The sequence below is a fragment of the Catenuloplanes sp. NPDC051500 genome (assembly GCF_044454585.1).
Taxonomy (GTDB): domain Bacteria; phylum Actinomycetota; class Actinomycetes; order Mycobacteriales; family Micromonosporaceae; genus Catenuloplanes.
Window position 1 is genome coordinate 170,727 of record NZ_JBITDX010000013.1, and the last position, 57,671, is coordinate 228,397.

General features: G+C 73.2%; 31 protein-coding genes (2 of these 31 cut by a window edge). 10 read left to right on the plus strand and 21 right to left on the minus strand.

The window, feature by feature from the left end; all coding sequences use genetic code 11:
• A protein-coding gene (locus tag ACIA8K_RS25660) for an NAD(P)-dependent alcohol dehydrogenase (protein WP_396063463.1) crosses the window boundary here: on the plus strand, positions 1-906 show its 3' portion. Its footprint begins 57 nt before the window's first position; the window shows 906 of its 963 coding nt (coding positions 58-963); the start codon falls outside the window, past its left edge; the stop codon is at positions 904-906.
• 136 nt (positions 907-1,042) lie between these two features.
• Here ACIA8K_RS25660 and ACIA8K_RS25665 read toward each other — a convergent pair whose 3' ends face one another.
• The 3 genes from ACIA8K_RS25665 to ACIA8K_RS25675 all read right to left on the minus strand — a co-directional run bounded on the left by ACIA8K_RS25665 (position 1,043) and on the right by ACIA8K_RS25675 (position 4,052).
• Positions 1,043-1,933: an NAD(P)H-binding protein gene (locus ACIA8K_RS25665; protein ID WP_396063465.1), complete on the minus strand. Its 891-nt coding sequence runs from the start codon at positions 1,931-1,933 to the stop codon at positions 1,043-1,045.
• Positions 1,934-2,055: 122 nt separating this feature from the next.
• The gene (locus ACIA8K_RS25670) at positions 2,056-2,766 is read right to left on the minus strand and encodes an SDR family oxidoreductase (RefSeq protein ID WP_396063467.1); all 711 of its coding nucleotides are present in this window, start codon (positions 2,764-2,766) and stop codon (positions 2,056-2,058) included.
• A 53-nt stretch (positions 2,767-2,819) separates the two neighbouring features.
• A complete protein-coding gene (locus ACIA8K_RS25675; RefSeq protein WP_396063469.1) occupies positions 2,820-4,052 on the minus strand; it encodes an MFS transporter in 1,233 nt (410 codons plus the stop codon).
• A 72-nt stretch (positions 4,053-4,124) separates the two neighbouring features.
• Between ACIA8K_RS25675 and ACIA8K_RS25680 the strand changes: the two genes are divergently transcribed.
• From ACIA8K_RS25680 to ACIA8K_RS25705, 6 genes are all read left to right on the plus strand, one after another.
• Positions 4,125-5,087, plus strand: a complete 963-nt coding sequence (locus ACIA8K_RS25680) for a GlxA family transcriptional regulator (RefSeq protein WP_396063471.1) — start codon at positions 4,125-4,127, stop codon at positions 5,085-5,087.
• 89 nt (positions 5,088-5,176) lie between these two features.
• On the plus strand, positions 5,177-5,953 hold the full coding sequence (locus ACIA8K_RS25685; RefSeq protein WP_396063473.1) for an SAM-dependent methyltransferase: 777 nt from the start codon (positions 5,177-5,179) through the stop codon (positions 5,951-5,953).
• Between the two features lie 70 nt (positions 5,954-6,023).
• Positions 6,024-6,533, plus strand: coding sequence for an SRPBCC family protein (locus ACIA8K_RS25690; RefSeq protein WP_396063475.1), 510 nt, complete (start codon positions 6,024-6,026; stop codon positions 6,531-6,533).
• Positions 6,534-6,556: 23 nt separating this feature from the next.
• The gene (locus ACIA8K_RS25695; protein WP_396063541.1) at positions 6,557-7,363 is read left to right on the plus strand and encodes a helix-turn-helix domain-containing protein; all 807 of its coding nucleotides are present in this window, start codon (positions 6,557-6,559) and stop codon (positions 7,361-7,363) included.
• 200 nt (positions 7,364-7,563) lie between these two features.
• Positions 7,564-8,631, plus strand: coding sequence for a trypsin-like serine peptidase (locus ACIA8K_RS25700; RefSeq protein WP_396063477.1), 1,068 nt, complete (start codon positions 7,564-7,566; stop codon positions 8,629-8,631).
• A gap of 9 nt (positions 8,632-8,640) precedes the next feature.
• Entirely contained in the window at positions 8,641-9,072 is a 432-nt protein-coding gene (locus ACIA8K_RS25705) for a hypothetical protein (RefSeq protein ID WP_396063479.1), read from the plus strand.
• Here ACIA8K_RS25705 and ACIA8K_RS25710 read toward each other — a convergent pair whose 3' ends face one another.
• Both ACIA8K_RS25710 and ACIA8K_RS25715 read right to left on the minus strand, forming a co-directional pair.
• On the minus strand, positions 9,073-9,939 hold the full coding sequence (locus ACIA8K_RS25710) for a TIGR03620 family F420-dependent LLM class oxidoreductase (RefSeq protein ID WP_396063481.1): 867 nt from the start codon (positions 9,937-9,939) through the stop codon (positions 9,073-9,075). It lies immediately after the preceding gene.
• Positions 9,940-9,951: 12 nt separating this feature from the next.
• The gene (locus ACIA8K_RS25715; protein WP_396063483.1) at positions 9,952-11,112 is read right to left on the minus strand and encodes a nuclear transport factor 2 family protein; all 1,161 of its coding nucleotides are present in this window, start codon (positions 11,110-11,112) and stop codon (positions 9,952-9,954) included.
• 95 nt (positions 11,113-11,207) lie between these two features.
• Between ACIA8K_RS25715 and ACIA8K_RS25720 the strand changes: the two genes are divergently transcribed.
• Positions 11,208-12,083 carry a LysR family transcriptional regulator gene (locus tag ACIA8K_RS25720; RefSeq protein ID WP_396063485.1) on the plus strand — a complete coding sequence of 292 codons (876 nt, stop codon included), beginning with the start codon at positions 11,208-11,210 and terminating at the stop codon, positions 12,081-12,083.
• Positions 12,084-12,141: 58 nt separating this feature from the next.
• Here ACIA8K_RS25720 and ACIA8K_RS25725 read toward each other — a convergent pair whose 3' ends face one another.
• The 15 genes from ACIA8K_RS25725 to eccD form a co-directional block, all read right to left on the minus strand.
• Positions 12,142-13,770, minus strand: a complete 1,629-nt coding sequence (locus tag ACIA8K_RS25725; RefSeq protein ID WP_396063487.1) for a ricin-type beta-trefoil lectin domain protein — start codon at positions 13,768-13,770, stop codon at positions 12,142-12,144.
• Between the two features lie 78 nt (positions 13,771-13,848).
• Positions 13,849-14,718 carry a zf-HC2 domain-containing protein gene (locus ACIA8K_RS25730; RefSeq protein ID WP_396063489.1) on the minus strand — a complete coding sequence of 290 codons (870 nt, stop codon included), beginning with the start codon at positions 14,716-14,718 and terminating at the stop codon, positions 13,849-13,851.
• Positions 14,719-14,775: 57 nt separating this feature from the next.
• Positions 14,776-15,354 (minus strand): sigma-70 family RNA polymerase sigma factor, encoded by a 579-nt coding sequence (locus ACIA8K_RS25735; protein ID WP_396063491.1) that lies wholly within the window; start codon positions 15,352-15,354, stop codon positions 14,776-14,778.
• Between the two features lie 79 nt (positions 15,355-15,433).
• Positions 15,434-18,670 carry an AAA family ATPase gene (locus ACIA8K_RS25740; RefSeq protein WP_396063493.1) on the minus strand — a complete coding sequence of 1,079 codons (3,237 nt, stop codon included), beginning with the start codon at positions 18,668-18,670 and terminating at the stop codon, positions 15,434-15,436.
• Positions 18,671-18,701: 31 nt separating this feature from the next.
• Positions 18,702-21,005, minus strand: a complete 2,304-nt coding sequence (locus ACIA8K_RS25745; protein WP_396063495.1) for a hypothetical protein — start codon at positions 21,003-21,005, stop codon at positions 18,702-18,704.
• Between the two features lie 57 nt (positions 21,006-21,062).
• The gene (locus ACIA8K_RS25750) at positions 21,063-22,142 is read right to left on the minus strand and encodes a hypothetical protein (RefSeq protein WP_396063497.1); all 1,080 of its coding nucleotides are present in this window, start codon (positions 22,140-22,142) and stop codon (positions 21,063-21,065) included.
• Positions 22,143-22,173: 31 nt separating this feature from the next.
• Positions 22,174-44,787, minus strand: a complete 22,614-nt coding sequence (locus ACIA8K_RS25755; RefSeq protein WP_396063499.1) for a hypothetical protein — start codon at positions 44,785-44,787, stop codon at positions 22,174-22,176.
• A gap of 11 nt (positions 44,788-44,798) precedes the next feature.
• Positions 44,799-45,134 carry a hypothetical protein gene (locus ACIA8K_RS25760; protein WP_396063501.1) on the minus strand — a complete coding sequence of 112 codons (336 nt, stop codon included), beginning with the start codon at positions 45,132-45,134 and terminating at the stop codon, positions 44,799-44,801.
• Positions 45,134-45,559: a YbaB/EbfC family nucleoid-associated protein gene (locus ACIA8K_RS25765; RefSeq protein ID WP_396063503.1), complete on the minus strand. Its 426-nt coding sequence runs from the start codon at positions 45,557-45,559 to the stop codon at positions 45,134-45,136. The genes ACIA8K_RS25760 and ACIA8K_RS25765 overlap by 1 nt, the downstream gene beginning before the upstream one ends.
• Before the next feature lie 20 nt (positions 45,560-45,579).
• A complete protein-coding gene (locus tag ACIA8K_RS25770) occupies positions 45,580-47,730 on the minus strand; it encodes a hypothetical protein (protein ID WP_396063505.1) in 2,151 nt (716 codons plus the stop codon).
• Positions 47,731-47,740: 10 nt separating this feature from the next.
• Positions 47,741-48,130 (minus strand): hypothetical protein, encoded by a 390-nt coding sequence (locus ACIA8K_RS25775; protein ID WP_396063507.1) that lies wholly within the window; start codon positions 48,128-48,130, stop codon positions 47,741-47,743.
• 57 nt (positions 48,131-48,187) lie between these two features.
• Positions 48,188-48,484: a WXG100 family type VII secretion target gene (locus tag ACIA8K_RS25780; protein ID WP_396063509.1), complete on the minus strand. Its 297-nt coding sequence runs from the start codon at positions 48,482-48,484 to the stop codon at positions 48,188-48,190.
• 53 nt (positions 48,485-48,537) lie between these two features.
• On the minus strand, positions 48,538-48,861 hold the full coding sequence (locus ACIA8K_RS25785; RefSeq protein WP_396063511.1) for a WXG100 family type VII secretion target: 324 nt from the start codon (positions 48,859-48,861) through the stop codon (positions 48,538-48,540).
• A 53-nt stretch (positions 48,862-48,914) separates the two neighbouring features.
• Entirely contained in the window at positions 48,915-50,315 is a 1,401-nt protein-coding gene (gene eccB / locus ACIA8K_RS25790) for a type VII secretion protein EccB (RefSeq protein WP_396063513.1), read from the minus strand.
• A 3-nt stretch (positions 50,316-50,318) separates the two neighbouring features.
• Positions 50,319-51,680: a type VII secretion integral membrane protein EccD gene (gene eccD / locus ACIA8K_RS25795; RefSeq protein WP_396063515.1), complete on the minus strand. Its 1,362-nt coding sequence runs from the start codon at positions 51,678-51,680 to the stop codon at positions 50,319-50,321.
• Between the two features lie 172 nt (positions 51,681-51,852).
• On the opposite strand from eccD, the gene eccCa reads away from it, so the two are divergent.
• On the plus strand, positions 51,853-55,812 hold the full coding sequence (gene eccCa / locus ACIA8K_RS25800) for a type VII secretion protein EccCa (protein ID WP_396063517.1): 3,960 nt from the start codon (positions 51,853-51,855) through the stop codon (positions 55,810-55,812).
• A 43-nt stretch (positions 55,813-55,855) separates the two neighbouring features.
• Here the strand turns inward: eccCa and ACIA8K_RS25805 are convergent, their stop codons facing one another.
• A complete protein-coding gene (locus ACIA8K_RS25805) occupies positions 55,856-57,274 on the minus strand; it encodes a S8 family serine peptidase (protein WP_396063519.1) in 1,419 nt (472 codons plus the stop codon).
• 171 nt (positions 57,275-57,445) lie between these two features.
• Here ACIA8K_RS25805 and ACIA8K_RS25810 point away from each other — a divergent pair, with 171 nt between their 5' ends.
• Positions 57,446-57,671: the start of a S8 family serine peptidase gene (locus ACIA8K_RS25810; protein ID WP_396063521.1), read on the plus strand. The gene runs 1,565 nt beyond the window's last position; the window shows 226 of its 1,791 coding nt (coding positions 1-226); the start codon lies at positions 57,446-57,448; its stop codon lies off the right edge, out of view.

The window sequence follows — 57,671 nt, forward strand, 5'->3', positions numbered from 1 at the left end:
GTCCCCGAGCCGGTGGCGGAGCGCGGGCAGGTGGTGGTGCGCGTACGTGCGGCCGGTGTCCACCCCGTCGAGCTGCACGTGCGTGCCGGAAAGCTGCGCCGGGTGCTGCGCGAGCCCTTGCCCCGCGGGCTCGGCGGCGACTTCACCGGCGTGATCGAGGCGGTGGGTGACGGGGTCGACCCGGGCAGGGCCGGCGAAGAGGTCTGGGGCGTCCTGCCGCATCTGCGGGTGGGCAGCACGGCCGAACGTGTCGCGGTGCCCGCGCACCTGGTGACGCCCGCCCCCACGACGATCGGCCTGACCGAGGCGGCGGCGCTGCCGGCGGCCGGCACCACGGTGCTCCGCGCCCTGACCGAGAAGGTCACCATCGGCGCCGGCACCGCCCTGCTCGTCCGCGGTGCCGCCGGTGGCGTCGGCGTGCTCGCCGTACAGCTCGGGCGGGCACTCGGCGCGCACGTGACGGCCCTGGCCCGCGCCGAGCATCTCGGGCTCGTCACCGCGCTCGGCGCCGACCTGGCCCTCGACTACCGCACGACGGAGCCGGCCGGCCTCGGCCCCTTCGATGTCGTGCTCGACCTGGTGGGGTCGGGGATCGGGGCGTACCGCAGGTCGTTGAAGCCCGGCGGGCGCTTGATCGCGCTCGCCCTGGACCCGGACCGTCTGGTGCGTTCGGTCGTCTCCACGCTTCGGCCGGGCATCGTCACCTTCACCAACGACCCCGGGACGGCCGAGCTGGACGCCCTGGCCCGCGCGGTCGACGACGGCCTGCTCCGGCCGGTCGTCGCGGACGTGCTGCCGATGGCGGCCGCGTCTCGGGCGCACCACCGCCTCGCGCAGGGCGGCGTCGCGGGACGGATCGTCCTCGACCCGCGCGCCGACCTCACGCCTCCCGGCGCCGAAGCGTGACCGCCTACCAAAGGCCTGGCCCGGCCGGCACACGATCCCCACGTGCGACGAGATCAGGCCAACCGTCACATGCCGTCCGGTCGCCGGGGGAGCGTGCGGGCCGCAACCACCCGCAGAGTGGGAAACCCGTTCCTGGTCAGGGCCGGAACGTCTCCTCGAGCGCCGGGCTCAGCGAGCGGCCGGTCAGCGGCTCGATGTAGAGGCCGGTGAGCGCCAGCTGGGCGAAGTGCCGCGGGTCGGTGCCGGACTCGAGCCCGCGGGCGGAGAGCAGCGCCTTGCCCAGCGCCATCGGGAGTCGCACCGCGGCGTCCGGCAGGCGGCGCACCGTGCGGGGACGGCCGACCGCGGCGGCCAGCCGGGTGAACAGCTCCCGCCAGCTCAGGTTCTCGTCCGAGACCGGGAGGTCCTCGCCGCTCGCCCGGTCCAGCGCGTCCGCGGCCGTCTCGGCCACGCTTCGCGCGGAGACCGCCGCGGTGCCGCCGCCCGGTGCGAACAGCGGCGCACCCGACCTCGCCCACCGGTCGAGCGGCCCCGACCAGTTCGGCAGCCGGTCACCGGCGCGGCCGAACACGAACGGCAGCTCGATCACCGCGATCGGCAGCCCTGTCGCGCGCGCCTCCCGGGCCTGCTCGACCCGGCACCTGATGTACGTGTGCCGATCGGTCAGCTTCCACTCCGGGTGGACCCTGTCGAAGTGGGTGTAGTACGAGCCCATCAGCACGCCGCTGACCAGGCCCTCCTCCCGCGCGGCCGCGAACAGCCGGGTCACCGGGTCCACCATCACGGCACGGAACGCCGGGTAGACCGGCTTCGGCATCGGCCGCTGCTCGTCGGTGCGCGCCGCGTAGACGACACCGTCCTGCCCAGCCATCATCCCCCGCAGCTGCTCATCGGTGGCCTGCCCGAGGTCGACAACGTGGTCTGCCTGCGACCGCGCCACAGTGGTCACCGTGTGACCGCGCTCCCGCAGCACCTCCACGACGTGCGCGCCGATCAGCCCGCTCCCGCCCGCAACGAGAACCTTCACTCCACAGTCTCCTTCTCCTCAGCCCCGGCCGACGGTACGCAGACCCTGGCGCGCACCGCACACCGGACCTCGGCCTCCGGTGTCGCGAGCCCGGGAACGGATCACGACACCGGCCGGAGGCGTCAGCTGAAGAGAGCGGCGGGGATGTCCGCGTAGAAGAGGGCGGGGTCCCGGGAGAGGGAGGCCTTGACGTTTGCGGTGGGAGCGTCCGCGATCACCTCGAGCGCGCCCGCCTCCAGGCCGTCCAGGGCCTTGGCCACCACCTCGTGCGGCGGGAGTTTGGCAATGTCGACGGCGGCCATCATGTCGGTGTCGGCGATCGCCAGCGCAAGCGCGGTGACCTGGGTCTTCTGGTCGGCCAGCTCCAGCCGGATGCCGTTGGTGAGCGACCACTCCGCGGCCTTGGAGGCGGCGTAGCCGTTGCTTGAGGGCGCGAAGGCGTACCAGCTCAGCGCCGAGATCACATTGAGGATGGCGCCGCCGGCGAGCCGGGGTGCGAACGCGCGGGTGACGTGAAGCGTGCCCCAGAAGTTGGTCTCGAACTCGCGGTGGATGTTGTCGGTGGACGGGCCGAGCAGCGGCGCCTGCGTGGAGATGCCGGCGTTGTTGATCAGGATGTCCAGGTCGCCCACCTCGGCGGCCGCGGCCTCGATCGACGCCTGGTCGGTGAGGTCCAGCCGGAGCGGGATGACGCCGGGGATGTCGATGAGTTCGGGGCGGCGCGCGGTCGCGTAGACGGTGGTGGCGCCGCGGGCGACGAGAGCCTCCGCGAAGGCCTTGCCGAGGCCGCGGTTCGCGCCGGTTACGAGTGCTTTTGTACCGTTGATCTGCATACCGCCACGGTAAGACCTGACGTTGACGTGAGGGGCAAGTACTGCGAGGTGGGTCACTCCGCCGATCCCCGCAGCGGGGCCCGCCGCAGGCCGCGCACCGCCGGGGTGAGCAGCAGCGCGGCACAGACCGCGACGCTTACCGCGCCGGAGAGCAGCAGCAGTTCGCGCGGGTCGACGATCTCGGCGACCGGGCCGGCGAGCGCCTGCCCGACCGCCACCCCGGAGACCGAGCCGGCCACCTCGTAGGCGGTGACCCGGTTGAGCACGTCCGGCGCGACCTGGGTCTGCACGCTTGTCGACCACATCACCGACCAGAACGCCCACGCCATGCCGCCGACCAGGTGGCCGGCCATCAGCAGCGGCAACGGCAGTTCAAGCGCCACGGACAGCGGGATGCACGCGAACCCGGACATGGCGATCCCACCGGCGACGAGCGGGCGCGCCGGCCGCAGCCGGATCGCGATCAGGCCGCCGAGCACGGTGCCGGCGCCGAGCCCGGCCATCACCCAGGCGAACGCGACGTCACCGAGGCGCTCACCGATCAGCCGGGAGCCCAGCGGCACGTACGGCCCGAAGACCAGCATGCCGAAGAAGACCCAGATCAGGATGACCGACCACATCCAGGCGCGGGACCGGAACTCCGACCAGCCACGACGCAGATCACCCCACACCGACAAAGGCCCTGCCACGGGGGTACGCCCGGGAAGGCGCAAAAACACCAGGCAGAGCCCGCTGAGCAGGAACGTGGCCGCGTCGACCGCGTAGACAGTGCCCGCGCCGGCCAGCACCATCAGCACGCCGGCCAGGACCGGGCCGCCGACCTGGGTGGCCGCGTCGGCGATCTTCAGGGTGCCGTTGGCCCGCTGCGGGTCCTCGGCGACCAGCGGCACCAGGCCGTTCACGCCGGGCTGGAACATCGCGGCGGCCGCCCCGGCCAGGAACGACGTGGCGAGCAGCAGCCAGAGCGGCGGTGTGCCGGTGAAGAACGCGACCGCGACCACGGACTGGGTGCCCAGCCGGACCGCGTCCGCGCCGACCATCATGGTCCTGGCGCCCACCCGGTCGGCGAAGACGCCGCCGAAGAGCACGAAGAGCACGAACGGCGCGGTCCAGACGGCAAGCACCGAGCCGACCCCGGACACGCCGTGGATCGCGCCGACCGCGAGCGCGGTCACGACCGGCAGCATCGCGTCCCCGAGCAGGGAGACGGCACGGGCGCCGAAGTACAGCGTGAAGTTCCTGGTCCACAGCCGGTCCGGCGTGGCGACGAGAAGTGCGGTGCGCATGGTGATCAATTCTGCGCATGCGGCGGGCCGCCCACAGGCGCTGGGCAGGACGACGATGGGTACATTCACGCCATGAGGCACCGCGTCGTCGCGCTCGTCGACCCGCCGCTTGAGATGTACCGGGTGACGAGCGCCTCCGCCGTCTTCGGCGACCACGGGCCGGACATACCCGCGCACTACGACTTCACGCTCTGCGCGGTACGGCCGGGCCCGGTCCGTACCACAATGGGGGTGGACGTGATCGTCGACCACGGGCTGGAGGCGCTGGCCGGGGCGGACACCGTGCTGATCTCCGGCTGGCACGCCGGCCCGGACGTCCCCGCCGAGATCGGGGCCGCCGTCCTTGCCGCGCATCGCCGTGGGGCGCGCATCGTCGCGATCTGCTCGGGCGTCTACGTACCGGCGAGTCTGGGTCTGCTCGACGGCCGGGCCGCGGCCGTGCACTGGGAGATGACCGCCGAGCTGGCCGCCCGGTTCCCGCTGGTCCGCGCGGACGCGTCGGTGCTCTTCGTCGATCACGGGGACGTGGCCACGGCCGGCGCGTCGGCGACCACCGTCGACCTGTGCCTGCATCAGGTGCGCCGCGAGCACGGCGCGGCCCTGGCGATGCGGATCGGCCGGCAGCTGTCCGCGTCGCCGCAGCGTGAGGGCAGCCAGCGTCAGTTCCCGCGGCTGCCGACCACCGGCCCGATGCCCGACTCGCTTGCGCCGCTGCTCGACTGGATCACCGCACACCTGTGCCGGCCGCTGACGATCGAGGACATGGCCGCGCACGCCGGTCTCTCCCCGCGCACGCTCACCCGGCACTTCACCGACCAGCTCGGCGTCTCCCCCGGCCGCTGGCTGCTCGACCGCCGGATCGCAAGCACCCGTGCGCTGCTCGAGGAGACCGATCTGCCGGTCGGCGCGATCGCCGCCCGCGTCGGCCTGTCCTCCGCGGTCAACCTCCGTCGCCGGTTCCGGGCCGCCCTCGGCACCACCCCGGCCGCCTACCGCGACTCGTTCCGCCGGGCGGCGCACTCGCGCGTGGCATGACGGCCGCGCGCTCCCCCGGGGTCACGGGTGCGGCGCCCCATTGCCTAGGATCCATATCCTCACAGGCGCCTCACCGAAGTGGATTCCTGATGACCGATCCCGAGATCGACACCACCCGGCCGAGCAGCGCACGGGTGTGGAACCACCTGCTCGGCGGTAAGGACAACTTCGCCGTCGACCGGGAGCTGGGTGAGGCACTGCGCGCGGCGAACCCGGGGATCGCGGCCATCGCCCGCACCCAGCGGGAATTTCTCATCCAGGCGGTCACGCTCCTCGCCGGCGAGGTGGGCATCCGGCAGTTCCTCGACATCGGCACCGGCCTCCCGACCGCGGACAACACCCACGAGGTCGCGCAACGGGTGGCTCCCGACTCGCGGATCGTGTACGTCGACAACGATCCGCTCGTGCTGGCCCACGCCCGCGCGCTGCTGACCAGTTCCCCGGAGGGCGCCACCGCGTACGTCGACTCCCCCGTGCAGGATCCGGAGCGGATTCTGGCCGAGGCCGCCCACACGCTCGACTTCAGCAAGCCCGTCGCCCTCACCATGATCGGCATCCTGGGCAATGTCGCCGACTACGCCGAGGCGCGTGCGATCGTCGAGCGGCTGCTGGCGGCCGTGCCGCCGGGCAGCTACCTCGTGGTCAGCGACGGCACGAGCACGAGCGCGCAGAGCATCGAGAGCCAGCGGATCGCCAACCGCAGCGGCCACCCGTACAACCTGCGTACCCCGGAGGAGATCGGCGGCTACTTCCAGGGGCTGGACCTGGTCGAGCCCGGTGTGGTGCCCACCTCCCAGTGGCGGCCCCGGCCCGGATCGGAACCGGAGCTCCTCGACGTGTACTGCGCGGTGGGCCGCAAACCGTAGGACCCCCCGGATGAGGGTATGTACCGGCGGGGTACTCCCCGGTGGCGGTTCGCGGCCGGATACTGCCACCGTGAGTGATCAACTTCTGATTCGCCGGGGTGACCGCACGGTGCCGATCACCGTCTTCGCGCGCACCTCCGCGACACCCGGCACTGCCTTCCGCGTCATCGTGCCGATCGACCTGTCCGCGGTGTTCCGGCCCTGGGGTCCGTTCCCCGGCATCGCGGGCGTCGAGGGGCAGACCGCGGCCTGGGACCGGGCCGGCGTCTCCCGGCGCCCACGCTTCACCGACGGCTCCGAGGCCGTCGAGACGCTTACCGAGTACACGGACGGCCACGGCTTCGCGTACCAGCTGACCGGGTTCACAAACGTGCTGGCCCGGCTGGCGTCAGGCGTACGCGGGGAGTGGTCGTTCCTGCCGGACGGCACCGGCACGATGATCCGCTGGACCTACGAGTTCAAGCCGCTGCCCGGCCGGCGGTGGATCATCGCCGGGCCGTTCACGCCGCTGTGGGCCCGCTACATGCAGGCCGCACTGGATAGGATGATCACAGTCGTGGAGGAGGTGCCGGACCGCTGAACCCACCCACCTTCGGCGTCCTGCTGCGCGGCTGGCGTGACCGCGCCGACTCCGGCCCCCGATCCGCTCTCCGCCGCGCCCCCGGCCTACGCCGCGGCGAACTCGCCGCGCGCGCCGGAATCTCGCTCGAATACCTGCTGCGCCTCGAGCAGGGCCGCGCCACGAACCCCTCCGCGCACGTGGTCGCGGCCCTCGCCCGGGCCCTGGCACTCACCCCCGGAGAACGCGACCGGCTCTACCGCGCGGCGGGACTGCTGCCCCCGCAGGACGCCACCGTCGGCACCCACCTGCCGCCCGGCATCCGGCGGGTGACCGCACGGCTCATCGACGTGCCGATGGGCGTCTTCAGCGCGGACTGGACGCTGCTGCACTGGAACCCGATGTGGGTGGCCCTGCACGGCGATCCGGCCGCGTTCCCGGCCGAGGCGCGCAACCTGGCGTCCGTGCTGTTCGGCTCCGTCACCGCCGGCGCGTTCCGCCTTCCGTCGTGGTCCACCGAGGGCCGCGCGGCGTTCGAGGCGGACCTCGTCGCCGACCTGAGGCAGGCGTCGGACCGCTACCCCGCGGACGCGGGCCTGGCCGCGCTGGTGGCCGGGCTGCGCCGTACCTCCGCGGTGTTCGAGGGTCTCTGGGGCCGGGTCGGCGCGTCGGCCATGGCGAGTGACGTGAAGACGTTCCGGCACCCCGCGGCCGGCGATCTCACCCTGGACTGCGACGTCCTCACCGTCCCCGGTGCCGATTTGCGCATCGTCTCCTACACCGCGGAGCCGGGCAGCCCCGACGCGGCGAAACTCCAGACGCTCGCGGACCGGCCGGCCTCACCCCGGTAACGGCTTCGGCGCACCCGGGTGTCCCCTATCTGACCGACGACGCAGCGGGCCTGGTCTGCCGCGTGCCACCCCACCGCCGACGGTAGCCGGGCGGCTACACCACGTTGACACCGGGAAATCGGTCCACGACGATACGCACGGGCCCGAGAGTGCAATGCCGTGCGGAGACCGGAACGTCGCTCGACATGGGGAGTCAGCACATGATTTTGTCCGGTACAACGCGTCTGGGCGTCGCCGCGGCCGCGGCCGTCCTCTTCCTCACCGGAACCACGGCCGGACCGGCCCAGGCAGCCGCGCCAGCCGTCGGATCCGACCTCAGCAGCAGCGGCGCGATGGCGCCGGTCCAACTGCCGGGCGACAAGACCGTCCGGACCTACACGGCCGCGGACATCAGGTCGTTCGAGCGCACCGGCGGCGACCCCGCGGTGCTCGCATACTGGACGGCCGAGCGGATGGCGGCGGCGAAGCCGCTTGACGTGCCCGGCGACGCGGTCTGGGTGGCGAACACCGCCCGCGCGGTCGCCGCGAAGACACCCGCGGTCGCCACCGCACCGGTGGCGGCGAAGCACGTGACGGGCATGGCCGCGGCCGCACCGCCGCCGGTCACGAACTGGTCGATCACCAACGGCAAGCTGTTCTTCAACGGCTACGAAAGCGGTTCCTGGTGCTCGGCGTCGGCGGTCAACACGCCGTCCGGCCGGGTGCTGATCACTGCCGGCCACTGTGTCCACAGCGGACAGGGCGGCACCTGGAAGAGCAACGTGGTCTTCGTGCCGAAGTACAACGCGTTCAACTCCGACCACGACCCGGTGGGCCGCTTCCAGGCGTACTGGCTGCGGTCCTTCAATGAGTGGATCAACAACAGCAACCGTAACCGGGACGTCGGCTGGGTCACCACGTACGCCGGCGGCGACTGGAACGACACGGTCGTCAACACGGTCGGCGGGCACGGGATGGCCTACAACGGCGGCACCGAGTTCGACGTGTCGGTCTTCGGCTACCCGAGCAACAAGGACAACGGCGACCGGATGTGGGCCTGCTGGGGCACCGCCGTCGACAGCAGCAGCTCGGACGACCGCTCGAAGATCTCCTGCGACTTCGGGCCGGGCTCCTCGGGCGGCCCGTGGCTCTGGAACTACGACAACAACAGCGGCCTCGGGTACGTCCGCTCCGTCATGTCGACCGTGGACACCGCGGGCGTCAACCGGGGGCCGTACTTCGACACCGCGGTCAACGACGGCACCAACGCCGCGAACAACGACTGGTAATCTGAGCCGATGCTGACGCGACGGCCGTCTCGACTGGTAGCCCTGCTGCTGGCCGGGGCGGTCGTCTCGCTCTCCGCCTGCGGCTCACCGTCCGCCGGGTCCGGTGACGGCACCACAGCCACCCCCGCCGGCACCGGCGCGACAGGCCCCGGCACGCTCCAGGTCCGCAGCGATCTTGTCGGCCCGCAGGTCGTACCGTGGCGGTCCTGGCGCGCCGTCGACGACCGCACCATCGAGGTCACAGTCACCGCCGGCTCGCCCGACTGCTACGGCGCCACCGCCGACCTCACCGAGACGCCGACGGCCGTGCAATTGCGCATCCACGTGGGCGTGCTCCCCGACGTCGCCGGGCAGGAGTGCCCCGCGATCGCCGAGGAGTCGGTCGTCCTGGTCCCGCTCTCCGCCCCGCTCGGCACCCGCACGGTCGAGCCCCTGCCCTGATCAGGCCAGCAGGACCGCGGCGAGCTCCCGGAACGCACCGGCGGGGAAGGCCGTGGCGTCGCCGCCGTTGAGCACCTGGATCGCGACCTCGTCGGCACCGGCCCGGAAATGCTTCTCGAGTCCGGCCGCGACCTGCTCGGGCGTACCCCAGGGGATCAGCTCGTCGACCAGGCGGTCGCTGCCGCCGCCGGCGAGGTCCTCGTCGGTCCAGCCGAAACGCCGCAGGTTGTTCGTGTAGTTCGGAAGCGAGAGGTATCCGGCCGTGTACTGCCGGGCGACGGCGCGGGCGGCGGCGGGGTCCGCCTCAAGGACCACAGCGACCTCGGGAGCGAGCAGCCGGTCCGGTCCGAGCGCCGTCCGGGCCTCGGCGGTGTGCTCGGCCGGGGTGAAGTACGGATGCGCACCTGTCGCCCGGTCCCGGGAAAGCTCAAGCATGCGCGGCCCGAGCGCGGCCAGGACACGCCGCCCGGCGGGAACCCCGGCCGCGTCGAGCCCGTCGAGGTACGCCACCATCTTCGAGTACGGCCGGCGGTAGCCGGTGCCGTCACCGTCCACCATCACCGCGTGGCTGGCCCCGAGTCCGAGCAGGAACCGGCCGGGGTGCGCCCGCTCCGCGTCCTGGGCGAACGCCGCCACCTCGGCCGGCGACGAGTGCCAGATGCTCACGATGCCCGATGCCACCCCGATGCGCGTGGTGCCGTCCAGAATCTCCCTGAAGCGTGGATGGACGTTCTCCCCGAAGCCGCCGGAGAACCAGATCCGGGAGTACCCGAGCTCCTCCAGTTCGCGTGCGGCGTCGACGGCGGCGCCGCGACTGTCACTGCCGAGGAAGAACGGTTGCCAGACGCTGACGAGTCGGTGAGCCATGACCCCATCATCTCAGGAGCGCCTGTGGTACGCCTTGTTCGCGATCCGCCACACGCCGTCGACTTTGATCAGCAGGAAGACGTCGGTGAAGGTGTCCACGCCGTGCCACAGCGTCATGGTCGCGGTGGCCGCGGTGCCGTGCACGTCGAGAGCGTCGATGCGACGCGACCGGGCGGGTTCGTCAGCGGCCGGCCGTCCGGTGAAGAGCGCGCAGTACTCGTCCAGGCGCCAGGAGACCACGGCTCCGTCCCGGATGCCCTCGATGTGGGCGGTCGGCAGGAACGCGTCCCGGAAGTGGCCGGGCTCGCCGGTGGCGTGCCCGCGCACGTAGGCGTGAAGCGGCGCGAGAACGGCGTCACCCTCGGCGGGGACCGTGGCGGCGACCGCGATGTCCGCCTCCGGGTCGGCCTCGCCGGTCAGACCGGCCGCGCTGCGCAACGGGGTCTGCGACGCGGCCGCCAGCAGCGCCATGTCCTTGTCGAGCGCGCCGATCGTGAACTCCGCGGGTGGCGTGACAGCGTCCGGCCGGTCGGTGAGGAACTGCCGTTTCCGGGCCACCAGCCCGCCGAGCTGGCCGAGGGCGAGAACGTCAAGCACCTGGTCGCGGGGCAGGCGCAAGGCGTCGGCCTGCCGCAGCGAGTCGCGCAGTGCCAGGACCGCGCCGGTGAGGCTGCTGTTGGCGACCAGCTTGAGCGCCGCGGCGGTGGCGGCGTCGTCCACCCGGTGCACGGTGCCGAGCGCGTCGAGGACCGGGCGGGCCGAGTCGAACGCGCCGTCGCAGGCGGCCGTGAGGATCTTCAGGGTGCCGCCGGTGGCGGCCGGGACCGACCCGAGCACTGGTGCGTGCACGTAGGACGGGCCCAGCCACTGTGCCAGGTGGGACGCTTCCGCCGGGGCGATGGTGCTGACGTTCAGCACCACAGTGTCCGCCCGCAGCGACTCGCGGACCTGCTCGACGACCCGCAGGCAGGCGGGGCCGTCGAACAACGCCAGGATCACCAGGTCGGCCTCTGCCACCGCGTCGTTCGGGTCGTCGGCGGGCTCGACCGCGGCTGTCGTACGCCCGGAGCGGGTCCAGCCGGTGACGGCCCATCCGTGGTCGGCGAGTCGGGTCGCGATCGCGGCGCCCATCCGGCCCAGGCCGAGGACCGCGATCGTACGTGGCGTGGTCATGACGGCAAGCCTTGTGCACCGCGACGGTTGCGACAAGCGCAGATGTCGCAGGGCGGCCATGCGGCACACGCATACCGGCTCGCCATACTTGCCGGATGGATCTGACCGCGTGGCAGACGTTCGTGACCGTGTGCCGGCTGGGGTCGCTGTCGGCGGCGGCCGTCGAACTACGTCACTCGCAGTCGGCCGTCTCCCGGCAGATCGCCGGGCTGGAGCACCGGCTCGGCGTGCCGCTGATCGAGCGGCACGCGCGCGGCGTGCACCCGACACCCGCGGGCGAGGTGTTCCGGCACCACGCCCTGGCCGCGCTCAACGAGGCCGACCGTGCCGTTCGCGCGGTCCAGGACCTGCGGGACGGGACACCAGGCCGGCCGCTTACCGTCGGCGCGACCCCCTCCCTGGCCGCCGGGATCGTGCCCGCGGCGATCCGCGGGCTGCTCGACGCCGGCCCGCTCCGCTGGAGCCTGTCCCCCGGACTGAGCCCGGACCTGCACGACCGGGTGCTCGCCGGCCGCCTGGACATCGCCGTCGTCACCGACGCGCCGCCCGGCCTGCGCGACGACCCGCGCCTCGACAGGCGGTTCCTGGGAACCGACGAGATGGTGGTCGTGCTGCCCGCGGGCCACCCGCTGGCAGGTCCCGGCCCGGTGGGCATCCGGCAGCTGGCCGGGCAGACCTGGGCCGAGGACAACGACGGATCGGCCGCGCTGCTGCGACAGCACGCCACCCGGGCCGGCGTCACAGTCCACATCGATCTCGCCGCGGCCGACCTGCCCGGGAAGATCGCCCTGGTCGCGACCGGCCACGCCGTCGCGCTCGTGCCCGGCGTGCTGCGGACCGCGCTGCGGGCCGACGTCACCACCGTGCCCCTGGTGGACCCGCCGACCCGGGGCGTCTACACGATCACCCCGCGTCGCGACCCGCACCCGTCTGCCGCGCCCCTTATCGATCGGCTCGCCGCGGCGTGGTGACACTTGTCGCGGCCGGCCCCCGCCACCCTGCTCGGTGACGAGGGCCGCACCGGAGACGTCAGGTGCGCCACCACTTCTGGTTGGTCTCGCCGTTGCATTCCCAGAGCTGGAGGCGGGCGCCGTTGGAGTCGTCCCAGTCGGCGACGTCGACGCACTTGCCGATAGCGGTGTTGACCAGGTCATGCGACTCGTTGACCTTGAATCGCTGGGCCCAGCCGCCGTTGCACTTGGCGAGCTGGATGGCGGTGCCGTTGTCGGAGGACGCCAGGGCCAGGTCGATGCAGAGGCCCTGGTGCCGGATGGTGCCGTCGCCGGGGAAGGTGAACTTCTGGTCGGCGCCGCCGGTGCACGTCCAGAGCTGCAGCTTCGTGCCGTCCTTCGCGGCCGGGGCGTCGATGCACTTGTCCGCGTATCCGTCGATCTGGTAGCTCGTGACGGTCGCGGGTGGCGGAGCGGCAGCGGTCGTCTTCGTCGCCGTCGTGGTCTTCACTGTCGCCGGCGTGCTCGTCGCGGCGGCCGGTGGCGCGGGCGGGGCGGTGGCCGTCGTGGACCGGGTCGGCGACGCGGACGGCGGCGCGGGGGCTGCCGGTGGCGGCGGTGCGGCGACGGCGCCGAGGCGCGGGTCCGTGGCGTAGTAGGCGGTGTAGGCGAGCACCCGGGAGGCGAACTCCTTAACTGCCGGCGAGTTCGGCACGCCGGCGGCCTCCTGCACGGCGGTCGGTCCCCACTGGAACGCGGCAAGCGCCACCGGGTACGGGTCGGGGGCGAGACCTGCCAGCTCGGCGGTGAGCGCGCACATGGTGCGGCCGAGCGTGGGGATCGCTGCGGACGGGTCCCACGGCGAGGCGCCGGCCTGGCCGTAGCGGGCCCAGACCGCCGGGAGGAACTGGGCGATGCCCTCGCCGCCGGACGGGCCGAGCAGGTTTGGGTTGAACGCGGACGCGGCCATCAGCTGGGCGGCGATCTTCGGCGCGGACACGGCTGGGCAGGCGGCACCCGCGGAGACGACAAGCTGCACGTACGCATCGGGCACCGGGGCCGGGGGCGTCTCCGGATCGGGCGCGGACGCGGCCTCCGACGACGACGCCTCCGGGGCGGGCGCCTCGAGGCCGGCACGGTCGGCGTACCAGGCGGCGTACGCGGCCACCTCGGTCACGTAGGCGGCAGCCTCGGCCGGGACCGCCGAGTCGCGCCGGACCGCTTCGAACCCGGAGTGGTACGAACCGAGCGCCAACTCCCACAGGCTGCCGCCGATGTCCGCATGCCGGATCTGCCCGACCAGGTCGCACATGTGGTGGGCCAGCGCGAACACGTTGGCCTCCGGATCAAGCCGCTTCGCCTCCGGCCACGGCGCCCACTGGCCCCAGGCGGCCTCGGAGAGCCCGGCCAGGCCCGATCCGCCCCGGTCGTTGATCGCGTTGACCTCGAACCGGGACGCGGCCATCAGCTGTCCGGCCAGCCGGGCCGGGGTAAGCGACGGGCAGGCGAGTGCGGCCTGCGCGATCATCGGCACCTGCCCGGCCGGGACCGCCACGCCCTGCTTGGCGGACTGCGCGGTCGCCGTGCCGGAGATCGAGCCGGTCACACCGCCGGCCACGACCAGGCCGAGCACGGCGGCGGCGGCCAGCCCTCGGCGAACGGGACGCCGGCGCAGCGCCTCCCGGACGGAAGCGATCACGATGGACACGGGGGTGCCTCCTCAGACGGACACGTCATACGCACCCCACGACGGCCGGATCGGTCGCGGAGTTCACCACCGAACCGATCAGCCGGTGGCGGCCGGGCGCGGGATCCGGGCGGAGACGACAGGCGTCCCGTCCGCGAGGGTCACGGCGAAGAAGGCCAACCGCTCCATGGGTACGTCGGCGGTCCCGGTCACGTCCCGTGGGGCGGCCCCGGCCGTCCACTCCGCGACAAGCAGGTTCTCCGGCTTCGCCGTCACGGCGTAGAGCTGGTAGTCCTCGCCCTGCTCCAGACCGGTCACGGTGGCGACGATCGTGGAGCGGTCGCCGTCGCCGACGACTGAGACGGAGAGCCGGGCGGTCACGCCGACGCCCTCGGCAGTGACGCCGGCGACCGGGTCGACGGTGACCGGCAGGCCACCGGGCCCGGACGGGCGCAGGCCCAGGAACAGGCCGACCGCGACCACACCCAGGACCGCGAGGATCCCGGCGGTGACCGCGGTGCGCCGGCGGGAGGCACGCGGCCGTCCCGGCGGGCGCCCGGTGGCGGGACGGCTCCGGTCCCTCCCCGGCGCGACCGGCGCGACCGGCGTGGGTGCGGCCTTCGGTTCCGGCGCGGCCTTCGGTTCCGGTGCGGCCTTCGGTTCCGGTGCGGGCGCCGACTTCGGTTCCGGTGATGGTGATGGTGATGGTGCCGGTGCCGGCGGCGCTGCCGGGAGCAGGAGCGGGGCCAGGGCGGGCGTCGCCTCGGCCTCCGCGGCGATCAGGTCGTCCAGGTCGCCGGCGGTGAACATCTCGGCCATCCCGGACACCAGCGGCCCGAGCCGATCGCACTCGTCCATGCACGCCGGGCAGCGGGCCAGGTGCCGCTCGAATGCGGCGTCGGCCGTCTCGTCGAGCTCGCCCAGCAGGTACGGGCCGCAGTCCCGCAGCTGAGGATGTAGATCAGTCATGGGTCCGTCGGATCCGGTCGTCGAGGCTCGGGCAGGTCGTCGCGCTCAGCACGGCCATCAGGCACCGTCCGTCGGGCCGACGATCGCGCGCAGGGCACGCAGCGCGTAATGGGCACGCGACTTCACGGTACCTTCCGGGATGCCGAGCGCCCCGGCCAGCTCCGGCGCGGAGAGCCCGCGGAAGTAGAGCGCGACAACCACAGTGCGGTGCTCCGCGCTCAGTTTCGGCAGCGCGGTCCGGATCGTGTGCGTCGCCACCACCGTCTCGGCCGCGTCACCGTCGGCGGGCATGCGTGTCAGGTCGAGCGCGCCGACCTCGGCCGGGCGGACCTGCCGGGCGCGGGCCGCGTCGATGGCGACCCGCCGGGCCACGGTGAACAGCCAGCGGCGCTGCGTCTCCCGGTCGGTGTCCAGATCGCCGATGTTCCGCCAGGCGCGGAGCATGGTCTCCTGCAACAGGTCTTCGGCGAGATGTCGCTCACCGCGCGTGAGCTTGGTGAGGAACCGCAGCAACGGGTCGGTGTGCTCCTCGTGCAGGTCACGCATCAACGCATCTCGATCAACCGGCGCGACGTCCACGCCGCCGGGTGCCGGGTCGGCCCGCTCGGGCTCGGAGCCCTCCACCACGCTTGCCACCGCATGCCTCCCCAGGTCCAGGAGAGCATACGGGAGCTGCGTGTCCGTAAAGGATGGTGAGGTGGCGCACAGTACGGCACTACCCATGGACCGCCACGTCCTCGACGCGGAGTGTGCGCAGGTCGGCGACGGTCGGGGCGGACAGCGCGCGCAACCGGCCGGCCTGTCGGGTAACCGTCTCGTCGAGCACCTGGCGTGCGTACCGTCCGTTACCGAACGTCCTGCCACGCGGCACGTGCTCGAAGTGGCGGCGCAACGCGACGAGCGTGTCGCCGGGGCAGTCGTAGCCGCCGGAGCGGGCCAGCCCCTCGAAGATCGCCACGAGCTCGTCCGGCGTGTACGAATCGAAGTGGATCCGCCGGGAGAAGCGTGAGGCCAGGCCCGCGTTCGCCGCAAGGAAGTCCTCGATCTCGGCCTCGTACCCGGCGACGATCACCACCACCTCGTCCCGGTGGTCCTCCATCAGCTTGACGAGCGTGTCGATCGCCTCGCGGCCGAAGTCGTTGCGCGCGTCCGGCGGCGCCAGCGTGTAGGCCTCGTCGATGAACAGCACGCCGCCGCGGGCCCGCTCGAACGTCTCCCGGGTGCGCTGGGCGGTGTGGCCGACGTACTCGCCGACCAGGTCCGCGCGCGCGGCCTCGACCAGCTGCCCACTCCGCAGCACGCCGAGCGCGGTGAGCAGCTTGCCGTAGAGCCGGGCGACAGTGGTCTTGCCGGTGCCGGGCGGGCCGGAGAAGACCAGATGCCGTCCGATCGACGGCACCGGCAGGCCGGCACGGACCCTGGCCCGGACCGTGGCCAGCAGGTCGATCAGCTCGCTGACCTCGCGCTTCACGCCGTCCAGGCCGATCATCGTCTGCAGTTGGCCGACCAGCTTGTCCAGCTCGGCGCCGCGCGGCTCGCCGTCCGCGGTACGGACCGCCTCGCCCAGGTCGGCGGGGAGCAGCTGGGCCAGCTCCACCCCGGACGGCGCGCCGGAGGTGGACAGCCGCAGCGCCTGCCGGCTGATCATCTCCTCGAAGACCTGCCGGGCCACCCGCGCGTTGCCGAACGAGCCGGTCCGCGGCATCTTCTCGAACAGACCGGCGAGCGCGGCCCGGGTGTCGTACTCGAGCGAGTAGTGATGGTCGCTGCACAGACGTTCCACGATGGACACCAGGTCGGCCGTGGAGTAGCTCTCGAACTCGACGGTCTTCGCGAACCGGGACTGCAGGCCGGGGTTCGCGTCCAGGAACGCCCGCATCTGCGCGGAGTAGCCGGCGACGATCACCACCACCTCGTCCCGGTGGTCCTCCATCAGCTTGACGAGTGTGTCCACCGCCTCCCGGCCGAAGTCGTGACCGGAGCCGCCCTCGACCGGCGACAGCGTGTAGGCCTCGTCGATGAACAGCACGCCGCCGATCGCCTCCGCGAACCGCTCCGTGGTCTTCACCGCAGTGCCACCGACGTGCTCCGCGACCAGATCCGCGCGGGACACCTCGACCATCTTCCCGCCGGGCAGCACACCGAGCGCGGCCAGGATCTGGCCGTAGAGCCGAGCGACAGTGGTCTTACCGGTACCGGGTGCGCCCGCGAACACCATGTGCCGCGACATTGGCGGCGCGGGCAGGCCGGCGGCGGCCCGGCGCAGCCCGATCCGCTGCAGCCCGACAAGCGTCGCCACCTCCCGTTTCACGCCCTCCAGGCCGACAAGCGCATCCAACTGCGCGAGCAACGGAGCAGAAGCATCATCAGCGGGTACGGGTGCGACGGCCCCCGGCGCGGCGGGGCGCTCGGCGTCGCCCGGGGCGGGGTCCTCCCGGGCCGCGGGCGCGCGCAGCTGGGCGCCGCCGTTGCCGCGCACGGCCGTCTCCGCGATCTTCACCGGCCGGGACGTCTCCACCTGCACGCCGTCGCCCGCGTTGTCGAGCACCTCACAACCCTCGACCCGCCCGGTCGTGCCCGCCGCGAAGTGGACGCCGGTGCCGCCCGCGCCCCGGATCCGGGACCGCTCCAGCACCAGCTCCGCGTTGCCGCGCGCGGCCACACCCGCCGCCCGGGTCCCGGTGATCTCGCAGCCGATCGCACGCAGCGTGCCGCCGGTGGCGAGCAGGCCTGTCGCGCCGTCCCGGACCGTGGTGCCGTCAAGCGTCAGCGTGCCGCCGTCGACGCACGCGCCGGCCGTGCCCGCGCCGGACAACTCGCCGCGCCGGGCGGTGACCCGGGCGTCGCCGGTCACCCGGATGCCGTGCCCGGCCGGGGCGGTCACCGTCACGTCCGCGAGGTCGGCACGGGCGGCGTCGCGGGCCAGCAGACCGGTGCGGGCACGCGTGACGGCGAGCCCGTCGATGGTGGCCACGGCCTCGTCGGCCACGATCACGCCGTCGCCGCCTCTGGCCGTACCCCCGGTGATCGAGGGTGTCGACGTGCCGGCGATCAACACGGCGACGCCGGTCTCCGCCTCGATCTCCAGGTTCGTGTAGGTGCCGGCGGCCGTGTCGTGGACGTCAAGCGCCGGGCCGGTCGCGGTGGTGAGCCTGCCGCCGCGCAGCGTGGGGACCGCCGTGCCACGGACCAGAAGCGCCGGGCCGCCGGCCGATGAGATCACGCAGTCGCGCAGTTCCGGCGTGCCGTCCGTGACCAGTACCGGCACGTCGCCGGTCCGCTCCACAGTTGTCGTCTCCAGCCGGATCGCGCCGCGGTCCTCGACCACCACGCCGGGACCGCCGGCGTCCTGGATCCGGCAGCCGGTCAGCACGCCCCGGCCGCCCCGGGTCGCCAGCACCGCCGCGCCGCGTGCGCCGGTGATCGTGCAGTCCCGCAGGTGCGGGTCGGCGCCGCCGGTCACCACCAGGCCGGTCGTGCCGAGGTCGCGCAGCGTGCTGGCCGCGACGTCGCCGGTGCCGTCCCGCTCGACGAGCAGGCCCGCGCCCTCTGGGTTGGTCACCACGCAGTCGGACATCTCCAGGCGGCCGCCGGGCACGTGCACCGCCACGATCCCATGGCCGGTGACCGTCGACTGTTCGGCCCGCAGCCGGCCGCCGGACACCTGCACGGCCGGGAGCTGCGCCGAGCCGCCGCGTACGTCGATGCCCTTCAGCGTCACGTCCCCGGCCGCGACGAACAGCGCCACACCGTCCTCGCCGTCGAGCGTGACGGTGCCCCGGCCCTCCTCCGCGATAAGCGTGACGTCGCCGCCGAGCCGCAACTGCTCGCGATAGACGCCCGGCTGCACCACCACCGTCGCGCCCCGCGGTGCGACGGCGAGCGCGGCGCCGATCGTGGGCCGGCAACCCGGCTCCGTCTGCGAGACCGCCACCATCGTGCTGATCACCACCGCGACCACTCTCCTGTCTGTGTCATGTGCGTCATCGGCGCAGTCCCCTGGTGCGCGCGGCAGCCGGACGGGCCGGACGGGGATCGTAGGAACGACCGGACGGGTCGAGGCCGGGCAAGTCGGCCGGCGCCGTCCCGGACCCGGGGGCGCGCGGGACTGCGGAGGCCTCCCGGAGGCGGTCAAGCAGACCCCCCGAATCGGCCCGGCCGCCTGACAACTCGCGCAGGAAGATCCGCTCCGGCCCGTCCCCGGCCGGGTCCACGGCAAGCACCTCGAAGTGGGTGCCCGGCGGGAAGAGCGCCGCCTCCTCCCCCGCGGCGCCGGGCGCGAGCGCGCCGAGGCGCCGGGCGCCGACCGACCAGATGACGAACTCCCGGCCGGTCTCGGGCGTCCATGCCGGAGCCGCGACCACATCCAGGAAGCCGGGCTCGACGAGCATGTCGCCGGGGTGGAACGGCGCGGGCGGCGCGGCGGGCGCGGCCCGGAACACCGGGCCGAACAGCGTCGGGAGACGACGGAGGCCGTAGGCGGCACACCGGGCCAGGACCAGCGCGTCACCGTCCGGGCCGCCGCCGCGCAGCATGCGGTTGACAGTGGCGCGGGCGGAGACGTGGTACGCGCGGACCGCGATCAGGCCGCCGGGCAGGTCGGGGGCGGTCATCGCGGCGACGCGCAGGCCGGGCTCCTCGGACAGCGTCCGGATCACCAGGCGACTGTGCAGGTCGTAGCTGCCGTTGAGGATCCGGCGCAGCGCGGCCCGGTCGTCGGGCACGAAATCGCCGGCGTCCAGCCAGACGGGCTGATCCGCGGGCGGCCTCGGCGGGGGTACCGGCTCGGCGGGGGCGGTTACCGGCGGCGGCGCGCTCCATTCCGGCAGGTGAGGCCCCGGCAGGTGAGGCCCCGGCAGGTGAGGCCCCGGCAGGTGAGGCCCCGGCAGGTGAGGCCCCGGCAGGTGAGGCGTCGGCAGGTGCACGCTCGGCTCCGGTGCGGACGCCGCGGGGTAGTCAGCTCCGGGCGCGCCGAACTCGACGGCCAGGCGGTCGCCGGCCGGCAGCACGATCGTGGTGACAGGTGAGTCGTCCTCGTCCCACGCCGTCTCGGACGCGGCATCGAGGGGCAGCGGCGTCTCGGCGAACGTGGGCGTAGGGGCGGAGGTCCCGGACGGCGTGCGCCACCGCTCGGGCGCCAGCAGCGCGAGCAGGCCGAGATCGACCGGTTCCGGAAAGAGGTCGGACAGCCGCCCAGGCTCCGCAGGCGGCATCGGCTCAGCGGCGGGCGCCGGCTCGAGGGCAAGCGCCGCGTCCACGGCAAGCGCCGCGTCCACGGCAAGCGCCGCCTCCGCAGCAAGCGCCGCCTCCGCAGCAAGCGCCGCTTCGGCAGTCGCCTCAGCGGGTGATTGTGGTTCCGTGGCGGGCATCGGCTCGGCGGACACCGTCGGCATCACGATCGGGATCGGGTCTGTGGAGGTGGCCGAGGTCGGCGAGTCCACCGGCAACGGCTCATCAGCGGCAGCCGGCAGGTCCGCGGACGGATCCGGCGCCGGTGGGAGCACGACGGGCGCCGGACTGATGGCCTCCGGCGGCGCGGGCGGGCCCGGGGTGTAGAGCGAGGGGTGCGGACGTGTGACCGTGGCGGCGCGCGTGACGTGCCGAGCGGGCCGGGCTGGAGCAGGCACGAACAAGAGCGGCGGAAAGCACTGCCCCAGCGGTACGGCGGGTTCGCCGACACCTGCGGGCGCGGACCAGCGGCGGAACGTGCCGGCGGTGTGCAGAAGCCCGGTACGGGTGCGGTAGACCGGCGCGTCCGCCACGATCACCGGCAGGCCCAGCGCCGCCGCCGTGCCGCCGAAGACGAGGTCGGCTGCCCGTCCGGTGGGCGGCGGGCCGTGCGGGACCAGCACCACCGGCCGTGAACGGCGCAGCCGGGCCGGGAACGCGCCACGGATGGCACGGCCCACGACTGCGGGCGCGGCGGGGCGGCCGAGCATCCGGAAGCCACCGGCGCCGATACCGATCTCGACCACCCAGGCGCCGGGGACCGGGGCATGGCCGATCAGGTCGGGCGTCGCGCCCTCCGGCAGCAGGGACCACCCGGCGGCGGTCTCGGCGCCCACCCGTGCCACACCGTCGTCCTCCGCGGCGGCGGCCTCCGGGAGGGCTGCGGATGCCGGGAGGGCGGCGGGTGCCGGGGTGGGGCGGTCCGGCCAGACCACGGTGCGGAGGCGGTGCGGAGGGAGGAGGGTCAGGCCGCCGGGGATCCGCACGTGCCGCCACCGGACGCCGGCGGCGGGACCGGCGCCGGGTACCGGCGTACCGTGCGGGTCGGGCGGGTGCATCCTCAGTCCTCCTGAACGCGTCTGTCGTACCGTGTGATGACGCTTTTGATCGTGGTTCTAGCGGGGTTCCGGAAGCGCGTAGAGCGCGGTGAGCGCGCGATGGAGCGCGACCGGCCCGACGGCCGGCGTGCGGTGGCCGTGCGCGCGGATCGCGGCGAGCAGGCCCGGGTCCGGGGCCAGGTGGTACTCGCGCAGGTAGAAACCGATCGCGTCGGCCCAGATCCACCCGCCGTCGGTGCGGAAGCTCATCGGGACGCCGCCGTGGCGCTCGGGCCGCACCAGGTCCGGCGCCCGCTCGGTGGTCAGCACGAGTGGCGCGCCCGAGTCCAGATAGGACAGCACCGCGGCGCGTTCGCCGTCGTCGAGCGTGGGGTGATCGGGGCCGAAGCCGGGCGCCGCGATGCCGTCGATCGCCTGCTCGCCGGGGAAGATCGGCGCGACCCGCACCGGCACGGCCGGCTCGGCCGCCCAGAGCAGCGCGGCCATCCCGAACGTCGTGCGCTGATAGGGGGGCAGCTCGTCCGGGTCGGCGAACACCTCCACCTGCGGGTGCCGCTCCCCCGCCGCCTCAAGCGCCGACTGTGCGCCGGCCGCGAGCCGCGCGGCGCCGGTGCCGCCCGCGAGCAGCAGGAAGACGCGCTTCGGCGGTGGCCAGGCGGTGATCATGCCGGGGTACCGCCAGCCACGCCAGAGCGCCACCGGCCGCCCGGACTCGGCGTCGCCGACCGCGTGCATGCCGGTCACGGCCGCGACGGCGGTGCGGTCGAGGTCGTCGGCCGCGCCCGGCCCGTCATATCCGCCGGTCAGGTCGAGGCAGTGCGGCATCCGGTCGCCGTGGTCGGCGAGCACGTCCGGGCCGACCGGCGCGGCGCCGAACGGGCTCGGTTCATCCACAGTGGCGCGTGCGATCCCGGCGACCGCGTCCGGGTCGGCGCCGCCGGTCACGAGCAGGGCGGCGTCGTCCTCGGTGACCGCGACGCGGCCGGTGAGCGCCGCGAACGTGACGGCCTGCGCCACCTCGGTGAGCAGTCCGGCGGCGAGCCAGCGGCGGGTCTCGCTGATCAGATCGTCAGGCATCCGCCCGGACAGGCGCAGAAGCATCCGGTGGTACGCCTCGGGATCGGCTGTCGCATGCACGTCCCCACGACGTTGAGCACGGTCACGGAGTTCAACGCGGATTATTCAGGCGATCCAGCAGGGCTCGTAGCCTGTCCCGATAGGTCTCGCCGCCGGTCTCCGCGCCGAGCTGCTGGATCTCCTTCTCGTCCACGCCCAGGCTCCGGAGGAACTGCCGCACCTCGGCGAGGCCCTGCTCCGGGCTGTCCGGGGCGGCGTCGAGCAACCGGATCATGGCGGCGGCGTACCGGTGCAGCACCGTCGGGATCCGCATGTCGCCGGAGACGCGCAGGTCGTCGAGCATCGACAGGAACTGGCGGACGTTCGGCACTGTCGCACTTCCGGCTACGGCGAACGGCTGCGGCTGCTCGGGCGGGTTGAGGTCGATGACGACACCTTGCGCGAGATAGTCCGCGCCGAGCTGGTAATACTTCACCAGGCTGGCGGCGATCAGCACCCGGCGGTTCGGCCGGCCCAGCGCGGCCACCCGTCGCAGCAGGCCCGGGTTGAAGACGTCACCGGCCGCGGTCAGGTCGACGACCCACACCTCCTCCTCGACCGCCTGCGCCAGCACGTCGCGAGCCGGGCCGGTCGCGGGTGGCGCGATGTCGAGCGGCGCGGCGTCGGAGATCCGGACGGTCGTACCGTCGCCCTGAAAGATCTTCGCGGTGTACATCGGGACCTCGAAGTAGACGTCGGGGTCGGCCTCCACGAACGGCTTCCGGGCCGGCGCGGCGAGCATCGCGGCGTTAATCGCCTGCATCCCGCTGTCGTGGAAGCGCACCTCCGCCCGGCTCTGCGGCCCGAGCACGTTCCGGACCAGCCGGGTGGCGAAATCGGCAGGCTGCCGGCCGGGATCGACGTAGGCGGCGGCACCGAGCAGGATCGTCAGGTCGATGAGGTCCTCGGCGGCGTTCCGCAGCCGGACGTGCGCCTCGGCGCGCTCCCAGGTCCCGGTCGGCCCGTTCACCAGTTCGTAGGCGGCGGCGGTCGCGTCCTCTACGACCGTCTCGAGCTGGTCCAGGGCGAATGCGACGGTTCTGGGGAACTCGTTGGCGCGGACGGTGAAGGCGGCCGCCCCGGACTCGACCGCGGTGCGCAGCAGGTTGCCGGCCACCATGGCGGCGTCGTCCAGATGGTCGACGACCGGCAGCCCGGCCGTGCCCGCCGCCGCCGCGGCGTCCCACAACGTCTGGCGGGCGGCCTCGTCCGCGTAGGTCACCGGTGCGTCGCCGAGCGCGGTCGCGGCGTCGTCGAGCAGGCCGGCCAACTGGGACATGCGGTCGGTCCTGCCGAACAGGTCCTCGGTCTTGTTGCCGGTGACCCAGGTGAGGAACTGCATCAGCGTGTTGCCGTCGCCGGGCCCGGCGGTGAGCGTGACCGCCTTGGCCCAGCCGGCGTACTTCTTGTCGCCGCTGTCCGAGTGCCACGCGCCGTACGCGTTGAAGTCGTCCGGGCCGTTCGGCACGTCAGCGATCGGGGTGAGCCGGTCGAGCAGCGCGGGCAGCTCCGTGTCGAGTCGGCGCACCGCGGCCTCGAAGATCGCCACGAACTCCGGCGGCTCGCTGCCCGGGGAGAACCGGATCGAGCTGCCGGTGTCCGCGACAGTCGAGTCGACGAAGCCGAAGCTCTGCCGGATCTGCAGCGGCAGCGGCACACCGGCCGCGGCCGCCATCGAGGTGGTCAGGCCGGCGAGGTAGACCTGCAGCCACTCGGACATCCGGTCCAGGTCGGCCCAGTCCTTCTTCTTGATCCTCACCGCGTTGTCGAGTTTGTCTGCCTTGATCTCCGCCTGCCGCTCGGCGATCCGCGTGTCGCGTGCCTCGGTGTACCTGTCGAGGGTGTGCAGGTAGACCGAGACGTTCGGGTTCGGGCCGTTGTCCCGGACGCGCACGCTCGTCAGATCCGGCCCTTCCGCGAACCGGCGGTTGAGCTCCGTGGCGACCGCGCGGGAGTAAGCGACCCGGCGGTCGATGTAGGACATGCCGTCGGTAGACGCCCCGCCCGAGGTGAGGGCCGGCGTGGTGACGGCCACCAGGTGGGCGAGCGCCTCGGTCAGCGCCTGCCCGCGGGCGACGATGTCGAGCGTGCCCGGGTCCGGCGCCGGAACAGGCTCCTGGTCGCCGACCTTCTCGGCGAAGGCGAGGAACTGCTTCCGGTTGACCTCGGCGAGCACCCGGAGGTTGTTCGGGCGTGCGCCGGTGCCGCGCTGGGTGCCGGGCTCCTTCAGCTGGCCGGCATCGCCGCGCCTCTTCATCTCCGCCAGGAAAGCCTGATCCATCTTCTTGTCGGGGTCGGAGAGCGGCGTGGCTGCGGACGCGGTCTTCGCGATCGGGTGGTGTGCCTGCGACCGCCAGTACTTGTCCGCGACCGGATACTCGAGCGCCTGCACCTGCCGACGTTCCGCGGACTGGACGTCCAGCGGGATGAACGACGCGTTGTGCGCCTTGAACGCCATCGCCGCCACCAGGACGGTCTTGACCCGCTCGTCCAGCCGCCCACCGGTGACCGGCGGGATGCTCCGGAGGTCGGCGGCGGCGGCCGCGATCGCCGTCCGGGACAACGCGCCGTGCTCCTCCAGGCGATAGGTCTCCGCCATCTCCTCTTCGGTGGCGGACTCCGGCCAGGGATCAGCGGCGGGATCCTGGTCGACGTCCATGTCGGAGGTGGTGGCCGGGCTGCCCTGGCGGAGCCGCTGGGTGTCGCGCGGATCGCCGTCGTCGCTGAAGGCCGCCGACGCCGTGCGTTGCAGCCCTCGCGGGCCGGCCGTGTTCTGGTACATGCCGGCCGTGTCCCGGGCCTCCCCCGCCGCCACATCGCCGAGCGCGGCCAGGTCGATGCCGGCGGTGACCGGCAGGAAGCGGATCCGGGCCGGGCCGGCCGGCGCGGTGGCCTGCCGGCCGGACTGGCCGTCGTAGAACGCGAGGCCGTCCGGGCCGGGCGCGACCCGGGCCACGGTGATCGCATGGGCGGGCCCGCCGGCGCGTCCGTTGAGGACAAGCACGCCGTGCGCGCCGACTGTGGTCAGCGCCGCGTCGAGCGCCGGGACGAGACCGTCGCCGGGCAGTTCCCGCAGCGGGGTGCCGGCCCAGTCCGCGAGCAGGGACACGTCGGTGGCGGCCGAGGGCAGCGCCAGGTACCGGACGCCGTCCGGCTCCAGAAGCGTGTGGGCGGTGGCGATCGAGGCGAACACGCAGTTGGTCAGGTATTCGCCGCCCTCGTCACGAGGCGCGTTGACCTGCGGCAGCCGTGGATTCTCCGCGACGAGCCGGGCGACCGCGTCCGGGGAGCCGATCGGCTGCCAGCCGGGCCGGTCCGCGACACCCGCGGCGGCGTCCTCCATCTCGGTGTCCGAGTCCTCGCCGTAGACCAGGGACCTGGCGATCAGATCGTCGATCGTGGCGGCCTCGACCGTGACCGCCGGCTGTGCGGTGGACGGCCGGGGCAGCGCGGGCCGGCCCATCGCGTGCAGAAGCGCGTCGAGACGGTCGTGGAGCGCGGACTGGTAGGCGGCGTGTGAGAACGTCACCTGACCGGGCCCGGCGTGCGTCAGGACGGCCCGGATCGTCTCCTCGGCGACGCCGAGCCCGTCCAACAGCGACAGCAGGGCGATCACGTCGGTACGGGTGGCCTCGTTCTCGGCCGACGCCTGGTCCGCCGGGAACGCGGAGTCGCCCGGGACCGCCGCGTCGCCGAACACGAATTCGCTTATCGCGGGCAGGTACGGCTGGATGCTCTCGTCGAACCGGATCGAGTCGGCCGCGCGCAGGTCGTTGAGCATGGACAGGAACTGCCGCACGTTCGGCACCATGGCCGGGACCGGCGGGGTCGCGTCCTTGACCGGGTCCAGATCGACGATCACTCCCTGTGCCGCCTGGTCCGCGCCGAGCTGGTAGTACTTCAGCAGGCTTGCGACGACCGCGATGCGCTGGCCGGTGCCGGCGGCACGCAGTGCGTCCGAGTCGCGCAGCGCCTCCAGGCCGAGCGGGTCGCCGTAGGTGGTGGTGTCGATCACCCGCATGTCGTGTACACCTGTCGCCGGCACGGGAGTCGTGCCGGCGCCGGGCTGCGTGCCCGCAGGCAGCGCGGAAATCGTGGTGGCGAGCGGCGCGGTGTCGGACACCCGGACCCGGGTGTACGTCATCTCGCCCTTCCGCTCGATGATCCCCTTCGACTTCTCGGCCGCCTCGAAGTAGGCGTCCGCGTCGACAAGCAGGTCGGTGGCGGGCGCGGTCGACGTGAGCACTGCCGCGTGGATGGCCTGCATGCCGCTGGAGGTGTAGTGCACTGTGGCCCGGTTGTTGCCGGTGAGCCGCCGTACCGCCGCGGTGCTCTCCTCGTCCGGCCGGCGGGCGGGGTACGCGTCAAGGACCGCTGCCAGGAGTGTGCCCGCGTCGATCAGGTCCTCGGCCGCGTTGCGCAGCTCAAGGTGCCGCAGCGCCCGATCGTGCGGCGTCTGCGCGCCGGACTCGTCGAGCGCGACCGCGGCCCGGGTGGTCGCGGCGTTGACCAGGTCGACCGCGAACCGGGCCGTGGCCCCGAACACGGGTGGGCCGCCGGGCAGGTCCGCGTACTGCTCAAGCAGCAGGCCGGTGAAGACGATCGCGTTGTCGAGATCGTCCTGGACCGGGAGCCGTGTGTCCTCGGCCGCGGCCTGCGCCACCGCCAGGCGCAGGGAAGCGATGACGTCGCCCTGCTCCGCGGGTGCTGCGGCGCTGTCCCGCATCGTCCGGAGCGCCTGGGTGCGGGCCTCGTCGAGCTTCCTGGTGCGCGGATCGCGCAGGACGTTCTGGTCCTGCCGCTCGCCAAGGAATTTGTCGCCCTTCGTCGTGCTGATCCAGGAGACGAACGTGCTCAGCGGGTTCGGGCCGTTCGCGGCGACGACCGCGGCGGCCCAGCCGAGGTACTTCTTGTCGCCTGCGGCCAGGTTCCACGTACCGTTGTTGCGCAGCGTCCGCTTCTGTTTGTTTTCCAGATCCGCGGTGAGCGTGGGAAGGTCGCGGTCCAGCCGCCGGATCGCCGCCTCCACGACGAGCATGAACTCCGGTGGCTCGCCGCCAGGGGAGAATCGGATCGACGGGCCGGTGTCGGCCACTGTCGAGTCTATGAAGCCGAAGCTCTGCCGGATCTGCAGCGGCAACGGCAGGCCGGCCGCAGCCGCCATCTGTGTGGTGAGCCCGGCGAGGTAGACCTGGAGCCATTCGACCACCCGGGTCTTGTCCAGCCCGGTTCCGATGACGTCGACGGACCGCAGCGCGGTCAGCTCGATGGTGAGGTTCGGGTTCCGGCCGTTGTGCGCGACGGTGATGTTTGTCAGCCCGTCAGAAAGCCGATCGGCGAGGGACGTGGCGATGTTCCGGGAGCGCTGCATCCGGTGGTCGACGAACGTGTGGTCCGGCGCGATGTTCCGGCCGATGCCCGTGTCGCGCAGAAGCGCCCCCAGGCCGTCGAGTGCGTCCCGCATGTTCTGTGCGGTGACGGTTCCCGGACCGGGCGCGCCGCCCACGCCGAGCGGGTTGCCGTGGTTACGGAACCCGTCCGTGGTGATCAGATTGCCGACAAGCGCGCTGTTGGTGGGGCGCAGACCGGCGGACCCCCGCAGCGGACCGGCGCCCGATCCGGTGGCTGACGGCACCTGCGCGTTGCCCCGGCTCCGCAGCGCGTCGCCGAACACCTCGTCGATCACGGTGTCCGGCCGGCCTGCCGTTCCCACCTTCTTGGCGATGCCAAGCGTGGAGCTCTTGTCCTGCGAACGGTAGTAGAGGTCCGGGTTGCGCAGGTCGTACGGGTTGATCTGGCGGGGGTTCGACGCCTCCAGGTCGAGCGGCATGAACGAGGCGTTGTGCGATTTGAACAGCATCGCGGCCGTCATCACGGTCTTGACGTGTGTGTCAGAGGCCCGGCCGGCGGCGCCCGCGTTGAGGTCCGCCACCACCGAGGCGTGTGCCTGCTGCCAGAGCGTGGTGTGGTCGCGCAGCGACGCCGCCACCGGTGCGGAGCCACGGGCTTGCTTCCGGTTCGCTTCGTCGGTATCCGTCTGCGATGCGCGGCGCTTCATCCCGGCCACGTCCTCGCCGGACTGCGGGTCGGCGGGTGCGGGCGTGCGCTCCAGCCGGGTCAGGTCGACGCCGTCCGTGGTGGGCAGGAATCGGACGCGGGCCGGGGCGGCCGGCGCGGTGGCCCGCTCGCCGCTCTGCCCGTCGAAGAACGCCACGCCGTGCGGCCCGGGTGCGACCCGGATCGCGTTGAACGCGTGCGCCACCTCGCCGCGGCGGCCGTTGACCACGACCACGCCGCGTGCGCCGATCTCGGTGAGCGCGTCCGCGACGGTGTCCAGGCCGGCCACCTCGACAAGTGGCCGGTCCGCCCAGGAGGCGAGCACGCCGACCTCGGTGGCGACCGAGGGCGGCGCCGTGTAGGTCTCCCGGTCACGGTCGCGGATCTGCATCTCGACAGCGATCGCGGCCAGCACGCAGTTGGCCGGGTCGTCGCCGCCGTCGTTGATCGAGGTCAGGCGGGGGTGTTCGCGCAGCAGCATGTCGACGGGTTCCGGTTCGCCGACAGGCGTCCATCCGGTACGGTCCGGCACCCCGGCGGCGCGATCGCCCCCTTCCGGGGTGAGCGCCTGCTCGTCCCCCTCCGCGGTGAGTGCCATAACGGCGTGCTCGTCCGCCTCCGGGGTGAGCGCCGCGATCGCGTCGGTCAGGTTCGCGGTCCGGGTCTGCTCGGGCTCGCCGTCGCGGTAGGCGGTCCAGGTCGCCTCCGCGCCGAGCGTGGCCGCGAGCCGGTCGCCGGTCAGCTGCTCGGCGCCGATCGGGGCCTCGGTGACCAGCACCGGGCCGGTACGCAGCCGGGAGAGCGCGCGGGCCATAGCAGGGCTCGCGCCGGCCAGCACGACGCCGGTGTCCCGGGCCACCCCGGCCTGGTCCAGCGCGGTCAGCACCTCCGCGGCGGTCCGGCCGCCGGCAAGTGGCACACCCGCCGCGTCCTGTCCCCGCCCGGAGACGATCGTCCAGCCCTCGATCGGGTCGCGCTCGGCCGGTACGGCGGGGTCATCGGCGCCTCGCAGGTGGAGTCCGGCCGGGACCGGCTCGCTCGGTGTCGCGTCGTCGCGGGGGATGCGGGCCTCGACCGTGGCCGCGACGAGCACCGTCCGCCTCTGTACCGGCAGGTCCGTGGCCGTGCCGTCGGCGTCCGCCCAGCCGCTGACCGTGCGGGCCACGCCGTCAACCAGCGGCAGGCGGCGGTCGCCGACCCAGCGCGCGGTCTCGCCGATCGCGCCGCGCACCGAGATCCCGGCGCGTCTGACCATGTCGGCCAGGCTCGGGGACTCGCCGGTCACCTCGAGGAGCACGTCACGGGAGCGGGTGACGACCGGGTGGGTCTCGGCGGTGCCGTCGCCCTTCTTCGCGGGTGCGATCCGTTTGGCGCGCAGGTCCACCCATCGCTGTGAGGAGCCGGCCTCGCGGGCCGAGGAGCCGATGAACGAGACGCCGAGGATGGTCAGGTTCGTGTAGTGCTGCTCGTGCGGCGCGACGCCGTGGAGCGGGTCGTCGCCCTCGGTCGGGGTCTGCCGCGGCGCCGAGTTGATCGACACCAGTGGCGCGAAGCCGAGCGTGAGCCGCCGCTCCTGCCGGGTGAACGTGCTGGTCGTCGCGCCGGTGACGTGGAACTCCTCGAGCACCGACGGCGTGTTCTCGCCGATCGTGAACGGTGCGGCGTCCGGCCCGGTGTGCAGGTCCTCGGCGGTCCGCCACGGCGAGGCCGCGATCGTGCGCACGGAGAGCGTGCCGGGGAACTGCGGGCCGAGCGACGTGTTCAGGAACGTGTGCGTGACGCCGCCCTCGGTGAGCAGCGCGTGCGTGTTGCCGCCGCCGGTCTCGCCGCCGAGGAAGTCGGCAAGCTCCACCGGGTCGAAGCCGGGCAGCACCCGGCCGGCCGCGTCCGGCAGCAGCGTCGTGCCGCTGAACCAGTTGACCCGTAAGCCGGGCCGCAGGCCGCCGGACGGGTGCAGCGCGCGCATCTGGTCAAGCGTGAACGTCCCGGGCGGCGGTGTGCCGACGGCGATGCCGTGCACGTCGTGCGGGCCGTCGCCGGTGAGGATCGCGGCCGGGGTGACCTGGCCGGGGCCGTCGGCGGCGAGCGGATGCGGCGTGCCCTCCGACGTTTCGAACTCGATGACCGCGCGTCCGGGCAGCCATTGCCGCTCCGGGCGGGGGCGGTCGAGCATCGCGTCCCATTGGGTCTTCAGGCCCGCGAACGCGGCCGGGACGATCCAGGCGAGGATCCAGTCCTTCAGCGGTACGACGTCCACGTCGACCGCGAGCTCAAGCGGGTACGCCGCGCGCGCCAGGTCCCCGGACGACTTCGCCACCGACCGGGTCTCCGTGCGGGCCGACCGTGCGACGCCACGGGTGCGCTGGCTCTGCCCGTCGAGCGTGCCGACGGCGCCGGCCGTGCGCACCCGCCCGGTGGAGTCCGCGGGTGCGGTGATCGGCCCGCCGAGGCGCGCGGTCCAGTCCCGGGCGCGCTGGACGCCCCGGGTGCGGGTGCCGACGTCCATGCCGTGCGTCTCGAGCCCGGCGCCGGTCTGGCCGTACCCGAAGATGTCGTTCTGGTTCTGGTCCTGGATCTGCCGGGCGAGCACGCTTACCGTGACCATGACCGCGCCGCCGTTGTGCGTGGTCGGGATCGTGTACCTGTCGATGACCGCGTGCGCGCCGGTGGTCCCGGAGCTGAAGTACCGGGCGATGACGCTGGAGAGGCCGTTCACCGAGGTGCGTTTGGCCAGCCAGGCGAGCACCTGCGGGCCGTAGCTGTTGTGGCCGGGCCGGGTGATGCCGGGTACCGCGCGTTCCAGGCTGTCAAGCGCGGACAGGTAGAGACCCCGGCGGGGTGGCGCGGTCACGTCGATGACGGAGGCGGTGCCGAGGCCGCGGCGTTCGGCGATCCGGCGCGGCGGGTAGACCGGGGCTGCGGTGGCCAAGGGTGTCGCGCCGGGCGGCGGGGGCAGCAGTGTGCGGGCCTCGGCGACCTGCGCGGCGAGGTCCGCCGGGAGGCCGCGGATGAACTCGCCCGGGGTGGCCCACGGGTGCGGCTGCCCGTCGGCGGCGGTGATCGCGGTCAGGTCGGTGGTCCGCGGCCAGGTCGTCTCCAGCGCGTCCTGGATCGCGGCCAGGTCCATGACGCTTACCACCACCTCGATCCCGTCCGGTACGTCGAGGGCGGCCCGGGACTCGTTCTCCGGTGCGAGGTTCCACTGTCGTCCGAGGTCGGTGTTCGAGGGCAGTGCGGCGATGCTGCTGACGACGTTACGGGCGCTTCCGGTGAACGCGCCGATCATGGTGATCGGGATCCGGATCGTGTGCACCTCGGCGGAGTAGTTGTTGACCCGGTAGTCGCGGCCGGAGAGCACTGACGTGTCGATGTCCCGCTCGCGGACGGTACGCCGGACCGTCAGCGCGGGCGTGGCGAGCGGGTGCGCCAGGCTCGGCGCGATCGCCCGGTCGGTGGCGTCCTCGTCGGTCCGGGTGAACGTGCTGGCCCCGATGCGGGAGTGGCCGTCCTCCACGTACGCGGTGTGCGCCTCGGTGGTGCGCGGGGGGACGTAGACCGGGGTTCCGGAGATGTACGCCTGCACCTCGAACCGGCCTTCCGCGTCGGAGGCCATCCCGGGCTGGAACACGTTCTCGGAGACGACCGCGCTGCTCAGCGCGGTGGCGATCTCGCCGAGTTGCCGTTCCTCGCTTGCCAGCGCGCGCCGGGCCTGCGCGGACGCGCTCGCGGGCAGGCCCGGGTTCGCGCCGATAAGCGTGGGCCACCGGCCGCCGATCAGCGACGGCAGTGCCCGGCTCGCCCATGTCGCGAACTGGTCGTGTGCCAGCCCGCCGAGCATGGTGTTGAGCGCGGCGCTGCCGCGGACCGAGGTGATGCCGCCGAGGCGCGGGATGGTCGGCGCGTGCGTGAGCAGTTGCAGGTCACCGTCGGTCACGGGGCGGGAGGTGAGCGGGGCGCGCGGGGCCGGTGCGGTGTCGGTGACGCGCATGTCGGGCACCCAGGCCTCGACCGAGACCGCCTCGTCGCGGTGCGCCCAGCCGGGTACTGTGTCGCTCTCGCCGTACACCTCGATGTCCATGGTCATGTCCAGGTCGAACCGGTGGATCGCCTCCTCCGTGTCGACGAGCGTCTGATGCGCCACGACCTGCGTGTTCGCGGCCGTTATGGTGTCCTGCAGGGTCCGGCCGTGCGGGGTGCCGCTGATCGTCAGGTTGCTCAGCGGCGACGACGGCCACCAGGAGCGGAGCGGGATGTTGAGCGCGCCGTCGAGTGAGGCACGCATCGACCTGAACACGGACCGGACCGCGCCCATCCGGAAGAACGAGTCCGCGGACATGAGCATGCCGATGCCGCTGGTGCTGCCCCGATGGGTGGCGGTGGCCGGGCCGGGGATGACGAACCGGACCGCGATCCGCTGTACGCCGGCCGGGGTGGTCTTGTCGAACGTGACCCAGTTGCCCTCGCCGCGCAGCTGGCCGAGCGTCACGGACCGGAACGTGCCGGACGTGACGAGCCGCAGCCGGTGCAGGTTGCGCAGCTGGAGGTCGTCACCGGTGCCGGCCCGCGGCAGATATCCGTGTTCGCGCAGGTAGGTGGTGAGCGCGCCGTCCGCGGTGCCCGCGTCGAAGTTGCGGAACACGGCCATGCCGGGCCCGTCACCGTCGACGATGCCGGCCGGCGGGTGCAGGCCGGGGTCCGGGCCGGCGAGCTCGTAGTCGAGCCAGCGGACGCGGGCGCCGTGACCGTCCGCGGCGCCGTCCCAGGTGGCCGGCGTGGGGTCGGCGCCGGACGCGGTGAGCAGTTCGAGCGTCCACCGCACGCCGACGTCCGCGACTGTTGCCGCGCGCGGCCCGCCGGTGTGGTGGTCCTCGCCGGACCGGAAGCCGCGGCCGATGTAGGAGTCCGCGACAGTGTCCGCGCCGTGTGCGACGCCGCCGCCGCGGCCGAGCGTCGCGGAGAGGTTGCCGCCCCAGAACGTGCCGGACTTGAGCGTCTGTTCGGGTGTGGCGGTGGTCATCGTGACGCCGCCGGTCAGCGGCAGATCGCCCGCGTTCTGCAGCCGGAACGTGCCGCCCTCGGCGATCGCTGACTCGTCGATGAACTCGAGCGAGTTGTTCTTCGACCGGGTGACCACCCGGCTGTGCGCGTCCGGGACGACAGTCATCCGCAGGCGGAGCACGCCGATCGGGTTGCCGTCCGCGTCGGAGATCGGGTCGGAGAGCAGCCCGTCGGTGCGCAGCATCGGCAGGTTCGCGTGCAGGTTGCCGTGCGAGGCGAAGTCGAGCACGGTCCGCTGTGCCTGCTCACCGAGTGTGGCCCGGGTCAGCCCGGCCAGTTCCCGCAGCACGCGCGGCCCGGTCTCGCCCGGGTCGTGCAGCGCGTCGAGCGCCATCGGATAGTCGCGCAGCTGCTGCGGCGTCGGTAACGTCTCCGGGTCGTCGGGCGGGTCCGGGATCGCGATGTGCTCCGGGAAGAACACAGTGACCGGGCCGGTGACTGTCTCCGGGCTCGGCGTGCCGCCGGTCCCGGTCAGTGGTGTGACAGTCACCGACCATTCCACCGTGTACAGGTGGCCGTATCCGGGCTCGCGAAGCTTCTCGAGCATGCCGTGCGCGGACCCGACCTCGGTGGTGACGGCGCGCTGCTGCTGGTTGTGCGTGACGCGGGGTACGACGGAGATGTTCATGACCCGGGCCGCGTTCTCCGCGCCGAGCCCGGCGAAGTGCTGTACCGGCACCGGCAGGTTCCGGTAGTTCGCGCCGGACGTGCCGTGGCGTACCGCCACGTCCTGGAACTTGCGGTTCTCGCCCTGGCTGACCGCGTGCGGCGGTGTGGCGGGCAGCAGGTCCCGTTCCTCGACGCGGGTGAGCGTGGCGTGCAGCGTGATCCGCAGCGCGTCCGGGCCGGTTCCGGCGATGTGGGTGGATCCGTGCGTGCCGGTCTCCGACGGCAGGTCGCCGCGCAGCGCCTCGGCAGTGGTCAGCCGCGCGATGTCCGCCTGGATGTCCGGCCGCTCGGTCCAGCGGGTGTGCGGGGCGGCCGCGCGTTCGACGAGCGCCCGCACGTCCGCCGCGGTCTCCTCGGAGAGGAACCGTTCGTGGCTGTAGCCGAGGTGGCTGTGCTGTCCGGCCTCGCCGGTGCGGGGGCCGAAGACCGTCAGATCAGGCGTCCGGCCCGCGTAGGCCCGCCACTCGGCGAGCGCCCGGCGTGCTTCCCGGGCCCGGGCGGCCTCGTCCCGGGCGTGGCGGTCGGCTCGCTCCGACTCCGCGCGCACCTCGGCAAGCGCCCGGTCCAGTGCCCGGACCTGCCGGTCGAGGTCGGCGAAGGTCTGGTGGGCGTCGTCCCGGCCGGCCCGCGCCTGGTCCAGCAGCGCCTGCAGGCCTGTCGTCTCGGTGTGGAGCATGTCCCAGTCCGCGCGCAGGTGCTCCGCGTACGCCACGGCGGCGTCGAGGTCACGGCCGCGCTGGATGCGCACGGTCCGCAGCACTGTCTCCTTCCGTTCGAGCGTGATCCGTTCGGCGCCGAGCAGGGCGTGACGGCGCAGCAGGCCGTTGCGCTCGGCGATCAGCGCCGTCCGGCCGTCGGCGTCGAGGCCGTCCGCGAGGAGGCCGTCACGGACCTCCACCTGCCGCTTCTCCACGGCCTCGCGTTCCTCGGCGATCTGGCGCAGGCGCGTGACCGCCGACTCCAGGTCGGCGTCGAGAGCCGACACGTCCACGAGCACGGCCACGGCCTCGTCCGCCTCGGCGAGCGCGGTCTCCGCCGCCGCGAGCGTCTCGGCGGTCACGGTGTGCGCCCGCTGTGCATCGTCAAGCACTGCGGTGCGGGCGGTCAGTTCCTCGGCCGCGGTGTCGCGGCGCTGCCCGAGCGCGAGCGCGTCGTCGGCGGTGACGATCCGGGCGCGGTCGTCGAGCGCCCGCCGGGCCTCGGTGGCGGCCTGCGCGGCCCGGCGGGCGCGGGGTGCGAAGACGCGGTCCAGACGATGCAGCGCGGCCCGGGTCTCGATGGCGATCTCCACGCTCGGCAGCCTGGATCCGGCCGGCGGGTACACGATCGCCGGGTCGCCGCGCAGCGCGGGCGGCGGCGGGCCCTCGTCGAAGTCCACATCGGAGTCCGAATCGCTGCCGGACTCGGTGTCGGTGATCGAGCGGGCCTCGTCCGGGTCGAACTCGGACGGCAGGACCGGAAGCGGTGGCAGCAACACGTCGGACAGCGTCGGCTGCAACTCCGCCGGGACATCCGCCGGCAGCGCCTCGGTCACCAGGCCGGCGGTCAGGAACAGCCGCAGCGACTCCGCCGCGCCGTCCCACGCGTGCGCGTCGGCGGGGTCCGGCAGCAGCCCGGCCTCGACGGCGGCCGCCTCCATCGCCTCCGGCGTGCCGCCCCGCACCGCGAGGTCACGGATCGCGCTGTCCGCGTCCGCGCGGCGCATCGTCAAATGCGTGTCGAGCGCGATGATCTCGGTCGCGACCCGGGCGTCCGCGAAGGCGCCGCGGAGGTCGTCGGCGATCGACGGGAGCAGGGACTCGCCGAACTCCCGGGCCAGGTCCGTCTCGAACGCGGTCATCCGGTGGAGGACTTCCGCGTACCGCCGGATGGCCTGCACGTCCCGGTGGGTGCGGTAGGTGGCGGCCAGGCGCGCCAAGTGATCCGTGCGGGACCGGTTGGCGGACGGCGTGCGCAGGTCGTCGATAAGGGTCTCGACCTCGCCGTCCACCTCCGGGTGCGCTCCGGCGGCGGCCAGGACCGCGCGGGCCGCGTCCACGTGCCGGCCCAGGCGCACGCCGCCCCGGGTCTCACCGGGGCGGGGCGCGCGGGCCTCGTACCCGTCGAAGGCCTCAATGTCGTTGAGCAGGTCCCAGCCGTCGTCGGCATCCGGCGTGAAGAGCAGCCACGGGCGCCCGTCCACGGTGATCGGGGCCGGGGAGCCGGGCGCGCCTGCCACCAGGTCGCCCTGCGGGCTGATCACGTCACGGCCGGTCGCGGCGGCCAGCCGGCGGGCGAAGCCGCTCTCCACTGACGCGGTCGCGCAGGAGAGCAGCGCGATCGTCGCGTCACCTGGCGTCCGGTCCGCGATGATCTCGGCGAGCTGCTCAGGTGTGAGCCGGGCCTGCATGCGGCTGCCGTCCGGCGCGGTGACCGGCACCAGCACGTGCCGCCCGGCGGCGTGCACGATCACCGGCACCGACGCCGACCGCAGCGCGTGGGCGTCCAGCAGCGTCCGCTCGGCGGCCGTGAGCAGCATCAACCCGTCGGTACGGCCCGGTGCCGGCGCGATGTCCAGCCGCCGCCCGCCGGCCAGCCAGCCGCCGTCCGGGTCCCGGGTCAGCGTGGTCAGCGTGCCGTCGCCGCGCAGCGCCTCACGCACGGCGGCGAGCGTCGAGTCGGCGGCGACCGGCGGGCCCTGCTGGATCCAGAGCGCGGCCTGCCGCCGGTCCGCACCCCGGGCCGGGCCGCGGCGGGGCAGGTGCGGCGCGAGCGACGGCCCGTCACCGCGCGAGCTTGCCCGGACCGTGACCATCGCACGCGGAATGCCGCGCGCGGCCAGTTGCCGGGACAGCGTCTCCTCGGCGACCTGCCGGATCCGGTCCGCGCGGGCCTGCCCGGCGCGAAGTGAGAAGAACGCGTTGGCGCCGCCCTCGACCCGGATCACGATCGGCCGGGGCACGGCCGCCGACCAGTTGCGCTCCGCCTCCCGGACCGCGACCTCGACCAGCTCCTCGACCCGCCGGCGGCCCGCCTGGTCCAGGTTGGACGATCCCTCGGCGAAATCGACGCGGGTACGCCCGTCGGCGATCTCCGCGACCGCCACGCTTGTGCCGAGTTGAGCCGTGAACCGCTGCGACACCCGGGTGGCCGTGTCCCGGGATCCGCCGGACACCTCCCACCTGTTCTGCCTGCCGTTCCAGCGCAGATCGCCGGCGGTCCGGCCGGGGCGGGTCCGCAGCCCGCCGGTCGCGTCGAAGTCCGCGGCGATAAGCGAGTCCCCGGCGAGCTGTTCGCGCAGCTCGGTCATGGTCAGGTCCGGGTCGGCGCGCTGCATGCCGGTCAGCAGCCGCTGCCAGTCCCGGTCGCGCAGCGCGGCGCCGACCTCTGCCGCGCCGACGAAGATCTGCCCGCCCTCGGTGACCACGTACCGCCAGTCCTGCCGGCGTCCGGGGCGCAGCGCCGCGGCGGGGAACGACTCCAGCGGGTACCAGAGCGGGTTCAGCACCAGGTCGGTGTCGTCCGCGACCGGCGGCGGATCGGCCGGGGGCCCGTAGTCGGCGTCCAGATCGGCCGCGGCGGCCCGGGGCAGCGCGGTGCCCGGCTCCGCGCTGCCGTCGAAGTGGTCGGCGCCGTTGTGGAACAACACGAGCGGCGGCGCGTCCTCCACGCCGAACATCGCCGACCGGTCCCGGCTCTCCCTGTCGAAGAGCTGCATGCGCACGCCGAGCGTATGCGCGACGAGCGCCGGGAACGACTCGCCGACCGCGGTGTCCCAGCTGGCCGGCCAGGCGCGCACCGCGCCCTCCAGGCTGTCCAGTTCGCTGGCGGTCAGCGGCTCCCCGGCCGCGGCCCGGCGGGTGGTCAGCTCCGCGGCCAGCCGGTCGTCGGCGAGCGTGTCGAGCGCGATCGGCTCGCTGTACGCCGCGAGGTGGTCCAGCTGTTCCTGAAGCGTCAGGCCGAACGCGGCCTCCAGCTGCACGTCCAGCTCGCTCGCCCACGGGTTGCGGGTGCGAAGCTCGCGCAGGCGCACGTCGGCGTACTTCTGCCGCAGCGTGTCCGCGTCAAGCAGCGACGCGTCGGTCACCCGGTCCTCGCCGAGTCGGCGCACCTCGGCGAGCAGCTCGTCGCGCGGGGTGTCCCGGCCGTCGTGACCGAATGTCTCGGCAAGCATGTGCCGGGCCGCTACCACCTCGGCGGGCAGCCCGGCGTCGTCCCGCAGCCGGTGGGCTACCAGGTCGGCGAGCGCGTTCGCGGCCCGGGCGGCCGGAGACGCGGCGGGGACCGGCCAGGCGTGCGTGGAGAGGTTCGCGGCGGCGTAGCCCACGTCGGCGCGAACGCGCGCCGGGTCGCTGAGCCATTCCACCATGGCCGGGTCATGCAGCAGGCGGTGTCCGGGTAGCTGCGACCGGAGCGTGGCGAGGACCAGTGCGGGGTCGCTGACAAGCGTGGAGTAGAGCAGGCAGGCGCCGTCCGCGGGCGCGGAGACCAGCGGCGCCTCGGTCTTCGGCAGCTGCACTGCCGGTGCCGACGGTGGTACGACGGGCGCGGGCGCGTCCGGCGACGCGCCATCCGGCGATGACGGCACAGGCGGCGGCGCTGACTCCGGCGCGTGCGGCGGCATGATGAGCTGCTCCGGTGGCGGCCCGGAAAGCGGCGCGGGCGGCGGCACGGCGGTCGGTGCCACGGTGGCCGGGTCGCGGAGCGTGGCCCAGCGGACCCCGGCGATCGCTCTGGGCGCCGGAACCGTGTCCTGGATCAGCGCCTCTACCGCCGGCGGCAGCGTCAACGGCGGCCGGACCGGCGCGTTCGGGCCGGTCATCGTGGTGGTGATGGCCTGCACCCGCGCCCGTACCTCCGGCTGTGCCGCGAGGAAGGTAAGCACCGACGTCCAGATCAGCGCCGGATCGTGGTGCACGTCGACCTGGTCGCGCACCTGGGCGAGGTTGAGCGTGCCGCCCTCCGCGTGCAGGCGGAACAGCAGCGCGGAAGTGACCTGCGTGACGAGCTGCCGGGTCTGCTCCGCCGTGTGCGGGCGTGACACCGGCGGGGTGTCCGCAAGCCAGGTGTTCGAGAACGTGACCGTGTAGAGATCCGCCGGCACCCGCGGCAGGCCGGACGTAGTGCCGACACCGAGCGCGGTCGCCAGCTGCCGGAACAGCGAGCGGGACGGCCCGGTGCGGAAGACCACGTCCTGCTTCATGGTCTCCCTGGTGTACGCCGTGACCGTGTCCGGCGCCGTGGTCTCGGTGCCCGCCGCGGCGAAGAACTGGTTCTCCTCCATGCCCCGGGTGTAGTTCTGCGAAATCGCGTCCAGGTAGGCGCGGATGCTCGGGTGCGAGGCCGGCGTGACGAGCACCGCGTTGCTGTTCCGGCCGACCGCGCCCGGCACGGTGGTGCTCTCCGCGCCGATCGCCAGGCCGCTGTCGCTGTCCACCACCTGTTGCACGGCCGCGTCGAGGTCGCCGTTGAGCGTGTTGTCGCCGTCTGTGTAGACGCCGCCGAACCGGTGCAGCACCTCCGCCCGGAGAATGTCGCTTGCCGCCCCGTACGCGGACTTCACGCCGCGCGACCACTCGGCCGTGTACTGCGCCTGGAGGTGCATCGGCGCCTCCGCGTGGAAGATCTCGCCCACGTTGATCAGGCGGATCTGCTGCTGGTCCGCCCACTCGACGAAGTTCCGCACGTCGTCCGTGCCGGGCAGGCTCTGCCGGGCCGCGACGATCTGCTCGCGGGTGACGTCCGTCCAGAGCACCACGTCGAAGCGGGAGTTCTGCCGGGTCTGCTCCAGGTTCTGCCGGAACTCGAGCGCCGCACCCGTGTTCCCGAGCGGCCCGCCAAGCCAGATCGAGTGGGACAGCCGCGGGATGCGGACCGGCTTCGGCAGCCACGTGCCGAACCGGCGGCTCGGCTGGGTCTGCCCGGCGGCCGACTCGATCACTGTCGTCGCGTCCTCCCGCGGGCGCGGTTGCGCGGTGAGCCGGCCGTGGCCCAGGTGCGCCTGCGCGAAGAAGGACGCGCGCCGTGCCGCGGCCATCCCCGTCGTGTTCACCCCGCCGATATGGGCCGGGCGCGGTGGCGCGCCGCGCACGCCGAGGTAGTCCGGTCCGAGGCTCCGGGCCGTCCGCGCCCCGCCCACACCGGCGTTCCCGCCCACGCCGTTGCCCGGACGCCAGCGTCGTCGCAGCATGTCGCCGAGCTGCTGCACGGTCGGGTCGCCGGGCGCGCGCGGCGGCACGGCCGGAGTCGTCCTGAACTCCGGGTCGGCGACGGTCAGATCGCCGATCACCCGGTCGATCAGGTGCAGGTGCCGGTCACGCAGCCCGCCCTGGGTCAGCAGCCGCACCTGGTCGGCCTCGTCCGGGGCCAGGCCGGACGGGTCGGGTTCGCTGTGCGGGTCACCCATCAGGCTGCCCGCCACGTGCGGGCGGTGCGGGGCGGTGCTGTCCCGATTCTCGTCACGCAGGCCGAGCCGGTGACCGATCTCGTGCGCGTAGATGACCGGGTCCGCGTCCGCGTGCCAGGCGTGCTGGTGCATGCGGGTGCCACCGCCGACCAGGTCGACGACGAGGTGCGCGTCCTCGGGCGAGGTCGCGCGCTCGAGCGTCACGTGCAGCAGCTCGCCGTTGCCGGGCAGCCGGTAGCCGGGCTCGTTCAGGTATCGCCGCACGCCGTCCCGCGCGGACGCGTGCACCGTGTCCGCGGTGGTGGCGGGCGCGTCGCCGTACCAGACGCGCACGGTCAGGTCCATCACCGTCCCGCCGGCGGTCTCCACCGGCCGCGCGTCGAAGTGCGCCTCGACCAGGTAGCGGCCGGTGCCGCCCCGTCCCGGCCGGGAGACCGGGTCGAGCCAGCGGTGCCGGCGCACCACAGGCGGCGTCTCCGCTCGGGCCGCCGTCCAATCAGGACCATCAGAGACCACGGGGGTACGCACGCGGTCTACGACCACCCCGGTGGGGGCCGGGGCCGGCGCCGGCGGCGGGACGGTGACGGAGGCCTGGACCACCGGCGGCGGGACAGGCGGCTGCGGGGCGGTCAGCCGCACCCACGTGACCCCCGGCGGCGCCGTGGCGGTGTTGGCGAGGTCGGGTACGAGCAGCGCCAGCGCCGTCTGCGGCAGCTGCATCGGCCCGATCACCGGCGCGCCCACGCCGGTCATCTGCGTGGTCACCGCGCGGACCTGGGCGCGCAGCTCCGGCTGGGCGGCGATGAAGCCGAGCACCGTGTTCCAGATCATCGCCGGGTTCTGGTGGCTCTCCACAAGCTCGCGCACGGCAGCCAGGTTGAGCGTTCCGGCCTCCGCATGAGCGCGGTAGATCAGCCCGGACGTGACGTTCAGAACCAGGTCGAGCGTCTCCGCATGGGTGTAGGGCCTGGGGGCGATCGGATTGGTACCGGGCAGCCAGCTGTTTCCGTAGGTGACGTCGAACAGGGTCACGGGCACCTGCGGCAGGTCCCGCCGGTGAGCGAGCCCCAGCCTCTGCGCGAGTCCGATGAACACGGAGGCCGTGGGCCCGGACCGGTAGATCACATCCTCCCTGGCGCTGGCCCGGGTGTAGGGGGCGACCCCCGGCGGCATGATGGTCCGGTTCCCGCCGATGCTGTAGGACATGTTCTCAAGGTGCGAGTGCGCGTAGTTCTCACTGATCACGTCCAGCAGGGCGGCCACGCCCTGGTGCCCCGCCGGCGACACCAGCACCGCGTTGCTCGCGCGCGGCACGGCGCCGGGGTTCCCGCTCGGCGGCTCGGTGCCGACCGCCAGCCCGACGTTCGAGTTCGCGACGGTCCGCACGGCCGCGGTGAACGTGTCGGCCGGCCGGTTGGTGGTCAGCCGGTTGTCTCCGTCCGTGTAGACGCCGCCGAATCGGTACAGCGCCTCCACGCGCAGGATGTCGCTGGCCGCGCCGTACCCGAGCGGCAGCCCCCGGTGCCGCTCCGCCTGGAACGGCGCCTGCAGCCGCATCGGCGTCTCCGCCGCGAACACCTCGTCCACATTGATAAGCCTGATCCGGTGCTGCGCCGCCCACGCCACGAACTCCCGCACGTCGGCGGTCTCGGTGTGCTCCGGCGTGTTCGGCACCGCCTGCTGCGCGGCAAGCACCTGCGCGCGCGTCACGTCCGTCCACAGCACCACCCCGAATCCGGATGTCGCGGCCGTGTGCTCCAGGTTCGTCCGGAAGGTCACCTTGCTGGCGCTGGTGGGGTTCAGCGACCCGCCGAGCCAGATCGAGTGCGCGAGCCTCGGGATCTTCACAGTCTTCGCGGTCCGTATCCGGCCGGGGTTGCGGCGCTGCATCGTTGCGCCGTTCGTCGTCTCGATCACCGTGTCCGGTCGTCCGGTCAGTCGGATCGGCCCGGTCAGGGGTCCGCGCACCAGATCCGCGGCCTCGAAGAACGACGCGCGTTGCGCGGTCTCCATCGTGTCGAAGTCGATCGCGGCGAACTCGGCCGGCCGCGGCGGCACCGCGCGCATGCCGAGATAGTCCGGGCCGAGCACCCCCACGGTCCGGTCACCCGCCGGCCCGGCCGGGCCGCCGACGCCCGCGGCCGCGTTCCACCGGTTCTGCAGCTCCGTGCGCAGTTGCGTCTGCGTCCAGGTCGACGGCGCATGCGGAGGAACAATTCCCACGATCTCTTCGGGGGTACGGGTGGGAGCCTCCTCGGCCGAAGTCGTGTCCCGGTCCGGTGTGCGCTGCTCGGGAGCGCTCCTGGCCTTCGTGGGGGTCGAACTGGCCGGCACCTCCGCGACGTCCGGAGTGGACTGTGCGGGCGTGGCGGGCTGGATGGTCTGTGGGCCCTGCGACGTCCAGGACGGCACGCGGGCAGGCGTAGCCGCGGTACCCGGCGTCGTGCCGTTCGTGCTGGCCGACGACGGCGTGGTGGAGCTGCCGGTCGAGGACGAGGTGGTGGAGCTGCCGGTCGAGGTGGTCACTGGCTGCGGCGCCGCCGTCGTGCCGGTGCGCCCGCCACTGTTGGCCGTGTTGCTGCCGCCCGCCGCGTTGTTGCTTGCCGCGTTGTTGTTGCCCGCCGTGTTGCTGCCGCCTGGCGTGTTGCTGCTACCGGACGTGTTGCCACTGTTCGGTGTGTTGCTGCTGCCCGTGGTGCCGCTGCTGCTCGGTGTGTTGCCGGCGCCCGTGGCGCTTCCGATGTTCGGCGCGTTGCTGACACCCGTGATGGTGCCGGTGTGCGGTGTGCCGCCGTTGTCAGGCGCGGCGCCGAAACTCGACACGGTGTCGTTGCCGCCTGTCGTCGCGCCGGTGCTGGTCGGCGCGCTGACACTCGTACCCCCGCCGCTGTTCGTGGGGTTGCCTGTGGTGTTGCTGTCGGCCGCGGAGCCGGCCGGTGGGGTGACCGCGGACCGGGAGTCGTGGGAGGTCACGCCATCGGCCCGCTGACCGCTACGGTCCGATGTGGATTGCTGCTGGTCGCCAGAGGTCTGCCCGCCGGCGTCCGGGCTCGGTGTCGAGGTGTGCGGTGTCCCGGTGTCCGGTGTCACCGCACGGCCGGTCACGGTGTCGGTCTCGCCGTCGCCACGGCCGGTAGGCGTGTCGGCGGGCCTGCTCTGCGGGCCGGTTCCGGGATCGACGCCGGTCTCGTCAGTCTCGGTGTAGGCAGGTGGCGCGTAGTCCGGGTACTCGGACTGGTAGGCGGGCAGCTGCTCGTCGTCGATGACCTGCGGTGTCTGCGTCTCCTTCGTCACGACGGTCGCGTCGCCGTCGCCGCGCAACCCGGTGCCGATGGACGTCCCGGCCATGCCTACCGCGCCGGAGACCGCGCCGGACACGGCCGCGCCCCAGCCGACCTTCCAGCCGTTGCCGGTCATCAGGTTGTACATGCCCTCGGTGAGGTACTCGGTGAGCGCCTCCGTGGTCACCTCGTTGCCGACGTACTTGCTGATCGGCCCGCGAGTGTCCCGCGCCCACGGCGGCGGCTCGGGGGCGGCGGTGGAGCGGCTCGGATTCGGGCTCGGATTCGGGCCGGGGCTGGGATTCGGGCTCGGCTTGGGGTCCGGCGAGGGCTTCGGATTCGGCTTCGGGCCGGGCGACGGGACCGGTGCGGGCTGCGGGTTCGGCGCGGGATCCGGCTTCGGGCTGGGCACCACGTCCGGCTTGGGGTCGGGCACCACGTCCGGCTTGGGGCTGGGCACTACGTCGGGCTTGGTGTCGGGCTTCGGGCCGGTGTCCGGCTTCGGCAGGAACTTGTCCAGGCCGAGGTTCTTGAACAGCCGGTCGAGCAGGTTGAAGACGCCGCCCAGCCCCATCCCGATCGCCGCGCCGAGCGACCCGATCTCGGCCGCGACCTTGGTCAGCTCGAGGTCGATCTCCTTGCGGGTGTGTGCCCCCTTGATCTGGTAGAGCTGCACGAACAGGTCCATCGCGACCTGCAGCGCGATCCCGATGATCTGGCTGGTGACGACCGCCCAGATGATGCGGCGCAGCAGCGTCTTGTAGAGGAATTTGAAGATCGTCTCGATGAGCGCGATCCGGGCCAGCGCCGCGGCCGGGTTGAACCAGGCCATCGCGATGGCGATCAGGAACTCCAGGAACAGCTGGACCAACGCCGCGATGATCATCAGCTTGACGTACTGCACAGTGGTGGCCGTGTCCTGGTAGGCCTCGCCCATCCGGTACACGTACTTCGAGGCGATCCCGAGATATCCGGGGTCGTTCAGGACGAGCTGCTCCATGTCCCTGACGAACGCGCTTTCCGTGCCGCCGTCCATGCCCTGGCGGTAGGCCTGCACACCGTCGATGAAGAGCGCGACCGAGGCGTCGATGTTCTCCGCGGCCGTGGCATGGGCCTCGGCGATGCGGAAGAGGCGGTCCTCGTTTGCCGAGGGAAAGTCCTCCCCCGACAGGAACTTGAGGAATCCCGCCAGTTCGTCGTTAGCCTCGATCGCCACTCGTCAGCCTCTCAGTGCCGGGTGTTCGCGCCGGACGGGTCCGCGAAGTTCGCGGCCCGCTCGTTCTCGTCCTCGACGGCCTCGAAGGTGCGCGCGGCCAGCAGCAGCTTGTCCTGATCCAGCGTCGGCAGCTCGTAGATGATCCGCAGGATCTCGGCCGTACGCGCGGTGGTCGGCAACTGCTGCACCGCCTCGTCCACATCGGACACCCGGCTGTACGGCAGCACGTTCCCGTTCTCCTCGCAGACGTCCACGAACGTGTCGTGGTTGTTCGTCGTGAAGTGCACGTAGGCGCCGAACGAGTCCCGCCGCAACCGGTCGGTGTCCGCCGAGATCCGGCCGGCCATCAGCGAGCCCCCGTCCCGGGAGCTCCGCCGCCGGACGCCCGCAGCGCCTCCGAGACCAGCGCCTCGAGGTCCAGGCCGGCGTCGGTGCCGTCGCCCATCAGCAGGTCGGCGGTAGGCAGCCCGGACGGCAGCAGCCCCTCGAACGCGGACATCGTGCGCCGCATCGCCTCCTCACGCGCCGCCTCGATCGTCTCGACGAGCAGCGCGCCCAACTCGGCCGAGGCCATCGTGCGGTGCGCGCCGGTCGGGAACTTGATCTCGGTGACCACGCCCCGGCTGCTCATGGTGACCGCGACGGCCCGGTTGCGGGACTGGACGGTGCTGCTCGCGCCGGCCAGGCTCCCCTGCACCTCGGACAGGGCAGCCCGCTTCTTCTCCAACTCCGCGTACGCCTGCTCGACCTGGTTGTGCAACGGACTCGACATGGTGTGCTCTCCTCTGCGTCTCAGCCGCGGGCGCGGGTGCGCGCCGGGCCCTGCGGGAACGCCGGGCCGCGGGACTGCCCCGGACGGCCGGGCTGGGTGGTCTCCGGTTCGGGCAGGTCGACGCGGCCGATCACCGCGGGCCCGACGTCCGGGTCGGTGCCCCAGACCTCGTCGTCCTCCTCGAGCCAGGTCTTGCGTTCGCGTTCCTTCTCCTGGTTCTGCTGCCCGCCCATCCCGCCCATGCCGCCCATGGGTGGCGGATAGCCGGTCCCCCCGGAGGCGCCTGCCGCGCCCGCCGCTCCGGCACCGCCGACGGCCGCGCCGGAGCCGATGCCGGTCAGCCCACCGGTGCCGCCGGACGATCCCGCGCCACCGCTGAGGCCTGTGGTCCCGCTGCCGTCGCCGCCGGCGAGCCCGGACGCACCACCGCCGGTCGCCGCGGCCAGCCCGGCAGGCGTGCCGCTCAGCGATCCGATGCCGGTGCCGCCGAGGCCGGATGAGCCACCGCCGACGCCGCTGATGTCCACGCCGGTCGGGAACTGTGAGGTGGCCGTACCGCCGCCCTTGCCGTCGTCGTCCGGGCCGATGCCGGTCACACCGCCGGGCCGGCCGCTGCCGCTCGAGGACGACCCGGACCCGATCGAGCCGAGGCCGGTTCCACCGCCGATGCCGCCGAGACCGCCGAGACCGCTTCCGCCGCCGCCCAGACCGGACGAGCCGCCGCTGGTGCCACCGCCGCCCCCGCCGCCCCCGCCGAGATTGAGGCCGCTTCCGCCACCGCCGATGCCGCCGATACTTGTACCGCCGCCACCGATCCCCCCGCTGCCGCCACCGCCGAGGTCGAGGCCGCTTCCGCCGCCACCCGAACCGGCGGCACCCTGGCCGAACTCGACGTTTCCGCTGCCACCACCGCCGAGGTTCAGATCGCTGCCGCCACCGCCGGTGCCGCCACCGCTGCCCCCGCCGCCGAGGTTGAGATCGCTGCCACCACCGCCGGTGCCGCCGTCGTTCCCACCGCCGCCGAGGTTCAGGTCGCTGCCACCGCCACCGCCGCCACCACCATCGCCGCCGCCGACGTTCGGGATGTTGGGGTCGTTCGGGTTGTTCGGGTTATTCGGATTGTTCGGTCCGGGCGGTGGCATCTGCCGGTCGACCGGATCGTTGAAGTCGGTGACGTAGTCGGTCGTGTCCCGAAAGCTCAGTGCAAGGTCGCGGGTCGCGGTTCGCATGGCCGCGTCAAGGATCGTGGTCAGCTGGCCCAGCCAGGCGTTCTTCGCCGCGTTGCTTGCCGCCTCCCAGCCCCCCGCGGTGGTCAGGTCGAACGTGCCCTGCAGGTTCGTGACCGTCACCGCGTTCGCCGTGCGGTTCTTGGCGGCAGCGCGGGCCGCCTCGTCCACGTTCCGGATCAGCCGGTACGGGTGGTACGGGCTCTCCGAATACCCGCTCTGCTCCTTGAACTTGCTCCACGCGGTGTTGATCGTCGAGATCCAGGTGCGCATGTCCGCGGCCTTGCCCCGCACCCGGTCGTCCCACTCGGTACGGCCCGGAAGCGCGACGTCGTCGTAGAGCTGCTGCATCCGGCGGTGCACGTTCTGCAACGCGATCATGAAAGCCTGTGACGCCGAGCCGCCGAATCCAGAGGACTCGTCGTCGATCCGGTCGATCAGGCCCTTGAGCGTTGTGGTCGTGCTCTTCAGCCAGGCGTTCACGTTCTCGAACAGCACTGCCGCGTCCTCGGCGCTCTTCGGGTAGAAGACCGCGTTGTTGTCCCCGGAGACGTCCTGGGTCGACTTGTCCCCGGCGGTCAGGTACACCCAGAACGAGTCGGAGATCGTGCCGCCGTCCCTTGGCGCGGTCCACATCGAGCGTGCCTTGTAGACCATGTACTCGACGTAGTGATGGCCCGGGTCACCCGGGTACATGCCGGAGATGTTCGTGTACGAGCCGGTCGGCATCCAGAAGACGATCTCGCCGTCCCCGACGTGGACACTCGGCTCCCTGGACTCCGAATGAACGGTGTTGGACGATATCCACTCCAGCCATTTCACGTTGGGCCCGGCCACCGCGTTGCGGTCGGCGAGCTTCTCGTTGGAGTCCTTGCCCGCGTTGAGCAGGTTCACCAGACCCTGTTCCCAGGTCCAGCTCTGAAAGTTGTCTGTCGGTGACGGCACCGCGTGTCTCCTAGGCGGGGGTGGCCGGCGGCGGCGTCGTCGATGCCGGCGGACCGCCGAGGGAGATGTAGCCCAGGAGCTCCGCGGAGGTGACCGAGTTCAGCGACTCGACCTCGTCGGCGTCCAGGAGGAACCGGGTCAGCCCCGCGTAGAGGCCGTCCATCAGATTCCCGGAGGCTTTCAGCCGGTCGTGGATGCCCTTGCCGGACGTCTTGATCGCCGCGCGCAGGTCCTTCCCCGGGTCGAACGTGTCCGCGCCGGGCCACACCTCGGGGTCTTCCAGCCGCTGGTAGACGGCGTTGCCCGTGCCGGTGTTGAGCGGGACGATCGAGCCGGACAGCGTGTCCAGCGCGGTCATCACCTCGTGGATGAACGCCTCATCGATAACGATCTTGGGCATGACAGCCTCCCTCCAGGCATGGGCCGGTGGGCGTTCGCCCACCGGCCCCGGTCGTCGCTAGATGTGGCCGCCGAAAAGCGCGGCACCCTGCCTGTCGCCGAGCTCGTAGGTGTCCCGGATCGCGTCGAGGTTTGACGCGCCCTTCTCAAGTGCCGCGTTCATCTGCGCGATGCCCGCCGTGAACTTCGCGTGTGCGGCGTTGTAGGCGCCGAGCGCCTCGCCCTGGTTCATCTCCGCGTACGTCTTCGCTGCCGCGTCCAAATCCTGGATCGCGTTGATGATGCTGTTCGTGACGCCCCGGAACTCGGTGGAGCTGTCGGTCAGACCGTTCGGGTTGAGCGCATAGTCGGCCATCGCCGCGCTCTCCTCTCTGAGCTGCTGTTACGGGTGGGCGGGTGGTGGGCGGATCAGGTCCAGGAGGCGGGCGTCTCGGCCGACCACTGGGCCTGTGCGGAGTTGTCGCTCTCCACCATTTCGTTGACGCGCTGCTTCTGGCCCATCGCGTCGCCGAGATCCTTGATGGCCTGCTGCACGGTCCGCAGCCCGTTCTTCCACTCCTCGACGGACTGGACGAAGATGGAGGCCGCACCGCCGCTCCAGTTGGAGCCGAGCGCGGCCGTGGTGGCGTCCACGGAGGCGCGGCCCGCGTCGCAGGCGGCGTCCGTGTTCGTCATCTGGTCGATGAGGGCCTTGGTGGTCGCGTCGTCGGACGACTTGCCGAACTGACTCATGATCACTCCATTCGTGCGTTGTCGGGCGATGCCCGGGTCGAGGCCGGGCGTGGTCAGGCGTTGCCCCGGGCCGTCGCCGGGTCCAGGGCGGGCCCGGTCGGCAGCAGGCCGAGCAGGGCCGGGTCGAGCACGGACGGGTTCTGCGGGTCGTACCCGAGCGTCTTGACGGCTTCCGCGTTCGCGATCGGATACTTCACCCCCGCGTCCGTGACCAGGTAGTACGTGCCGGACGGCTCCGCGCCGGCCCGGCCGCCACGGGCCAGGCCGCCGAGGCCCGGGCCGATCGCGACCGCGTCCGCGGTGTGGTCGTTGCGGGTGGTGCCGAGGCCGGGCCGCACGACGTCGCCCGCGCCGAGCGGCGGCTGCACCTCGACGGCGGGTGCGGCCCCGGGCACGGCGACCACGCACCAGTTCGGCCCGGTGACGGCGGGCGGGGGTGCGGACGGCAGGCCGTCCGGGAGCACCGCGGCGTCGGTGAGCGCCGTCGGGGTGAGCGCGGCCGGGCTGAGCGGCAGGGCGGTGACCGGCGCGCCGGTGTACGCGGCGGCGGTGGCCGGGTCGCCGAGCAGCAGCGCGTACCCGGTGGCGGTGAGACGGGCCAGTCCTTCGCGGCGCAGCAGGTAGTAGCGGTCCTCGGCCCCGGCGGCGCTCACCGCGAAGAGCTGACCGATCCGGGTGACACGGCCGTCGACGCGGGGCCCTGGCTCGCCCCGGCCGGGGACGTCGATCGGCCCGAGGTCCGGGCCGGCCGGGAGCAGGTCCAGCCAGGCGGCGGAGACCGCGACAGGTTCGGCCTCGTAGCCGAGCACCGCCGGGGTCCAGGTCTCCGTCATCCGGAACCGCCGCCCGGCCCAGACCAGGTGCCGGACCGTGTCGCCGGCGACCCGGGCCACGATCGCCTGCCCGTCGCCGAGCGCGACACCGGCCTCGCCTGCGGGACCGTGGCCGACCGCGAGCGTGGTGGCGGTCAGCGCGGCGCCGGCCAGGTCGCGGGCGCCGGTCGCGCAGACGCTCCACCTGGTGCCGTCGAATCCGCCGGCCGGGAGCGTGTCCGGCGCGCCGACGATGCCGAGCGGCTGCCCGTGCGGGACGCCGCGCAACGACTTCGCGGAGACCTGGACGACTGACGGTGCCGCGCCGAGCAGCAGCAGCGCGGACGAGTAGTTGAGGATCGGCCGGAGCCGCCCGTCGACGAGCAGATACCGGCTGCCGGTCTCCTTCTCGACCACGAGCGTTCCGGGGGTACGCCAGCGGGTGCTCCCGCCCGGCACCAGGAATCCGTAGAGGGTGAACCCACCGACCACGAGCGCCGCGACAAGCACGCCGGTGAGCAGGCCGGTCATCGTGCGGCGGTGCGGCGTCTCGAGCGCGTCCGGCTCGGCGGCGACGAGCGCGGAGGCGAGACGCCCGGTCAGGTAGGACTGGGCCTGTGCCTGGTCACGACGGCTCTGCACCGGTCAGCCCCCGATCGCCCGGAAGAAGCCGTAGACGCCGAGCAGCGCCAGCAGCACCGGGAAGAGCGCGACCGTGGCGAGCGTCTGCACGATGTCACCGGCCCGGCCCCACCAGGGCATCAGCCGCCGCTCGGGAAGCGCCCGGGACGCGGCGAGCAGCGCGGGCACGGCCGGGGCCAGCAGCCCGGCGGCCGCGAGGCGGATCAACGGTGAGACGTCCGCGAGCGCATGCACGGCCGCGCCGGCCAGCCCGGCGGCGGCGGGGACGGCGAGCCCGGCCCGGTGGAAGGCGCTCGTCATCGGCCGGGCGGAGAGCAGCCAGACCGTCGCGAGCAGGCACAGCAGCGTGCCGGCCGGCCAGCCGTCCGCAGTGGACAGCAGCAGCGCGGCGACGGTGAGCGCGGCCCCCAGGCCGGCGTAGAGCCCGGTCATGAACCGGTCGGTGATCGTGGCGCGGTTGAGCAGCGGCGCGGCCGGGATCGGCTCGATCTCCTCCTGCAGATGCTCGGGTTTCGTCGGGATCGGCGTGAGGCGCATCCCGGCCAGCCGGAACGCGAGCATCGGCACCATCGGCAGCAGCATCGTGGCCGCGATCGCGACGACACCTGCCGCGGCGACGCCGTCCAGCCCGCCGAACGCGGACGCGGACCCGCCGACCAGCGCCAGCAGCAGCACGACGGCGAGGCCGGTGAACAGCGGGGTGGCGGTGCGGAGCAGACCGGCCGTGACAAGCGCGACCGAGAGCCCGGCGGCGGACCCGGCGAAGACCTGCGCGCCGGTGAGCGCGCCGGGGGTGAGCGCGGCGCCGTCGACGGCGAGCAGCGCGAGGCCGCCGGTGACCGCGTTCGCCACGCCGGCGATCGCGACGAGCACGCCGAAGACCGCCTCGTGTGCCGCCCGGACGATCGCGAACGCACCGGTGAGCGCGCCGGCCGCGAGCACGAACGCGAGAAGCGCGCGGGCCGCGGCCGGGCCGGGGAGCCCGGCCGCGACCGGCCCGAGGGCGAGCAGCAGCGCGGTGAGCGCCCAGATCGTCCACCGGCTCATCTCCGGGCGCCAGCGGCCGGCGCGGTCCCGCACGCCGGCGGCCATCCCGTCGATGAGGTCGTCGAAGTCCACCTCGGGCAGCTGGGCGGCGCGTGGGCGCAGGTGGACGACGTCACCGTCGTGCAGGCCGTGCGCGGTGACTGTCAGCTCCTCGTCAAGCGGCGGCGCGCCGAGCCGTTGCAGGATCCAGCCGCCGTGGTCGAGGCCCTTGTCGGCGAGCCCATCGCCGAGGTGGTGCAGCAAGGCCGGTAGGAGGTCGGCGACGAGCACGTGGGCGGGGACGGCGACCTCGATCTGACGATCCGGTCCACACACCACCAATCGGCACATCTCGCCCGTCGCGGCAGCAGTCATACGCCCCACAACGGTGAGGGCGCGGGGTAGTTCGATCCGAATCCGAAAAAACTTTCCGGCGTACCCCCGGGAAATTGATCTCGACCCGGAAGGCACTTCCGGCCGTTGTAGGCGGCGACCAAGCCATCGGGAGGCGATGTTGTCCACCGTGTTGTTCAGGCGGCCCGCGCGGCGTGCCGGGCCGGAGATGCCCACCGGCGAGCTCGGGCTCCAGGAGCCGCCGGAGCTGCCGGAGATCCAGGCCAACGGCGCGCGGCATGCGCTGATGTTCCTGCCGATGGCGCTGATGTCCGGCGTGATGATGCTGATGTTCCTCGGGCCGACGCGGGGTGCGACGACCTGGGTGATGGCCGGCATGATGGCGGTCGCGATGGGCGGCATGATGGTCGGCCAGGCCATGTTCGCAGGCGGCGACCGCAAGAAGCGGCTGGGCGGCGACCGGCGCGACTACCTGCGATATCTGTCGCAGAACCGCAAACGCGTCAGGCGGTACGCGGTGCGCCAGCGCGACTCCAGCCTCTGGCGGCACCCCGACCCGCGGTCGTTGTGGACTGTCGCGATGACCACCCGGCGCTGGGAGCGGCGGCCCACCCATCCGGACTTCCTTGAGGTGCGCACCGGCACCGGCGACCAGCGGCTGGCGGTGCGGATCGCGCCGATGCAGACCCGGCCGATCGAGGACCTGGAGCCGGTCTCCGCGGTGGCGCTGCGCCGGTTCATCAAGGCCTACAGCGTGCTGCCGGACCAGCCGGTCGCGCTGTTCCTGCCCGGTTTCGCCGAGATCCGGATGCTCGGCGCCGACCTGACGGCGAAACGCGCGCTTGTCACCGCGATCGTGGCCCAGCTGGTCACGCTCCACGCGCCGGAGGAGGTGCAGCTCGCGCTCTGCGTCGCGGACGAGCACCGGCCCTCCTGGGAGTGGGCGAAGTGGCTGCCGCACGCGCAGCACGCCGCCGACCAGGACGCGGCCGGCCCGGCCCGGCTCGCCGCGGACGGCGCCGACGCGCTGGAACGGCTGCTCGGCGAGGCGTTCGCGGCCCGGCCCCGGTACGAGCAGGGTGCGACCGCGAGCCGTGACGAGCCCTACGTCGTGGTGGTCCGCGACGGCGGGCGGATCCCGGCCGGCAGCCGGCTCATCGGCGACGGCTACCGCAACGTGCTGCTGATCGACCTGGACGCGGCCGCGCCCGCCGCCCGTCCCGGCGTGCTCAACCTGGAGATCGGCGACGCGCTCACCATGGTCCGGCTGGACCGGACCGGCCAGGAGACGCGCACCCACCTGGCCGTCCCGGACGTGCTGACACCGGGCCGGGCGCAGGCGCTGGCCCGGCTGCTGTCCCCCTACCGGCTGGGTCTGGCCACCGAGATCGCCCAGGAGCCGATGAAGGCCGACTTCAACCTCGGCGGACTGCTCAACATCCCCGACCTGGAACACCTGGATCTCGGCGCGCACTGGGCGCCCCGGCCCGCCGCGGAGCGCCTGCGGGTGCCGATCGGGGTGGACGCGAACGGCGCGCCGATCGACCTGGACATCAAGGAGTCCGCGCTCGGCGGCATGGGACCGCACGGCCTGCTGATCGGCGCGACCGGCTCCGGCAAGAGTGAGCTGCTGCGCACGCTCGTCCTCGCGCTGGCGATCACCCACTCGTCCGAGACGCTCAACTTCGTGCTCGTCGACTTCAAGGGCGGCGCCACGTTCCTCGGCCTGGACCGGCTGCCGCACACCTCCGCGGTGATCACCAACCTCGCGGACGAGGCCCAGCTGGTGAACCGCATGCGGGACGCGCTGCACGGCGAGCTGGTCCGGCGGCAGGAGCTGCTGCGCACCGCGGGCGGATACAGCTCGGTCCTCGACTACGAGCGGGCGCGGGCCGAGGGCGCGCACCTGGACCCGCTGCCGACGCTGTTCGTGGTGGTCGACGAGTTCTCCGAGCTGCTCGCCGCGCACCGGGACTTCATCGAGCTGTTCGTCATGATCGGGCGGCTCGGCCGGTCACTCGCGGTGCACCTGCTGCTGGCCAGCCAGCGGGTCGACGACGGCCGGATCGGGCAGCTGGAGTCGCACCTGTCGTACCGGATCGGGCTGCGCACGTTCTCCGCGATGGAGTCCCGGTCGGTGATCGGCGTGCCTGATGCGTACGAGCTGCCGCCGTCGCCCGGCAACGGCTACCTGCGGATGGACGTGTCGACGCTGGTCCGGTTCAAGGCCGCCTACGTGTCTGGCGAGTACCGGGCACGGGCCTCCCGGGTGGAGCAGGAGCTCGTCCGCCGCCAGGTCGTGCCGTACGTGCTTGAGCACGTGGCGGTCCGGTCCGCCGACCCGGTGCCCGTCCCCGACGTGGCCGAGAAGGAGCCCGCCGCGCGGCGCAGCGTGATGACCGTGATCACCGACCAGCTCGACGGCGCCGGCCCGCCCGCCCACCAGGTGTGGCTGCCGCCGCTGGCCGCGTCGCCCACGCTCGACGCGCTGCTCGGCGCGCTCGCCCCGGACCCCGACTTCGGCCTGACCGCGCCGGACTGGCCGGGCGCCGGGCGGCTGACCGTGCCGCTCGGGTTCATCGACAAGCCGTTCGAGCAGCTCCGCGACCTGCTCACGGTCGACCTGACCGGCGCCGGCGGTCACATCGGCGTGGCAGGTGGCGCGCGCAGCGGCAAGTCCACACTGGTCCGCACGATCATCAGCGCGCTGGCACTCACCCACAGCCCGGCCGAGGTGCAGTTCTACTGCCTGGACTTCGGCGGCGGCACGCTGACCACGATCGCCGGCCTGCCGCACGTCGGCAGCATCGCCGGGCGCCTGGACACCGACCGGATCAGCCGGACGATCGCGGAGATCACCGGCCTGATCACGGCACGCGAACGGCGGTTCGCGGAGCAGGGCGTCGACAGCATGGAGACCTACCGGCAGATGCGCGCGGACGGGCGGGCCGACGATCCGTACGGTGACGTGTTCCTTGTCGTCGACGGCTGGTTCACGCTGCGCCAGGAGTTCGAGGCGCTGGAGCCCGCGCTGCGGCAGATCGTCGCGCGTGGCCTGACGTTCGGCGTGCACCTGCTGGTCAGCGCGGCCCGCTGGTCGGAGATCCACCACGGCATGCGCGACCAGATCGGCACCAAGCTGGAGCTGCGGCTCGGCGACGCGGTCGACTCCGCGATCGACCTGCGGCTCGCCGCGACCGTGCCGAAGAAGCCCGGTCACGGGCTCACCCCGGAGAAGCTGCACTTCCTGGCCGCGTTGCCGCGCATCGACGGGCACGGCGACCCGGACACGATCGCGGACGGCGCGCGCGGGCTGTCCGCCATGGTGGGCGAGTTCTGGCCTGGCGAGTCCGCGCCGCCGGTCCGTACGCTGCCCGCGGTGCTGCCCGCCGCGGAGCTGCCGGGCGCCGAGGGCGACCTGCGGGTGCCGCTCGGCCTGGACGAGGCGCAGATGCTTCCGTACTGGCACGACTTCGACGAGCTGCCGCACCTGACCGCGCTCGGCGACGCGCAGGCCGGCAAGACCAACCTGTTGCGGCACATCGCCCGGTCGGTCGTCGGCCGGTTCGGCCCGTCCGAGGCACGGATTATGTTCGTCGACTACCGGCGGCAGCTGTTCGACGCGGTCCCGCCCGAGTACCGGCTTGGCTACTCCGTCTCGGCCGACTCCACGAAGGAGACGGTGGCGGACGCGGTCGCCGGGCTACGCGGCCGGGTGCCGGGCAAGGAGGTCTCGCCGGAGCAGCTGCGCCGCCGCGACTGGTGGACCGGGCCGCGCCTGTTCGTGCTCGTCGACGACTTCGAGCTGCTGGCCGGCAACGAGAACCCGCTGCTGCCGCTGCTGCCGTACCTGCCGCACGGCGCGGACATCGGCTTCCACGTGGTCGTCGCGCGCGGCACGGCCGGCCTGATGCGCATGTCGATGGACCCGCTGCTGCGCCGCCTTCAGGAGACGAACAGCCCGGACGTGGCGATGTCCTGCCCGCCGTCCGAGGGGCCGTTGCTCGGCGGCATCAAGGCCCGGAACCTGCCGCCGGGCCGGGCCATGATCCTGACCCGGCGCGGGCACCGGATCGTGCAGACACCGTTCACCGCGGAGCCGTCCCGTGTCGGCTGAGCGGAGCCGCTTCGGGTCTCCTCAGCGCCGGAGCCGTGGCCTGTCACCTGAAGCGCCGCAGCACCCCGATCGCGAGGCCGGCCAGGGCGAGCAGTGCCAGCACGCCGAGCACCATGCTGCCGCCGCCGCCCGTCTCGAGCGTGCCGGGCATGCGCGGATCCGCGTTCACCGCCGCGGCCAGGTTGATCATCCCGTAGCCGTAGCGCGGGTCGCGGGGGGCGCCGCTTGCCGACAGGCCGCCGCCGCTCTCCGCGGTGGCCTGAATACGCGCGGCCGACTCCGGCGCGGACAGCTGCGGCTCGCTGGACCGCAGCAGCGCGACCGCGCCGGCCACGAACGGGACCGCGTAACCGGTGCCGCTGCCCTCCACCTCGCCGTCGCCGCCCCGGCCGAGCGCCCGCACGGAGACGCCAGGCGCGACCACGTCGACGGTGTCCGTCGCGTACCGCTCGGCGAGCCGTTCGTCCGGGCCGACCGCGCCGACGCTCAGCACGCCGTCCGGCGTCCGCTTCGGCGTGCGGCTGCCCTCGGCCGGTGCGGGCAGCACCACGACCACGTCCGCGGCGACCGCGGCGGTAAGCGCGTCCGCGATCCGCGGATCGGTCACGTCGACGGCCGCGCCGATCATCGCCACCGCGACGCCCGCTTCCACTGCCACCTCAAGGCCGGCGACCACCGAGGCGGGGTCCGCGGCCGCGCCGGTCAGCCCGACACGGATCGGCAGGACCGTCGCCTCCGGCGCGATCCCGACGAACTTGCTGGCGTCCCGGGACGCGGCCGCCACGATGCCGGCGACCGCGGTGCCGTGTCCGGTGCAGTCCGTGTCGCCGCGCGCGCCGGGCAGCCGGCTGCCACCAGTGGTGTCCGCCCCGGCCAGGACCCGGCCGGCAAGCGCCGGTACGGTGCCGTCCACACCGGAGTCGAGCACGGCGACGAACGCGTCCGCGCCCTTGCCGCGCTGCCAGGCCGCCTCCGGTGTCAGGCGCAGCTGGGCCCAGGGGATGCCGTCGCCGGGCTGCCGGGCCGGGGTGCCGCAGCCGGCCGGTGGGGGTGCGGCCTCCGGTACGGCGGACTGCGGGGTCTGCGCCGGCGCCGGCCGGACGCCGGGGTCCGGGAGCGCGCCGTAGGTGACCCGGTCGCCGTACGCGTCCCAGGGCAGCAGCAACAGCCAGCCCTCGTGCAGCGCGGCAGGATCGGCGAGCACGCCACCGTCGGCCTGCGCCCGCCCCTCGTTCAGCGCCGCGAGGTCCCGGTAACGCCGCTCGTCCTTGAGCACCTCGATCGCGATCTCCCACAGGTACTCCACCCGGCCGTCGCGCGCGGCGACCACCGTGTACTTCACGAACCCGCCGGACGGGACCGCGCGGGCGGGAACGGGAGCGAGTCCGGCGAGGATGAACGCGGCGAGCAGGACCGCGACGGGGCGATGGGCGCGTCCCGTCTGCGGAAACGAGCGGAACACGGTGACCTCCGCGTCATGGGTGATTGCTGGCGAGGATATCGCGCTCACTGACGGCCGTTTCCATTGAACTGCCCGCCGGGTGCCACCGTTGTCGGAACGGAAGGCGCCCGCGACCGGGCGTCCGAGGCGAGAGGGGACCCGGTGCGGGCCTGGTGGAGGACGCTCGGCGTCATGACCGTGATGTGCGCCATGGTCCTTCCGGTGGGACCTGCCGCCGCCGCGGCCGAGAGCCGGTACGTGAAATACATCGAGGTGACCGCGCCCGTGACGCTCGCGGACCTCGCCGGCCGGCTGTTGTCCGACCCGGAGCGCGCGGACGACCTGCTGCACCTCAACGCGGGCCGGGCCCAGGTGGACGGCGGTCTGATCACCGGCGGGGCGCAGCCGCTGACCGCCG

Coding starts and splice junctions, on each gene's coding strand:
- ACIA8K_RS25670 (WP_396063467.1), bottom strand. CDS start 2,766: ATGCAGATCAACGGTACAAAAGCACTCGTAACCGGCGCGAACCGCGGC.
- ACIA8K_RS25675 (WP_396063469.1), bottom strand. CDS start 4,052: ATGCGCACCGCACTTCTCGTCGCCACGCCGGACCGGCTGTGGACCAGG.
- ACIA8K_RS25680 (WP_396063471.1), top strand. CDS start 4,125: ATGAGGCACCGCGTCGTCGCGCTCGTCGACCCGCCGCTTGAGATGTAC.
- ACIA8K_RS25685 (WP_396063473.1), top strand. CDS start 5,177: ATGACCGATCCCGAGATCGACACCACCCGGCCGAGCAGCGCACGGGTG.
- ACIA8K_RS25700 (WP_396063477.1), top strand. CDS start 7,564: ATGATTTTGTCCGGTACAACGCGTCTGGGCGTCGCCGCGGCCGCGGCC.
- ACIA8K_RS25705 (WP_396063479.1), top strand. CDS start 8,641: ATGCTGACGCGACGGCCGTCTCGACTGGTAGCCCTGCTGCTGGCCGGG.
- ACIA8K_RS25710 (WP_396063481.1), bottom strand. CDS start 9,939: ATGGCTCACCGACTCGTCAGCGTCTGGCAACCGTTCTTCCTCGGCAGT.
- ACIA8K_RS25715 (WP_396063483.1), bottom strand. CDS start 11,112: ATGACCACGCCACGTACGATCGCGGTCCTCGGCCTGGGCCGGATGGGC.
- ACIA8K_RS25720 (WP_396063485.1), top strand. CDS start 11,208: ATGGATCTGACCGCGTGGCAGACGTTCGTGACCGTGTGCCGGCTGGGG.
- ACIA8K_RS25730 (WP_396063489.1), bottom strand. CDS start 14,718: ATGACTGATCTACATCCTCAGCTGCGGGACTGCGGCCCGTACCTGCTG.
- ACIA8K_RS25745 (WP_396063495.1), bottom strand. CDS start 21,005: ATGCACCCGCCCGACCCGCACGGTACGCCGGTACCCGGCGCCGGTCCC.
- ACIA8K_RS25760 (WP_396063501.1), bottom strand. CDS start 45,134: ATGGCCGGCCGGATCTCGGCGGACACCGACCGGTTGCGGCGGGACTCG.
- ACIA8K_RS25765 (WP_396063503.1), bottom strand. CDS start 45,559: ATGTCGAGTCCGTTGCACAACCAGGTCGAGCAGGCGTACGCGGAGTTG.
- ACIA8K_RS25775 (WP_396063507.1), bottom strand. CDS start 48,130: ATGCCCAAGATCGTTATCGATGAGGCGTTCATCCACGAGGTGATGACC.
- ACIA8K_RS25780 (WP_396063509.1), bottom strand. CDS start 48,484: ATGGCCGACTATGCGCTCAACCCGAACGGTCTGACCGACAGCTCCACC.
- ACIA8K_RS25785 (WP_396063511.1), bottom strand. CDS start 48,861: ATGAGTCAGTTCGGCAAGTCGTCCGACGACGCGACCACCAAGGCCCTC.
- eccCa (WP_396063517.1), top strand. CDS start 51,853: ATGTTGTCCACCGTGTTGTTCAGGCGGCCCGCGCGGCGTGCCGGGCCG.